Annotated in this window: 58 protein-coding genes and 1 tRNA gene (1 of these 59 running past the window's edge); 24 read left to right on the forward strand and 35 right to left on the reverse strand. The window is 61.9% G+C overall.

Annotated features, from left to right (window positions below; all coding sequences use genetic code 11):
* Positions 1-54: 54 nt before the first annotated feature.
* From H351_RS01595 to H351_RS01645, 12 genes are all read right to left on the reverse strand, one after another.
* Positions 55-750 (reverse strand): Imm52 family immunity protein, encoded by a 696-nt coding sequence (locus H351_RS01595; RefSeq protein WP_244891418.1) that lies wholly within the window; start codon positions 748-750, stop codon positions 55-57.
* A 217-nt stretch (positions 751-967) separates the two neighbouring features.
* A complete protein-coding gene (locus tag H351_RS01600; RefSeq protein ID WP_029254248.1) occupies positions 968-1387 on the reverse strand; it encodes a hypothetical protein in 420 nt (139 codons plus the stop codon).
* A gap of 60 nt (positions 1388-1447) precedes the next feature.
* Complete coding sequence (locus H351_RS01605) at positions 1448-2269, reverse strand: hypothetical protein (protein WP_144440088.1); 822 nt, start codon at positions 2267-2269, stop codon at positions 1448-1450.
* 280 nt (positions 2270-2549) lie between these two features.
* Positions 2550-2828, reverse strand: a complete 279-nt coding sequence (locus tag H351_RS01610) for a hypothetical protein (RefSeq protein ID WP_029254246.1) — start codon at positions 2826-2828, stop codon at positions 2550-2552.
* Positions 2829-3166: 338 nt separating this feature from the next.
* Positions 3167-3718, reverse strand: coding sequence for a hypothetical protein (locus tag H351_RS01615; RefSeq protein WP_144440089.1), 552 nt, complete (start codon positions 3716-3718; stop codon positions 3167-3169).
* Positions 3669-3887: an HNH endonuclease signature motif containing protein gene (locus tag H351_RS32900; protein WP_080910531.1), complete on the reverse strand. Its 219-nt coding sequence runs from the start codon at positions 3885-3887 to the stop codon at positions 3669-3671. Before H351_RS32900 ends, H351_RS01615 begins: the two co-directional genes overlap by 50 nt.
* Before the next feature lie 365 nt (positions 3888-4252).
* Positions 4253-5026, reverse strand: a complete 774-nt coding sequence (locus tag H351_RS01620) for a hypothetical protein (protein ID WP_020905821.1) — start codon at positions 5024-5026, stop codon at positions 4253-4255.
* A gap of 3 nt (positions 5027-5029) precedes the next feature.
* Positions 5030-8044: a Tox-REase-5 domain-containing protein gene (locus H351_RS01625; RefSeq protein WP_029254243.1), complete on the reverse strand. Its 3015-nt coding sequence runs from the start codon at positions 8042-8044 to the stop codon at positions 5030-5032.
* A complete protein-coding gene (locus H351_RS01630) occupies positions 8041-8379 on the reverse strand; it encodes a hypothetical protein (RefSeq protein ID WP_029254242.1) in 339 nt (112 codons plus the stop codon). Before H351_RS01630 ends, H351_RS01625 begins: the two co-directional genes overlap by 4 nt.
* A gap of 66 nt (positions 8380-8445) precedes the next feature.
* Positions 8446-8838 carry a hypothetical protein gene (locus H351_RS01635; protein WP_029254241.1) on the reverse strand — a complete coding sequence of 131 codons (393 nt, stop codon included), beginning with the start codon at positions 8836-8838 and terminating at the stop codon, positions 8446-8448.
* Positions 8839-8930: 92 nt separating this feature from the next.
* Positions 8931-9614 carry an MspA family porin gene (locus tag H351_RS01640; RefSeq protein ID WP_059016389.1) on the reverse strand — a complete coding sequence of 228 codons (684 nt, stop codon included), beginning with the start codon at positions 9612-9614 and terminating at the stop codon, positions 8931-8933.
* A gap of 590 nt (positions 9615-10204) precedes the next feature.
* Positions 10205-11056, reverse strand: a complete 852-nt coding sequence (locus H351_RS01645; RefSeq protein ID WP_241896030.1) for a glycoside hydrolase family 43 protein — start codon at positions 11054-11056, stop codon at positions 10205-10207.
* 250 nt (positions 11057-11306) lie between these two features.
* Between H351_RS01645 and H351_RS01650 the strand changes: the two genes are divergently transcribed.
* Positions 11307-11801 (forward strand): DUF1877 family protein, encoded by a 495-nt coding sequence (locus H351_RS01650; RefSeq protein ID WP_020905815.1) that lies wholly within the window; start codon positions 11307-11309, stop codon positions 11799-11801.
* A gap of 402 nt (positions 11802-12203) precedes the next feature.
* Positions 12204-12584 carry a hypothetical protein gene (locus H351_RS01655; RefSeq protein WP_020968146.1) on the forward strand — a complete coding sequence of 127 codons (381 nt, stop codon included), beginning with the start codon at positions 12204-12206 and terminating at the stop codon, positions 12582-12584.
* A gap of 435 nt (positions 12585-13019) precedes the next feature.
* Here H351_RS01655 and H351_RS01660 read toward each other — a convergent pair whose 3' ends face one another.
* Both H351_RS01660 and H351_RS01665 read right to left on the reverse strand, forming a co-directional pair.
* On the reverse strand, positions 13020-13292 hold the full coding sequence (locus tag H351_RS01660) for a hypothetical protein (RefSeq protein WP_029254238.1): 273 nt from the start codon (positions 13290-13292) through the stop codon (positions 13020-13022).
* Between the two features lie 532 nt (positions 13293-13824).
* On the reverse strand, positions 13825-14226 hold the full coding sequence (locus H351_RS01665; protein WP_029254237.1) for a hypothetical protein: 402 nt from the start codon (positions 14224-14226) through the stop codon (positions 13825-13827).
* A gap of 35 nt (positions 14227-14261) precedes the next feature.
* Between H351_RS01665 and H351_RS32060 the strand changes: the two genes are divergently transcribed.
* Positions 14262-14420 carry a hypothetical protein gene (locus H351_RS32060; RefSeq protein WP_155250639.1) on the forward strand — a complete coding sequence of 53 codons (159 nt, stop codon included), beginning with the start codon at positions 14262-14264 and terminating at the stop codon, positions 14418-14420.
* Between the two features lie 414 nt (positions 14421-14834).
* On the opposite strand, the gene H351_RS32455 is transcribed toward H351_RS32060, so the two are convergent.
* The 7 genes from H351_RS32455 to H351_RS01705 all read right to left on the reverse strand — a co-directional run bounded on the left by H351_RS32455 (position 14835) and on the right by H351_RS01705 (position 21463).
* Positions 14835-17201, reverse strand: a complete 2367-nt coding sequence (locus tag H351_RS32455; protein ID WP_020905811.1) for a hypothetical protein — start codon at positions 17199-17201, stop codon at positions 14835-14837.
* Positions 17198-17539 (reverse strand): hypothetical protein, encoded by a 342-nt coding sequence (locus H351_RS01680; protein WP_050768562.1) that lies wholly within the window; start codon positions 17537-17539, stop codon positions 17198-17200. Before H351_RS01680 ends, H351_RS32455 begins: the two co-directional genes overlap by 4 nt.
* Before the next feature lie 84 nt (positions 17540-17623).
* Positions 17624-18019: a hypothetical protein gene (locus H351_RS01685; RefSeq protein ID WP_020905809.1), complete on the reverse strand. Its 396-nt coding sequence runs from the start codon at positions 18017-18019 to the stop codon at positions 17624-17626.
* Positions 18020-18148: 129 nt separating this feature from the next.
* On the reverse strand, positions 18149-18832 hold the full coding sequence (locus H351_RS01690; protein ID WP_020905808.1) for an MspA family porin: 684 nt from the start codon (positions 18830-18832) through the stop codon (positions 18149-18151).
* Between the two features lie 697 nt (positions 18833-19529).
* Positions 19530-19619, reverse strand: a tRNA-Ser gene (locus H351_RS01695).
* A 51-nt stretch (positions 19620-19670) separates the two neighbouring features.
* Positions 19671-20096, reverse strand: coding sequence for a MarR family winged helix-turn-helix transcriptional regulator (locus tag H351_RS01700; RefSeq protein WP_020968140.1), 426 nt, complete (start codon positions 20094-20096; stop codon positions 19671-19673).
* A gap of 128 nt (positions 20097-20224) precedes the next feature.
* Positions 20225-21463: a lactate 2-monooxygenase gene (locus H351_RS01705; protein WP_047888801.1), complete on the reverse strand. Its 1239-nt coding sequence runs from the start codon at positions 21461-21463 to the stop codon at positions 20225-20227.
* Here H351_RS01705 and H351_RS01710 point away from each other — a divergent pair.
* A complete protein-coding gene (locus H351_RS01710) occupies positions 21462-22451 on the forward strand; it encodes an NAD(P)H-quinone oxidoreductase (protein ID WP_020905806.1) in 990 nt (329 codons plus the stop codon). The genes H351_RS01705 and H351_RS01710 overlap by 2 nt on opposite strands.
* A 15-nt stretch (positions 22452-22466) precedes the next feature.
* Here H351_RS01710 and H351_RS01715 read toward each other — a convergent pair whose 3' ends face one another.
* Positions 22467-23669, reverse strand: a complete 1203-nt coding sequence (locus H351_RS01715) for a cysteine desulfurase-like protein (RefSeq protein ID WP_007731767.1) — start codon at positions 23667-23669, stop codon at positions 22467-22469.
* A gap of 132 nt (positions 23670-23801) precedes the next feature.
* Here H351_RS01715 and H351_RS01720 point away from each other — a divergent pair, with 132 nt between their 5' ends.
* The 6 genes from H351_RS01720 (at position 23802) to H351_RS01745 (ending at position 29160) form a co-directional block, all read left to right on the forward strand.
* Positions 23802-24371: a bacterial proteasome activator family protein gene (locus tag H351_RS01720; RefSeq protein WP_020905805.1), complete on the forward strand. Its 570-nt coding sequence runs from the start codon at positions 23802-23804 to the stop codon at positions 24369-24371.
* A 64-nt stretch (positions 24372-24435) separates the two neighbouring features.
* A complete protein-coding gene (wzm, locus tag H351_RS01725; RefSeq protein ID WP_029254233.1) occupies positions 24436-25308 on the forward strand; it encodes a galactan export ABC transporter permease subunit Wzm/RfbD in 873 nt (290 codons plus the stop codon).
* A 9-nt stretch (positions 25309-25317) separates the two neighbouring features.
* Entirely contained in the window at positions 25318-26124 is an 807-nt protein-coding gene (wzt, locus tag H351_RS01730; protein WP_007731776.1) for a galactan export ABC transporter ATP-binding subunit Wzt/RfbE, read from the forward strand.
* Positions 26121-27017 carry a galactofuranosyltransferase GlfT1 gene (glfT1, locus tag H351_RS01735; protein WP_019746444.1) on the forward strand — a complete coding sequence of 299 codons (897 nt, stop codon included), beginning with the start codon at positions 26121-26123 and terminating at the stop codon, positions 27015-27017. Before wzt ends, glfT1 begins: the two co-directional genes overlap by 4 nt.
* Positions 27018-27215: 198 nt before the next feature.
* The gene (gene rsgA / locus H351_RS01740) at positions 27216-28286 is read left to right on the forward strand and encodes a ribosome small subunit-dependent GTPase A (protein ID WP_029254232.1); all 1071 of its coding nucleotides are present in this window, start codon (positions 27216-27218) and stop codon (positions 28284-28286) included.
* A gap of 46 nt (positions 28287-28332) precedes the next feature.
* Entirely contained in the window at positions 28333-29160 is an 828-nt protein-coding gene (locus H351_RS01745; protein ID WP_029254231.1) for a TylF/MycF/NovP-related O-methyltransferase, read from the forward strand.
* A gap of 3 nt (positions 29161-29163) precedes the next feature.
* On the opposite strand, the gene H351_RS01750 is transcribed toward H351_RS01745, so the two are convergent.
* Positions 29164-31038 carry a glycosyltransferase gene (locus tag H351_RS01750; RefSeq protein WP_037120070.1) on the reverse strand — a complete coding sequence of 625 codons (1875 nt, stop codon included), beginning with the start codon at positions 31036-31038 and terminating at the stop codon, positions 29164-29166.
* Positions 31039-31123: 85 nt separating this feature from the next.
* The gene (locus H351_RS01755) at positions 31124-31930 is read right to left on the reverse strand and encodes a glycosyltransferase (protein WP_019746440.1); all 807 of its coding nucleotides are present in this window, start codon (positions 31928-31930) and stop codon (positions 31124-31126) included.
* 145 nt (positions 31931-32075) lie between these two features.
* Between H351_RS01755 and H351_RS01760 the strand changes: the two genes are divergently transcribed.
* Positions 32076-34286 (forward strand): glycosyltransferase family protein, encoded by a 2211-nt coding sequence (locus H351_RS01760; protein WP_029254229.1) that lies wholly within the window; start codon positions 32076-32078, stop codon positions 34284-34286.
* On the opposite strand, the gene H351_RS01765 is transcribed toward H351_RS01760, so the two are convergent.
* Both H351_RS01765 and H351_RS01770 read right to left on the reverse strand, forming a co-directional pair.
* Entirely contained in the window at positions 34241-35221 is a 981-nt protein-coding gene (locus tag H351_RS01765; RefSeq protein WP_007731789.1) for a Gfo/Idh/MocA family protein, read from the reverse strand. The two genes, H351_RS01760 and H351_RS01765, sit on opposite strands and share 46 nt — an antisense overlap.
* A 3-nt stretch (positions 35222-35224) precedes the next feature.
* The gene (locus tag H351_RS01770) at positions 35225-36325 is read right to left on the reverse strand and encodes a DegT/DnrJ/EryC1/StrS family aminotransferase (protein WP_029254228.1); all 1101 of its coding nucleotides are present in this window, start codon (positions 36323-36325) and stop codon (positions 35225-35227) included.
* Positions 36326-36435: 110 nt separating this feature from the next.
* Between H351_RS01770 and H351_RS01775 the strand changes: the two genes are divergently transcribed.
* Positions 36436-37152, forward strand: coding sequence for a DapH/DapD/GlmU-related protein (locus H351_RS01775; protein ID WP_029254227.1), 717 nt, complete (start codon positions 36436-36438; stop codon positions 37150-37152).
* 124 nt (positions 37153-37276) lie between these two features.
* Complete coding sequence (locus H351_RS01780; RefSeq protein WP_153211149.1) at positions 37277-38230, forward strand: lysylphosphatidylglycerol synthase transmembrane domain-containing protein; 954 nt, start codon at positions 37277-37279, stop codon at positions 38228-38230.
* Positions 38231-38237: 7 nt separating this feature from the next.
* On the opposite strand, the gene rfbB is transcribed toward H351_RS01780, so the two are convergent.
* A complete protein-coding gene (gene rfbB / locus H351_RS01785; RefSeq protein WP_029254226.1) occupies positions 38238-39239 on the reverse strand; it encodes a dTDP-glucose 4,6-dehydratase in 1002 nt (333 codons plus the stop codon).
* Between the two features lie 98 nt (positions 39240-39337).
* Between rfbB and rfbA the strand changes: the two genes are divergently transcribed.
* Genes rfbA through H351_RS01805 form a run of 4 tightly spaced genes read left to right on the forward strand, consistent with a single transcriptional unit; the run spans position 39338 to position 42858 of the window.
* Positions 39338-40213 (forward strand): glucose-1-phosphate thymidylyltransferase RfbA, encoded by an 876-nt coding sequence (gene rfbA / locus H351_RS01790; RefSeq protein WP_029254225.1) that lies wholly within the window; start codon positions 39338-39340, stop codon positions 40211-40213.
* Between the two features lies 1 nt (position 40214).
* On the forward strand, positions 40215-40820 hold the full coding sequence (locus H351_RS01795) for a dTDP-4-dehydrorhamnose 3,5-epimerase family protein (protein WP_020968128.1): 606 nt from the start codon (positions 40215-40217) through the stop codon (positions 40818-40820).
* 51 nt (positions 40821-40871) lie between these two features.
* On the forward strand, positions 40872-41963 hold the full coding sequence (locus H351_RS01800) for a S1C family serine protease (RefSeq protein ID WP_029254224.1): 1092 nt from the start codon (positions 40872-40874) through the stop codon (positions 41961-41963).
* Between the two features lie 34 nt (positions 41964-41997).
* Positions 41998-42858, forward strand: a complete 861-nt coding sequence (locus H351_RS01805) for an ATP-grasp domain-containing protein (RefSeq protein ID WP_029254223.1) — start codon at positions 41998-42000, stop codon at positions 42856-42858.
* On the opposite strand, the gene H351_RS01810 is transcribed toward H351_RS01805, so the two are convergent.
* The 4 genes from H351_RS01810 to H351_RS01825 are packed head-to-tail and all read right to left on the reverse strand — an operon-like array spanning position 42847 to position 47403.
* A complete protein-coding gene (locus H351_RS01810) occupies positions 42847-44394 on the reverse strand; it encodes an AMP-binding protein (RefSeq protein WP_029254222.1) in 1548 nt (515 codons plus the stop codon). The two genes, H351_RS01805 and H351_RS01810, sit on opposite strands and share 12 nt — an antisense overlap.
* On the reverse strand, positions 44391-45629 hold the full coding sequence (locus H351_RS01815; protein ID WP_020905787.1) for a thiolase family protein: 1239 nt from the start codon (positions 45627-45629) through the stop codon (positions 44391-44393). Before H351_RS01815 ends, H351_RS01810 begins: the two co-directional genes overlap by 4 nt.
* On the reverse strand, positions 45626-46558 hold the full coding sequence (locus H351_RS01820) for a fumarylacetoacetate hydrolase family protein (RefSeq protein WP_019746428.1): 933 nt from the start codon (positions 46556-46558) through the stop codon (positions 45626-45628). The genes H351_RS01815 and H351_RS01820 overlap by 4 nt, the downstream gene beginning before the upstream one ends.
* 53 nt (positions 46559-46611) lie before the next feature.
* Positions 46612-47403 (reverse strand): cyclase family protein, encoded by a 792-nt coding sequence (locus H351_RS01825; RefSeq protein ID WP_051636443.1) that lies wholly within the window; start codon positions 47401-47403, stop codon positions 46612-46614.
* Positions 47404-47614: 211 nt separating this feature from the next.
* On the opposite strand from H351_RS01825, the gene H351_RS01830 reads away from it, so the two are divergent.
* Positions 47615-48241, forward strand: a complete 627-nt coding sequence (locus tag H351_RS01830; RefSeq protein ID WP_124566830.1) for a TetR/AcrR family transcriptional regulator — start codon at positions 47615-47617, stop codon at positions 48239-48241.
* A gap of 13 nt (positions 48242-48254) precedes the next feature.
* Here H351_RS01830 and H351_RS01835 read toward each other — a convergent pair whose 3' ends face one another.
* Genes H351_RS01835 through H351_RS01845 form a run of 3 tightly spaced genes read right to left on the reverse strand, consistent with a single transcriptional unit; the run spans position 48255 to position 50712 of the window.
* A complete protein-coding gene (locus H351_RS01835) occupies positions 48255-49238 on the reverse strand; it encodes an alpha/beta hydrolase (protein ID WP_029254219.1) in 984 nt (327 codons plus the stop codon).
* Positions 49239-49257: 19 nt separating this feature from the next.
* On the reverse strand, positions 49258-50184 hold the full coding sequence (locus H351_RS01840) for a PIN domain-containing protein (protein WP_029254218.1): 927 nt from the start codon (positions 50182-50184) through the stop codon (positions 49258-49260).
* 54 nt (positions 50185-50238) lie between these two features.
* Positions 50239-50712 (reverse strand): GtrA family protein, encoded by a 474-nt coding sequence (locus tag H351_RS01845; protein WP_276328031.1) that lies wholly within the window; start codon positions 50710-50712, stop codon positions 50239-50241.
* A 63-nt stretch (positions 50713-50775) separates the two neighbouring features.
* Here H351_RS01845 and H351_RS01850 point away from each other — a divergent pair, with 63 nt between their 5' ends.
* From H351_RS01850 to H351_RS01870, 5 genes are all read left to right on the forward strand, one after another.
* A complete protein-coding gene (locus tag H351_RS01850; RefSeq protein WP_003943934.1) occupies positions 50776-52209 on the forward strand; it encodes a decaprenylphosphoryl-beta-D-ribose oxidase in 1434 nt (477 codons plus the stop codon).
* On the forward strand, positions 52206-52967 hold the full coding sequence (locus H351_RS01855) for a decaprenylphospho-beta-D-erythro-pentofuranosid-2-ulose 2-reductase (RefSeq protein ID WP_019746424.1): 762 nt from the start codon (positions 52206-52208) through the stop codon (positions 52965-52967). Before H351_RS01850 ends, H351_RS01855 begins: the two co-directional genes overlap by 4 nt.
* 90 nt (positions 52968-53057) lie before the next feature.
* On the forward strand, positions 53058-54911 hold the full coding sequence (locus H351_RS01860) for a galactan 5-O-arabinofuranosyltransferase (protein ID WP_029254216.1): 1854 nt from the start codon (positions 53058-53060) through the stop codon (positions 54909-54911).
* A 73-nt stretch (positions 54912-54984) separates the two neighbouring features.
* Positions 54985-55593, forward strand: a complete 609-nt coding sequence (locus tag H351_RS01865) for a TetR family transcriptional regulator (RefSeq protein WP_244891420.1) — start codon at positions 54985-54987, stop codon at positions 55591-55593.
* A 99-nt stretch (positions 55594-55692) separates the two neighbouring features.
* Complete coding sequence (locus H351_RS01870; protein WP_029254214.1) at positions 55693-56325, forward strand: hypothetical protein; 633 nt, start codon at positions 55693-55695, stop codon at positions 56323-56325.
* Positions 56326-56347: 22 nt separating this feature from the next.
* Here the strand turns inward: H351_RS01870 and H351_RS01875 are convergent, their stop codons facing one another.
* Positions 56348-57019 carry an MspA family porin gene (locus H351_RS01875; protein ID WP_020968119.1) on the reverse strand — a complete coding sequence of 224 codons (672 nt, stop codon included), beginning with the start codon at positions 57017-57019 and terminating at the stop codon, positions 56348-56350.
* 335 nt (positions 57020-57354) lie between these two features.
* Here H351_RS01875 and H351_RS01880 point away from each other — a divergent pair, with 335 nt between their 5' ends.
* Positions 57355-57671: the beginning of a glycosyl transferase gene (locus tag H351_RS01880; RefSeq protein WP_019746419.1), read on the forward strand. 1516 nt of this gene lie beyond the right edge of the window; 317 of the gene's 1833 nt are visible here — the first part of the coding sequence; its start codon is at positions 57355-57357; its stop codon lies beyond the right edge, outside the window.

The raw sequence follows: 57671 nt of genomic DNA on the forward strand, positions 1-57671 counted from the left end.
TAACACATTTCTCTACGTCTGATGCAATGGTGAATTCCGGACCCGTTGCGTGGCCTACACCGGGTAATCCAACGCTGCCCGCACCGCCACGATGTCGGCGGCAGCGACCTCCATTGGCTTGTCCCCCAACCGAACCAACGTGCCAATGGGCAGTTCCTCCACCACCGCAGATTGGGGGAGTTTGCTGCGATCGAACGTAACTCCTGAATGGAAGTATGTTTCCCATCCCACCTCCACCTCACCTTTCGACCGATTCTGAAGGTGCCGGTAGTCGCCGATGCTCCACCGAGCCCGATCCGGATCCCAATGCTTGACGATCACTCTCACGATCGCGTCTCCGATATCCGGGTCGAGCAACCGCCGGGTACTGTCGGTGAGCTGCTTCTCCGTCGGCAACGACACCCGGACACTGTTGGGAGCACTGGTTTCCAGCCCGCCGACCCAGGCACCGACCCGGCGCGCGGTCCCGTCCTCGGGCGACAAGTCGATGTCGTAACCCGGTCCCGGGGTGTCCGAATACCCCATCTCCTTCGAGCGGGAATACTCGAAGATTCGCACCAACCCGTCCACACTGAGATCTGCTGGCACCTTGTCGAACTCGGCAGTCGAGACCCACGGCAACGCCAACCCCGGGTCGACCGCTTCCAGATCATCGAGGAAAGCCCGCATCGTCTGCGCCACCTCCTGACTCGACTGCACCCGCGTGCCCCAATATCCGGCTACCGTCGGCCGCCGCCCGAACATGCTCATCGCCCCGTCCTTTCCAATCCGACCTGATCTCCATAGCCCGACACTGCGCGCACTGCCACGATGTCGGCGGCATGGACGTGCATAGGCTTGTCTCCCAACCGGATCAACGTGTCAGTGGGTAGTTCCTCGATCACGGCGGCTTGGGGGGAGCGCGCTGCGCTCAAGGCATGCCATCACATAGTTTCACCACGGCAAAGCATATGTAGGGCAAGTTGGTTCAGCCGAGCCATTCGGAGATGGTGGCGTTGTCGATGCCGCCACCGAAAGAGTGGAACACCAACAACGCTTGCCCCGACATCACCAGGCGACCGTCCTCGGTGAGGCCGATATCGAGCATCCCCGCTTGCCCATGCACCTGACACCACACAAAGTCGGGAACCCGCAACAACCCCGACGCCGGGTCCGTATCGAGGTCCGCCGGATGAAGGGACACTTCACCGAAGACGTTGTCCTCGAGCGCTTCCGCGGTCTCACGGTCCACCAACACCAGCGGGCCCGCACCGATCAGTCCGTCGGTAGGTTGCCGCGTGAACACGAAGTGCGCCCTCTCCACCGTCGGCGGCAAGGTTGCGGTATCGACAACTGTACGATCCCCGACAAACCCTGGCTCTTCCGGGACGACGACCCAGTAGTCCATTAATTTCTCCCCTTGAAGTGTTGTGGTCGAAGCAAATCCGAGATTCTTGCACTCACATGACTAACCGTCGCCCAGGTCTTCGAGAACATCGGCGAACACCGAATCCGGTAACGGGTAGTGCTCACGCACCGTGGCACGTCGATGCTCGTCGAGCCACCGCAGTGTCCTCTCTCGATCACCGGCAGCAGCGACCTCACGAAACTGTTCCCAGAACATCACAAGTGGACCTGCCGGGTCGGCAGCCCGGCTGCGGAGATAGTCGAGTTGGCTGTCGATGACCTCGAGCGGTGACCCGGTGTCGGTGATCACGCGATACGCCGCCAGAAACCTCCAGCTGGTGCTACGCGACTGGTCTCGGACCAGATACTTCTCCTCCAGAAATGCCGAGAAAAGCTCAGCAGGCTTGGTGTCGAATAGTTGCATTGCTGGGCCCTGAGCCCACTGCGTCACTGTTGCCGCAGCGGAGGCGGTGTCGAAGATGTCGATCTGCAGTCGGCGGAACTCCTGGTCCTGAAGCCTACTGTCGGGAATGTCCTGCCTCAGAGTGATGGCACGAGGAATGAGCGGTTCGAAGAGCCGGACATGGCCGATGGTCAGTTGTTCTCTGTTGGGGATCGGATCGATCCCGACGGTGTCGAACCACCACCGAACTGGCGTGGGCAGCAGTTCCGCTCGCAAACCGCTACCGATGATCGTCCAGTTGGGCCCGAGCTTCTTCACCGCCGTGCCCAGCACCTTCTCCCACGCAGCGCCTCTTCCTTTCTTCGGAGTCAAGTCTGCGATCGCATCTTTCGCCATCTCCCGCAACTGATCCCGGTCCGTTCCCAGGGACTCGAGCACCTCAGTGACCGATTTCGGTGGCTTAGGCTTGTCATCGCTCATGTGCATGCTTGCCATAAAGGACCATTCATATTATTTGGTAGACGAAAAGGAGCGACTGTGCGCACCGACAGCGGTTTCTCCGACGCGGCGCGCGATCCATCCGATTCCACTCCCTCACGCCTACTTCCCTCGGCTACGAGTCCTCAGTACGGAAAATCACATCGGCAAACGCAGAATCCCGAAGCCCGTATGCATCCTTTACAGAACGACGTCTTTCTTCGTCCAGCCACTGCAATGTCGCTAGTCGGTCTCTGTTTTCCGCGACCGCGCGAAATTCTCGTCAGAAACTTTGGACGTGGCCACCGACGTCACGGCGAGCCAACTCCCAGAGGACGCTGTCGATGACCTCGATTGGCGAACCGGTGTCAGCTATCACCCGCAGTCCAGCCGAAATCATCCAATCCCGGCAAGGCTCTTCCTTGCGGTCGGCATAAGCCTGCTCGTCTGCAGCTACCGAGTCGGGAAGCGGCGGTGCAGCAAAGAACTTGGTGGACGGACCGAGCGCCCACCAGCGCACGATCTCCGCAGCACCGCGGGTATCGAAGATGTCCATCTGCATGTTCGGTGGTCCAGAATCTGTGGGACCAGATTGATATGAACTCTGCCGAAAGGTGATAGTGCCCGGCGTGAATTCTCTCATCAGGGGCACATGACTGAAGGTCAACTCTTCCCGGTTCGGTTTGGGATCCAACCCAATGGAATTGAACCACCATCGCACTGGTAAATGGATCAACTCCCCCTGGGTGCCAGATCGTGCCACAACCCACTATGGGCCAAGGTTGCTCGCCGCAGCCTTCAACACCCGCTCCCATGCAGAACCGCGCACCTTCCTCGGGGTCGCCATGGCCAAGCCATCGATTCCCTCGAGGATGGAAGCCAACTTCGCTCTCCGGTGCATCAAACGATCGAGCGCTGCCAGTGGCCTTCTCCAGGTAAATCACGATAACGCAGCAAGAAGTCGGAAATATTCCGCCCCACGATAGGCCAGTCCCCACGTCCGTCGAGAGTTGAAGCTAACAGAACATTGAAGTCGTTTTTTCTTGTGTCGAATACAATGAAATCTGGCTCGACCACCATTGTGCCGATTATTATGTCACTCTTCAAGAAGCGCCCATCCTCGTCATCCCAGAATTCCAGCTCGCGTTCCGTAACTTCTCGAGCTTTGGGCGGAGAAAGGAGTGTTATTCCACCCTTTCCTGAGCCCCTATCGTGGTGAAGTCTGCATTCTCTCGCGCTTCTCCATAAATCGAAGAGATCTCTCGGCAGGGTATCTAGATTCCAATACTGAGCCACCTCTTCAGCCTCTGCCGGCGGGTCGTAGGTGTTGCAGATGTCGAATGATCGGCCTGGATGCGTCGGGACTAGGAACCGCTGGATGTCGGAATAGGACTCCAGCGCATCAGTTATAGATATCGGCATAAAATTCCCACCATCGAGTGAAGAGTGCATGTATAGAAGTGGGCAGGGGAACTAGATTCCAGAATTCATTCGTACCTCCGTACTTTCGGGGAAGTATGTGATGCACCTCCCAGCGCCTTCGACCGCGCCGGAATCTCCCACATCGACTGGATCGCCGAAGGGTTCGACGCCATAGACAAAGGCCGCAGCCGGCCGCCAGCCTTCGAAAACGGTATGGTCTCCGCTGACCGCCTCACTACCGACCCACGAATCATCCGCACAATTAGCCCCGGCCTACCTGGCAGTCCGGACATCATCCCTCAATATCAAGCACTATCTGCGAGGGTTCCGGAATCGCGGGATCCGGGCGTGCAGGTTCATTCACGGACGGAACAGAGGGTTGATCATGCTCGGCAGGTGGAACTGTGCCGTCCATGGCGGGTATGCCGCGCGGTGGCACTCCACCCGGAGCGTCGATCAGCTGGTGCGTAGCCGGATCGGGATCGTGGCGCAGTAATTGCGGGCAGGCTGGTCGGTCCGCGCCATCCTACCTGCAGGCAGCCCCGAGTGCGCCCAACGTAGGGCTCACAGCCGTCTGAAACCTTTGGGTAGAGGAATCTCCGGTCGTTCGGTCGGCAGTCCTGCTGCTGCGCGGATGCTTCGGATGTCCTCGACGGTTAACGGCGTGGACAGATTCTTCTGGATGACGATTGTGCCGTCCTGGTAGGGAAATGCCTCCACGCTGGGCGGGAGCTGCGTTTCCTTGATCGGCAACTCAGGACCGAAGTAGGTGCAACTGCCCACGATTGCGTCACCCGGTACGTTGCGCTGAGGCGATGATTCGGTTCGGCGGTAGAGCACGGTGACACGCGAGTCCCAGATGTCGGCTAGTCCCTGTACGAGCTTCGATGCCAGCGAAATCAGTGATTCGTCGGCAAAGGCACATGCGAATGCGCCGGACCCTGAGGTGCCCCCGAAACTAACAACGACTTTGACGTCTCCAGCGGGTGAATACAGGGTCATATGTCGTCCCAATGAGAGGGGATACATACCGCCGGTGGCATCAGGGGATCGTCTGCGCTCGATCAATGCGGCTTCGATCGATTTTTCCGTCGGAGGTACAAGGATCTGACGGATATTCGACGCCAAGGCTTGCTCGACTCCGGCACCGTCGGGGAGGGCATCGCCTACTGTTTGGTACAAGTCGACGTCGAAGACAGGATCGATGTCGCGAAGCAATCGTAGCGAACGTGCAACGAGCGCGGCCGTGACGGCCTCGCTTTCAGGCGCACCCTTTCGTGGAATGACCTTCACTGTCAAGCCCGCCGTAGGATTGCGGCGCAGTGATGATGTAGGCACTCTTCACTCCCCTCCAAATACGATGATGTTGATGTTCTCCAGCCCGATGACCTCGTCGAACGCATCCTCCATTATCTGCGCAGCTTGTTCTTGCAGAAACACCCATTGGAGGTGTGCATCGCTGCCCGCAAGAGCTATGGCTCGGACCTGTCGCTCAGCTTGCTCAAGCATGCCATCGACAATATTGTCGCGCATGAAGTCTGGTACATGCGGTCTGAACAGCATGTCGTAATTACCTTTGACCTCTTGAAGCATATTGAGTTCTTGGATCCAGTTGTCGATACTGATGCGCCCGGTTGGTCTGAAAGGCGCCGGAAGGTAGTAAGTGAACGCTGGGTCAACTCCGGTAACAAACTGCTGAAAAGCTGCGTTGGGTGTCAAATTGCCGTTCTGGTCGAACATCGACGCGATCTCTGATGGATAGGCGTTGTCCCAAATACCGTGACCGCCCTCAGGATCTCCGAGTATCGGAATACGACCTGCAGGAACGTCTGCGGGTTCACCGGTTTCGATTCCGCCAGGATCCGTCTGCGTGTTGGTAATCGGAAGCGATACGCCTGGTTCGCCAGAATCGGGCTGTAGCGGCGGGGTAGCGACAGTCGGCCGGTCTGTCGGACCTGGAATAACACCTGGCTGCTCGATCGTGCTCGGATCGGTGGCGAAGGGGTCGAATTCCGGTGGTCCGGGTTGCTGCGGAGCGCCGGGAGCATCCGGATTCACCGGCACATGACCGACATCGGGCAAAGTCGGCACACTCGGTTCCTCGACGTGACCTGGCGAGGGAGCCTTCGGTTCTGGGTTCGACCCCGGATCAGCAACCTCACCGGGCGAGGGTGATTCCCACTCGCCACGATCGGGATCGCCGGGCGAAGTGGGTTGCGAGGGTTCCGGAATCGTGGGATCCGGGCGTGCAGGTTCATTCACGGAAGGGATCGTGGGTTGGTCATGTTCGGCAGGTGGAACGGTGCCGTCGATGACGGGTATGCCGCGCGGTGGCACTGTGCCCGGCCGGGGAACACTCTGCGCCGGAACAGCCGGTGAAGTAACCGGGGGGCGGGTCGGTGCTGTCCGGTTCGAGACGATCAGGTCTTCGGCCCGGACTGCGCCAGCAATCAGACGCCCCCCACGCAATGGTGGGAGAACGAAGCTCATGATCTCGCCGGTGTAAGGCTGATCGTAAGCGACACCGGGGTCCAGATGCTGCGCGTCGCCTATCCGAACTGGTTCGCCGGTGCTCCAGTCGTACAGGGACAGTTCCGAGTTGGAATGGTCGAAAACCTGGTAGGGACGTCCCTGCTCGTCGTAGGTGACCTGCAGGTCGTGCTCTTCTCCCTGCGCGTCGGTGTACGTCCAACTCCACACGTTCGGCACCTTCGAGGGTGTGCCGGACCAGTTGGTTCCGTTTTCGTCCGTGAAGGAGGTGTCAGTGACGACAGGTTCTGTGGTGTAGTCCTGCCCGCCGATGTTCGAAGTGATCGGCTCCTGCGTTTGATCGGCGAGTATCGCGTCGCCGACAGGGTTTCCGGTTCCTGTTTCGGCGATCGGTGGTTCGGAGACCTCGTGGTTGGGGTCACCGACCATGAGCTGGCCGAGGTCTGAATCCGCTGGGTCCGCAGGTTCTGTGGTGTAGTCCTGCCCGCCGATGTTCGAAGTGATCGGCTCCTGCGTTTGATCGGCGAGTATCGCGTCGCCGACAGGGTTTCCGGTTCCTGTTTCGGCGATCGGTGGTTCGGAGACCTCGTGGTTGGGGTCACCGACCATGAGCTGGCCGAGGTCTGAATCCGCCGACTCCGGAGGGTTGGCGGCGAGGACGTTTTGTGCGTCCCGGCGTGCTTGTTCGCCCTCCGGGGTCATCGGGCCGATGAAGTTCGCCTGCGCTTCGCGCGCAGCACGTTCTTCCGGTGTCAGCTCCGGGTCGGCGAGGATCGGGTACAGCAGGTTCTCTATGCCTGCGGTGTCGACGACCTGGACGAGTTGCCCGTCCCGGATCTCGTAGTGCGTCGGGATGGGTGTGCCGTTGGCGTCGTACGCCCACGGGGCATCGATTGTCGAGACCGGGTTTCCGTCGGCGTCGAAGACGGTGACCGTGCCATCGGGGTTGACGCTCATGTGACCGCCGGGCGGCACCGTCACCGGAATCACGGATTCGTGCGACGACGTTTCGTCGTGGATCAGGAAGAAGAACCGGCTTCCGCCGGTGATCGGATCGAACACCCGCAACGAGGACTGCCCGCCAGGTGCGTACGCAGTCAACGGCGACGCGACAGTCCCGACCGCCTGGGAGAGTACTGATTCGGGCGTGCGGGGGCTGAAAGGTCCCGCCCGCCCGCGCACTCCGATACCCGCAGCGGTGAACGCTGCAGCGCCGATCAGGGTGAGTTCGAGATACCGGTCACGGCCCGAGTCCTCCCCGTCGGTGGAAACATCTGCTGCCGGGTCCGGAACCGTTTGGGCCGGTGCGGTATTCGAATCCGAATCCGTGGGGATCGGTCCGGGACCACGATCGGTGGTGGTTCCCTCACCCGGGGTGGGTGTGGGTGAGGGAACCGCTGATGCCGATGCATTGGGGAATGCACCGACACCAGTTTCCGAGGCCGGGGACTCGGAAGCAATGGGCGGAACCTCGATCGTCGGCACAGGGACGATGGGGGTGCCGTTGTAGGTGGGAAAGTTCGTCGGAGCATTGGCCCCGACATTTGGGCCACCGCCTGGAGCCTGCGCACCGGGGAGCCCGACAGTGGTCGTCGGCGCAGTGGTCGACGTCGTGGACGGCGCACTCAGGCACGGGTTGATGATCTCTGGCGGGATGGGCGCACCAGGTGGCAGCGACGCAATGAGATTCAGGTAGATCTGATGATCACGTGCCCGCACCGCCGCGCAGTCTTCTTCCGGCGTCGCGTTCGCCGGAGCGGCGGAGAGTGCGATTCCCGCACCGATCGCTCCGGCCGCTCCGGTCAACAGCGCCCCGGCGGCAAGCACTCCCGCGAGAGTCCGGCGAAGTCGTCTACCGGACTTCACCGGTGCGCACCACGATTGTCACTCTTCTTCGTTCGGAGTAGCGCGATGAGTTTGTCGGCGCCCCACCAGAACAACCGTCCGGAGATCGACATCCACAAGAAGAATGCCAGGTAAACCAGGATCGTCCCGTAGTCGTTCGCCCAGCCGGCGAGCTTCCCGATCACCGCGAATGCCGCGATCAGCAACCCCAGTCCGACTGCGGTGGCGATCACAGCCTTGGAAAGTGGACTGAGTTCGCTGTCCGGATCCCAGTCATCAACGTCTGCAACGTCTTTACTATCGACGGCAGTGGATTCCGACTGGACACTGCGGCGTTCGGCGTTGTTGACGGTCATGGCTGGAACTCCAAATAGGAAGGGAGAGCGAGCGGGGACAACGGGTCGCCGGCGTTCGGCCTGGTATCAGTTCCAGTACTGCTCCGTCAGCACTATGTGCCCCTCACTGGCGGGGTGATTCGGGTCGGAGACAAAGACATTGGCATGCCCACCACGCGCGGCTGCTTCACCGAGCACAGCTCCTTCGAGGGCGTCGACCTTGCCATCGGTAACAGTTATCGCGGAACCAGGCGCCAACCAGACCCCCCTCAGCGAACCTGGAACGATGTTCGCAATCGCATCAGGAATCGGGCTCGCCGCCAGCGCCGCCGTTTCGGCGTTCGAAAGTGAAAGTCCGATCCGGCCATGTTCCGGTTGCACGATCGGAGTTGCAGCAGATGCCACGCCGGCGCCGAGAACACCGATCAGGGCGATACCTGCGGTGAGGGTTCCGGCAGTGGCCAAGGTACGAATCTTCATGATTTCTCCTCTGTGAGCGTGATGAGTAACCACCCCGGGACGGGACGGATCAGGAATTGCTCGCCAGCAGCGCTGACGACGGCTGCTCGGGGTTAGAGCCAGGTGGGATCGGAGTACACGAACAACGTGTTATCCGACGTCGCCGTCGACACCGAGAGTTGTGCATACGAGCGGATCGTCACCGGCCCCATGCACGCATCAACCTTCACGTGCACGTTCTCTGCCGTGATCGACGCCTTCGACGACTCGAGATCCTTCTTCCCCAACGGAATCGTCGTGATCGTGCCCGGCGCAATCGTCGACTGAATACTCGGATTCACCGACGCATTCACACCCACGTTCGCCGACGGGACACCCGAAATACTCACACCGACAGAAGGGCCGAGCGAAAAGCCAAGCCCCAAGCCAAGTCCGGAGGAGACATCGATCTGGCAGCCGATCTGCAATCCCTGCTCGACATAACCGGTCTTCACTGCCGAATCGCCCGCACCACCGATCGTGCCGGTCACCTTCGCCGACACGAACCCCTCACGGGTGAACGCCGTCGTCGCCAGATTCGGCACCGGGTTCGCCGACAGTTTCGTGGCGGCAAGATCCAACGACCAGCCGTCATCGGTGATCGTGCTCGCGAATTTGTCCGACAACGCCGTTGGCGTTGCCGATGCGCTCCCTGCGAAGACCACACCAGACGACAGCGCGGCAACCGCACACGCCGCGAGCCCTACCGCGGCCCTCGATCGACGATGGGATACGCCGTTTTGCGATTCGATCGACATGAACTGCTCCTCCACGTGACACAGCAACCAGAGCGGTAGCCGACAACTAACTGAATTAGTTACCGGACGGTACCAATCGTCCTGTTTGCCCGCCAGCGCGCCATCTCCCCCATCTTGGATTTAGGGTGAACTTTCGGTAACAGATATATATCGACAGGCTTATCAGCAGCGAAAAGGACCTAGGTCCCACTATGAGCAAGGTCACCGTTTACGGACGAGAAGATTACTCAGAAACAGTGCGGCAAATCGAATTGAATCCGCATTTCGCGGGCCTCAGAGCAGTTGAAGACCGAAAGTGCGGGCATCAAGCCAGTGCGCGTACTTGAATATGAAACTAACAGGCATTACTTGGCAATCAATCGTGAAGTACGGCGCCCGAGCGGGGCCTGGGAGCGCAACTCTGCACAGCTCACGCCGAGATACTCACTTCGTGGTCGGCGCGAACTCGTCGGACCCAACGGCATCGCATCGTTAGCTTGTCAATCACTGATTCGCGCAGGCGACGCACACAAGTCGTACGCAAGTACGAGAAAAGGCTCTGACCAAGACCGGAGTCCTTGATCAGAGCCTTACCAACTCGGGGTCGAAAGTTATGCCGGTTCTCTCATGATGCCGAGATGCCGTGCAGTCCCGGACACCCCAGGAACCTCTTGCACAGGAGACCAGGTGTTCAGCCCGTCCGTGCTGTCGGAGTAGAGATACTTTCCTTCGGTATAGGCGTCGAGATAGATCCGCCAGTCGCCGCTCGGCAACTGAACCACGGCCGGACCTTCGACAAGCGAACCCCAATTCCCGGGCGGGACAAACGAATAAGGTCCCGTCACCGAAGGAGCGACCGCATGCTCGACGACCTTCCTCGTCTCGTTCTTGGTGAACGCATGATAGGTCGATCCGACTTTGACCACGGTGGTGTCGATGTGGTCCGCACCGATCCCGGCGAGCGGAACAGGCGGGCTCCACAACCGGAGCGACGGTTCCAACGCCGTCATCAGATACGGCACAAATCCTCCACCGGTCGACATCGACAGGATGACGTTGACGCGATCGCCGTCCACAAACCATTCAGGCGCCCAGGCCTTGGTGACGAATGGTGACAGCGACGGTCCGTCGCTGAAACCAGCCGAACCCGAGAAGCCCGGCGGACTCGCAGAACCGGTGCCATCTCCCGTGCCAGGCATCAAGGCGCAGCAAAACGGAACCGGATAGTTCCCCAGCGGCGTCCAGTTGATGCGGTCGCTGCTGCGTGCGAACCCGATGTTCGCCCCACCACCCGTCGTGTAGGTGAGGTAGTACAACCCGTCCGTGTTCCGGAAGATGCTCGGATCACGCACGAGCCCAGACGGCGGCCTGTACGCCGACTGCTGGACGAGCTGAAAGCCGGTGCCGTCGACCGACTCGTAGACATCCATGTCGCGGTCGCTGGCATTGCTGAACGCCACCATTGTGTATTTCCAGTCAGGCGGCGGCGCGGCGCTGCTGGCAGGGGCTGCGACCAGCAACCCCGCGACGACGAGGATCACCAGCGATACAACAGAAAGGCCGGTCCGTTTTGTCGGAATCACCGATGAAGTATGTATGACAGCAGGCCCACCATGGGTAACTTCGGTCGGAGGCAGAGCAGGATCGTTACCTAAGGCGATTCGTCTTGTAGTGACGGCGGGACGGCGGCAGGTCGGCCGTTAGCATCACGCCATGGAACTTGGGGTACATTTCGCGCTGTCAGACAGCGTGGCAGCGGAACTTCTGGACGCGCGCGGCGACGACGACAAACTCGGCGCTCTGGTCGAGGACATCGAGGAGACGGGCCGATCCGAGTTCTCGTGCGACACGGACAAGGCGTGGGATCCGATCCTGTGCGCCCTCTCCAGCACGGGGTACGAGCGCGTGTCCGAGAACTGGCCGGCCTACGGCGTGATCCTGGGGGACGAAGACCTCAACACCGACACCGACGACCAACTCGTCACCTACCTGGCACCCGATCGGGTCGCCGAAGTCTCCTCGTACCTGGCGGAAATCACCGAATCCGAGTTCGGCGTGCGCTACGACGCAATGCCACTCGACGACCGCAACCCGGAGTACGGCTCCGACGAGCGCGGGTACGCCTGGGGCTGGCTTCAGGAAGTGGCGGACTTTTTCCAGCGCGCGGCCCGAGAGCGTCGCCACGTGGTATTCACCGTGCGGTTCTGACAGTCGAGAGCCCACTGCCGAAGCAGCGCGCCCTCGAAGAATGAAAGACCGCTTGACAGTGGCGCTCAACTGCGGAGGACCCTCTGCGCGGGTTCTTGCTCTGACAATTCCTGTGCCGCAGCGTTTCTGGGTGACCGAGTGCGTGTCCTTCTCGCAGCCAGACTTACCAGTAACGGAACCGTAACGACAGTCCGCGCGCTTCTCTGGCATTCACGATCTTGACCAGCAGTTTCACTGAAACAGTTTATTCTTCAACGGATTTCCAGTAGTGAGCTGCATCTCAAACCAACCCAATGGATTGCTCATTGTTTGCGACATGTCGTTGACTGTTACCGGAAGAATCAGACAAAGTGGCCCGTGGAGGCGCCAACTCGAGTGGGCCACCGACGAGGGAGAAGCCGAATGACGCACCTACGCAGGATGATTACCGCGGCCGCATTGATACCTGCCGGTATCGCAGCCATCGCACTCAGCGGCGCGGGCGCAGCATCAGCTGTTACTCCGATCGCCGACAACGGGCGCATCGGCGTGCAGCTGAACCAGGGTGAGACGGCATTGTTCGGCCAGCTCAATGCCGGCGCTGCGATCGAAAGCATCACTAACTCCACCCAGATCGGCGTGCGCCTCGCACCAGGATCGCGCTTCGAGAGCGGCCCCAACGTCGTCTGGGGACGTCTCGACCAGTTCGCCAACGAAGCAGCCTCCCGTGGTGGAGAAATTTCTCTCGGCGTACTCAACCCGGCGAGGGGTTCACAGCAGTTCTTCTTCATTCAGAACTGGTAATACCCTCCGCCGTCGAATTGATGCTTCGCTCTTCCTGTGGCGGGGCGGAGCATTTTTCGTTTCCCGTGGCCACGTTCGTCGCCGAGTGTTGAACAGGCGACGCTATCCCGGGCGACTTTTGTGAGGACTGTAAACGCGCACCGATTCGAGCGAGAAATTCCTTGTGCCGCTGCGTAATAACGCATCCACAACCGACCCCTGAGGCGAACGAATGAGCTGGACTCGAAAAGAGATAGCGATCATCGTGACCGCCACCGCGGTGAAACGGGTGCTGCCGTCATGGTGCGAAATGGTGTGACGCTGTTCCCAGCAGGATCCGGTCCCACAGGGTTCAGCGTGTGCATGGTGAATGGCAAGCAAAACAGCAGCGCGGGACCATCGCTGAGGTGGTCAAGACCGTCTTTGATTAATCGTCCCCGGACCGAACAAAAAGGACTACGGAAGCAATTCCAAGAATTCTTGGATAAATTCTCGAACTGCCGTCTCATTTTTGGATGCCTTCGCGGGATCGTCCCACCGCACCGCATTTACTATTTCAATCTGAAACCACGCACCCCTCAATTCCTCGAAATCGGGCGCATTTTCGGATTCACGTGCGTCCACATAACTCTCAAATATATCGACGAGCGTTTGTAAGGACATTTTACCTTCCCTGTAATCACGACTAACTTGCTCGCCTTCAGTGCGATATTTTCCGTTTCCCGTCATATCAACTTCACTTTCCTCTTAGCCGACCAAATGAGGTCGTCACAACTGTACCGACCTCGTTAACGACGACTGATAGGTTATTTGCCGAATCATAGAATACGATCGTTGCGTCGCTGCTAGGGGTAGCCACCCCATTTCGAATTGCCTGTTCGACAAGGGAGGGGAGGTTGCCGCGCCGCTGCATTCGATCAAACGCATGCCCAGTGTATCCGCGACCGTTGACCACTCCCGGAGGATTGGTTCCTGGCTTTACGTCCAATTCGCGGCGGATGCTCGAAAAAATGGGATGAGCTGCAGAGACTAGGGGAAGAGGACTACCGCTCGCGATGGCGTTGACAGCTACTGAATTGGGCTGCGCGAAGAGCAGTTTCGAGCCATCGATCATCCTGGTTGCTGTACAGCTTGCGCAAACCGGGCGCGTGTACGCCGCCATGTGGAAAGTACTGTTTCCCATGGCATCTCACTACAAGCTGTTCGGGTACGCGCGAGGGTGGTATTGAGGACATCACGTCAAAGCGCTCTACGCGCCGGCTCAGGTGTTGACCTGATTTCCGTCAGAATCGGTATCTCGTGCTTGGCGGTCAGTGTCTTTGTAGTGCAGTTTGTCGTACCTGTTTACCGGAGGTGCATCCTTCTGCTCGCGGTAGAGCGCCCGTGTCAGCCAAGCACCGAAAACATCGTTGAATCCGGTGGGATGCCTTCGCGTGAGGAAGGGGGTCCACCACCACGCCACGAACACAGCAGCGAAACCGCACAAAAGGACAGGTCCGAGAATCGACCGCTGAGGAGCGGTGAGCCAACCGAAAACGATGGTCAGGATCGACGAACTCCTGTAGATCGTTCTCGCATGACTGCGGTACATCACGTAGGGCGTGGATGCGATCAACGCCACAGCCCCTGTGGTGATCGCACAAATTGCATAAAAGGTGGTCATGGTGCCGATTCCGCTTGAGGAACGGTGTGTTGTCGGTGCACAGGACTCTTCTGCTGGACGCTGCTGTACAGGTAGTCGGTTTTACCTGGAATCATCAGGATGTGGTTGTGTTCCTCTGGGATGCGGTAGGCGAGGTAGTCGTGATCGGCGATCAGGGCAAATGGATGGCCACCCTCGAAGGCGAAGACGTCTGAACCGTCAGCCTGCGAATCCTAATCTGCTCCCACATCACAATAAGCAACTGCTGGCCAGTGTCACTTGACATGACACTGGTCGCGCAAGTGAGTCAAAGCCTGCCTTGATTAGTCGCCCCTGGACCGAGAAAAGAGACTACGGAAGCAAGTCCAAGAATTCTTGAATAACTTCTCGCACCTCCGACTCATTTTTGCTCGAATTCGAAGGATCATCCTGGTTAATTGCATTCATTATTTCAATTTGACCCCAGGCCCCCCTCAGGGTTTCGGAATCTGATGCACGCTCCGATTCGCGTTCTCTGACGTACCTCTCGAATATTTCAACTAGCGCATGCAAGGATATTTTTCCGTCACAATAATCGCGATTAACCTGCTCAGCTTCCAGGCGGTAAATTGATTGATCCGTCATGTTTTTCACTTTCCCGATAAATTGCCAAATGAGGTGGTCACAACTCTGCCCGTTTCATTGATGATAACTGATAGGTTGTTTATCGAATCATAGATCACGGTCGTGTTTCCTCTGCTCGGGGTCGCCACCCCTTCACGAATGGCCTGTTCAACCAGGGATGGGAGTATGCCGCGCTCTTGCATTCGGTCGAACGCATGCCCCGTATATTCACGACCGTTGACTATTCCAGGACGATTGGTTCCGGGCTTTACATTTATTTCGCGATCTCCGCGCCCACCCACAGGCGTCGAGGCCGGTCTGTCTCCGACGGGAATAGTCGGATCGCTAGGGGCTCTATTCCCGGCCTCACCGGCGGTGGCGGCTGCCCTGCGACCTGCGGCTTCGGCGTCTGCGGCGGTTCCGCCGCGCCGCAGAACAGCCTCCACCGCTTCTTGCACGGCAGCTCCGCCGACTCTGCCTCCTGTGCCTACGATCGGAATGAGGGAGACGATATTTGCTGCTGCGGCAGCGATCTCAGCCGGAGAATGCTCGGGTGAAGGTTGTGCTCGTTGGCCGCGATTGAAGCCGAACGGATCGACGGCGGCATCGTGCACGGGGACTACGAGGAAGTTTCGCCACGCATCTCCGAGCGTTCCGACGCTATCGACTGTTGTGTCGACGGCACTTTCCCCGACACCCCACGCGGTGTCCCATACTTTTTGCGGGAACGATCGGTCGTCGGGCGCGTTCGGATCTGGCGGGATCGGCACATTGCCGGTGAACCCGGCAGGCACGTCCCCGTGCGCTTCGGCAAGCTGGTTCGCAGCTTGTTGACGTGGACTGACAGTGGGTTTGGGGCCCGGACTGGTTGTGGTGCGTGGCGACTGATTTGGTTGCGCGGGTTTCGAAGGTGCAACCGGAGGGACTTCGCCGTGTGCTTGGGCGAGTTGGTTCGTTGCTTGTTCCTGAGAGGTCGGCGCGGGCTTCGGTCCAGGTTTGGTGGTGGTGCGCGGTGACTGATTGGGAGATGCAGGTTTCGTGACCGGAGCGGAGCCTTGGGTGGTGATCCCGGCGCACTTACCAGCGGTGGTGCCGCTGTTCGTGGCTCCGGAAGTGTTGCTCGAGTTCGTGTTTCCACTGTTCTGCGGTTTCTGCGGACTTGTGCGCGAGGTCATCGAATTCGGCTTGGGTGCGGCGGTGTTCGTATTTTTCTGGACTTGTTTCGAAGCGACAGAGGTGGGTGCTTTCGCCTTCTTTTCCGGCGGATCAGCCAAAATCGGGTACGCGGTCGCTTCGTCGGCGTACACCGTCTGAATCAGGCGGCCGTCGCGAACTTCGTAGTCGGTGGGAACAGGATTGCCGTTGGCGTCGTACGCCCACGGAGCTGCGACGACCGAGATCGGGTTTCCGTCCGCGTCGAAGACGGTGACTGAGCCGTCCGGATTAACGCTCATATGCCCGCCGGGCGGGACGTCGACGGGGATTTCCGCTTCGTGTGAGGACGTCGCGTCGTGGATGAGGAAGAACGTACGACGTCCTCCGCCGGGTTCGGTGACTGTGATCTTCGACTGGCCACCCTTGACGTACTGCATCAGCGGTGAGGCGAGGGTACCGACTGTCTGGGAGAGGATCGATTCCGGCGTACGCCCACCCAACGGTATGCGTGGGCCGAACGGTGAACGACGCCCACGTACTCCGATCCCGCCGGCTGTGAATGCGGCGGCACCGACCAACACGAGTTCGAGGTACCGGTCACGGCCGTCGCCTTTGTCGAGCCCCGAGGGGGTGACCGTGGGATTTGATTCCGATTGCCCGGGAGCACTATTCGGCGTTCCAGAGGGAACAGGTCCGGGACCACGATCGGGGACCGCTGTGGGTGCGGTCGATCCAGCGGGTTGGGGTGTGGTCGGGGCAGGTCCGCTGGTGGTCGTCGGAACCGGGACTCCTGCAGGGTTCTCGATACCAGATGGTGTCGGCGTATTCGGCTGTCCAGGCAGCGCGGCGCCGGGGACGGGGACGATGGGGGTGCCGTTGTAAGCGGGGAAGTTCGTCGGCGCGTTCGCGCCGACGTTCGGGCCACCGCCCGGAGCCTGTGCACCCGGTAGTCCGACGGTGGTTGTCGGGGCCGCCGTCGGAGTCGTGGTGGGTGCGCTCAGGCACGGGTTGATGTACTCGGGCGGGACGGGGGCACCGGGTGGCAGTGACGCGATCAGGTTCAGGTAGATCTGATGATCACGTGCCCGCACCGCCGCGCAATCCTCCGCCGGTCCCGCAGTCGCAGGTCCAGCGGTCAGCGCGATTCCCGCACCGATCACCCCCGCCACCCCGGTCAACAGTGCTCCGGCGGCGAGTGCTCCCGCGATGGACCTGCGCAGCTTCAGCACGGACTTCACCGGCGATCGCCCGTGTTCGACTTCTTCCGCGCCTCGGCGATGAGCTTGTCTGCGCCCCACCAGAACACCCGGCCCGCGATCGACATCCACAGAAAGAACGCCAGATATACGAGAATCGTCCCGTAGTCAGCCGCCCAGCCCCCGAGCCGTCCGATCGCCGCGAACGCCGCAATCAACAATGCGAGACCGAAGACGGTGGCGATCACGGCCTTCGAGGTTTCGCTCAGCTCGCTGTCGGGGTCCCAGTCGTCGGTATCCGCACTGCGGGCGCCGCGAGCAGTGGCCGGCGGCTCAGTCATCGGGCGGGACCGAGCGTGTTCAGCGTTGCGGATGGTCATGACAGAAACTCCAAACGGCGGATAGGTGAAGTGAAACAACGAGTTCGGCGGCAGCAGTCAGGGTCTTGGTTTACCGGCCCTAGTTCAGTTCCAGTGCTGGTAGGTCTGCACGATGTAGCCCCCGGTGACGGGATTGTTCGGGTCGGACACGTAGATGTTGACGTAGCCACCCGGATGCGCAGCAGCTTCGGCGATCACGACCCGATCGGGGGCGCTGGCCCTGCCGTCGACGTTCGTGATGACCGAACCCGGTGCCCGACCAACCCACCGCTGCGAGCCGAGAACAATGTTCGCGATTGCATCGGGGATCGGGCCCGCCGCCAGTGCTGCGGTTTCCGCATTCGAGAGCGAAAGCCCAATCCGACCATGATCCGGCTGCACGATCGGGGTGGCAGCCGATGCCACGCCCCCGCCGAGAACACCGATTACGGCGATGCCTGCGGTGAGCACTCCGGCTGTGGCCAAGGTACGAATCTTCATGAACTTCTCCTGTGATGGTGATTGATGGGCAGACCCATGCCTAGGGCCTCGCCTGATGAGTGCGCGCGGACACGGCGACTTGCACGGATCGGATTTCGACGGCAGCCCTGACGGTGCCCCGTCAGGCGTCTAGAGCCAGGTCGGATCGGAGTACACGAACAACGTGTTATCCGACGTCGCCGTCGACACCGAGAGTTGTGCATACGAGCGGATCGTCACCGGCCCCATGCACGCATCAACCTTCACGTGCACGTTCTCTGCCGTGATCGACGCCTTCGACGACTCGAGATCCTTCTTCCCCAACGGAATCGTCGTGATCGTGCCCGGCGCAATCGTCGACTGAATACTCGGATTCACCGACGCATTCACACCCACGTTCGCCGACGGGACACCCGAAATACTCACACCGACAGAAGGGCCGAGCGAAAAACCAAGCCCCAAGCCAAGTCCGGAGGAAACATCGATCTGGCAGCCGATCTGCAATCCCTGCTCGACATAACCGGTCTTCACCGCCGAATCGCCCGCACCACCGATCGTGCCGGTCACCTTCGCCGACACGAACCCCTCACGGGTGAACGCCGTCGTCGCCAGATTCGGCACCGGGTTCGCCGACAGTTTCGTGGCGGCAAGATCCAACGACCAGCCGTCATCGGTGACCGTGCTCGCGAATTTGTCCGACAACGCCGTCGGCGTTGCCGATGCGCTCCCTGCGAAGACCACACCAGACGACAGCGCGGCAACCGCACACGCCGCGAGCCCTACCGCGGCCCTCGATCGACGGCGAGATGTTCGTGCTTTCAATTCGGTTGCCATGAGTAACTCCTACGTCGCGGACCAGCAACCAATTCGGTAGCTGAACACTAACTAAATGCAAGTTACCGGACAGTACCAAGCGTTCCGTTTTATCAACAGGCTCCCGCGAGCAACTATCGGAGACTTGCGGTGAACTTCCGGTAACAGATACATATCGACAGGGCTCAGAGCAGGGAATGGGACTTAGGTCCCAATGTGGCGAACGACACCAAACTTGGACCATCCGCCCAGTGGTGACAGTCGAGCAAACGTGCAAACAAGGCACGATCCGGAGCATTTCAGCAGATTGCATGCAACGCGGTCTCTGGCGATATGGCCACGCAAACTTATTGAACGGTCAACAGTTAATTGGTGGCGCGCAGCTCATTCGGACACCAAGCGCAAGGAGGCCGCGTAAACCACGAGCCCATCTAGCCAAGGAGGGAATCGAATTGACCACCAGCCGCACGATGCGATCACCTGGAACTCTCGTCGCCGAGCGCCGCAATGGCTGATCGTTCACCACAGCACAACGAGAACCGGCAGATTGCCGCAACATCGGACGTAGCACCGAAGTGGCGAAGCCATTGCTTCACCCGGCGACCCCAGGGCGGCAAAGATTGCTACACATCCGACTCCTCGACGCTCCTGCGCTTCGTAGGGCACGAAAAAACCCAGCCCACGCTTTCGCGCGGGCTGGGTTTGAACAACGAACATTTGGCGGAAGCGGAGGGATTTGAACCCCCGGTGGGTTTAACGCCACGCTCGCTTTCAAGGCGAGTGCATTCGGCCGCTCTGCCACGCTTCCGTGGGCGATCCTATCGGGTGTTCCCACGGACCGCGAAAACGGCTCCAGAAGTCAGCGCTCGCCGATGGCTTTGTCGACCTTCTCGAAGACGTCTGCCAGCACGTCCAGTTCCTGGGGAGTCAGCAGATCGACCAGATTGTTCCGCACTCCGGCCACGTGAGTAGGCGCTGCCTCGGCGAGGCGACGCCTACCCTCTTCCGTGATCCGAGCGAGCACGCCGCGACCATCTTCGACGCAAGTGTCTCGCACGACGATGCCCTGAGATTCCATCCGCCTGATCTGGTGCGTCAGGCGGCTCCGCGAAGACAGCACGCCGTCTGCCAGGTCACTCATCCGCAACGACCCGTCAGCTGACTCCGAGAGCATGACCAAAATGCGGTAATCGGCCAACGACAGGTCGTGCGAATCCTGTAGTTCGCGGTTGAGAACCTCCATGAGGCGCTGATTACCGTCCATGTAGCCGCGCCATGCACGCATCTCGCATGGCGTCAGCCACGGTGTCTCACCGTGCGCCGCCTGCGATGTCTCCTCGGTTGTCGCTTCAGCTGTCACAGGTTCCAAGTTTAGACCTGTGTCCGCCCGTCACAGTAAGACTCACCCTAAAGTCACGAATTGGACATCAGGATCGAACGGTCGATTTCGGCGACCGATGCCAGCCCCGCCAGTCCCATAGTGAGATCCAGGTCGGCAAGGAGACTCCGGAGCGCATGACGCACTCCGTCCGCTCCGGCCAATCCCAACCCGTACACCCACGGCCGCCCGTACAGCACTGCGTCGGCACCCAAGGCCAACGCCTTGATTACGTCTGCGCCACAACGAATTCCGGAGTCCATCAGGATGTCCACCTCATGCCCCACCGCATCAGCGACGGGACCGAGAGCATCGAGTGCCGAAATCGACCCGTCAACCTGACGCCCACCATGGTTGCTCACGACGATGCCGTTGGCGCCGGCCGCGACGGCCTCACGTGCGTCGTCGGGATGGACAATTCCCTTCACTGCGATCGGAAGTGTCGTCCACTGGCGAAGTTTCGCGATATCGGCAATCCGCACCGCATGATTGCCGAACAACGACACCCACGTGAGAACCGCGATCTGCAGCGCTTCTGCGCTCTCCTCGGGCGGCGTCGCCAGTTTGGCGCGGAACACCGGATCCGACAGGTAGTTGGCAATACCCTTCGCCTGCAGGAACGGAAGGTGACCGAGTTCGAGATCCCTTGGACGCCAACCCATACCGGGAGTGTCGGCAGTCAGGACGATAGCCTTCGCGCCCGCCGTCTCCGCTCGGCGGACAAACGACTCCGCAAGTTCGTCGTCGGCCGGCCAGTACAGCTGGTACCACCAGTTATCGCCCGAGGCCGCCGCTACGTCTTCGATGGTCGAAGACGCCGCCGTCGAGAGAATCGATCCGATCCCCAACTCGGCAGTGACCGAACCGACCGCAACCTCGGCGTCGTCGTGGACCAAGCCGAGCACTCCCACCGGAGCCGTCAGAATCGGTGCGGCCAACCGCGTCCCCAACACCTCGACGCTCAGATCGCGCGCGTCGGGCGCCGCAGTCCCCCGCAACATCCGCGGCACGATCGCATGCTTGTCGAACGCCCGCAGATTCGACACCGCGGTCCGTTCGGTCGACGCGCTACCGGCGATGTACCCGAAAGCCTCTGGTGAGAGTTGCTCGCGCGCGGCATCTTCCAAGCCCGCCGCAGTCATCGGCAAAGCCGGCTTCGCGCCGCTCAGTCCCGTCAGATAGATCTCGTTCTGCATGTTCCCGAAGTAAGTCACGTCCGCGACGGTAGCGGCAAAACACCCGTCAGCGGGGAGATTCGCTAGCGTCGTATCCATGTACGCCATAACGATCGATCAGCCCGGCGGTCCCGAGGTCATGAAATGGGCGCAGCAGCCCGATCCTGAACTACCTCGCGGGCACGTACTCGTCGAGGTCGCCGCGACCGCCGTCAACCGCGCCGACCTGCTCCAACGTCAAGGCTTCTACCCGCCGCCGCCCGGCGCGAGTGACATCCTCGGCCTCGAATGCTCGGGCGTGATCGTCGAACTCGGCGAAGACGTCACCGGTTGGTCCGTCGGCGACGAAGTCTGCGCATTGCTGGCCGGCGGTGGCTATGCCGAGAAGGTTGCGGTCCCGGCAACACAACTTCTCCCCGTTCCCGCGGGCGTCGATCTCCGTGTCGCAGCGTCACTGCCGGAAGTTGCGTGCACAGTGTGGTCCAACGTCGTGATGCGCGGCGGCCTACGACGCGGACAGGTACTACTCGTCCATGGCGGTGGCGGCGGAATCGGCACCCACGCCATCCAGGTCGGCAAAGCCCTCGGCGCCCGCGTCGCAGTTACCGCGGGTTCGGAGGACAAATTGAACCGCTGCCGCGAATTGGGCGCGGATATTCTCATCAACTACCGCGACAGCGACTTCGTAGCATCACTCGCCGAAGCCACCGACAACCACGGCGCCGACGTGGTTCTGGACAACATGGGAGCGTCGTACCTCGGGCGCAACGTCGACGCACTCGCCATGGACGGCCACGTCGTGATCATCGGAATGCAGGGTGGCCGCAAGGGCGAAGTCGACATCGCCAAGCTGATGGGAAAGCGCGGAAACATCACGTCGACGGGCCTGCGCGGGCGTCCGCTCACCGGCCCCGGCGGTAAAGCGGACATCGTCGCCGACGTCCGTGCGAAGTTGTGGCCGTTGATCGCCGACGGATCGGTTCAACCGATCGTGTCGACCGAACTTCCGATCACCGAGGCGCCATTAGCCCATCAGTTGCTGGATTCGCCGGAAACCGTAGGCAAGGTCATCCTCACCGTGAAGTGAGCCGAGCGGGATCGATCAGCCCAGGGCGCCGAGTTCGGCGACCAGCTGATTGATCTCGTACCGCGTCGTGTACGGCGCAAGGCCGACGGTGACCGCGCCGCCTTCGTCGTTGACACCGAGGGCGTCGAGCAGCCTGGAACCACCATGCGTACCGCTGACCGTTGCGATGCGCTTGTCGGCCAGGTGCGCGGCGACCTTGTCTGCCGCCATCCCCTCGAGTGTGAAGCTGAGCGTAGGCACCCGCGTGGGTGCGCCGCCGATCACCATCACGTTGGGCAGGGCTGCGAGAGAACGCATGAGGTGATCGAACAGACCGTCCTGGTAGTCCTGCAGCGAGCTGATCGAGGTTTCGAGGCGCTCACGCCTGGTTCCCGTTGCCGATTCGTCCAAGCCCGCCAGGAAATCGATCGACGACGTTAGACCGGACAGCAGCGCGAACTGATGACCGCCCACCTCGAGTCGCTCGGCACCACGCGCGTACGGGTTGAGCGACACGGCCGGAATTCGGTCGAGCAGTCCGGGATCGCGGAAGACGAGTGCGCCCACCTGTGGACCGCCCCACGACGGCGCGCTGACGGCAACGATGTCCGCCCCGAGATCAGCCATGTCCACATGCGCATATGGCGCTGCGCCGACGGCGTCGACCACCATCAGTCCGCCGAATTCGTGCAGACGATCAGCTGCGGCGCGGACGTTCGGAGCCGAACCGACGACCGGTGATGCGGCCGTCAAGGCCACCAAGCGAGTCGTCGAGGTGATGAGATCGTTGAACTGCCAACTCGGGAGCTCACACGTTTCGATTTCGACCTCGGCCCATCGAACCTGGGCGCCGTAGCGACTGGCCACACGAAGCCAGGGCGCGACGTTCGCCTCTTCGTCGAGGCGCGAGAGCACGAGACCGGTTCCGAGGCCCAACCGCGAACTCAGCGACTCGGCGAGCCAAGCCAACAACACCGCTCGGTCTGATCCGAGAACGACTCCCGCAGGATCTCCGCCGACCAGATCGGCGACCGCGGTGCGCGCACTCTCGAGAATGGCAGCACTACGACGGTTCGAGACGTGGCGACCGGAGGAAGAAGACGCAGAGGCACGGAACGCGGTGGAGACCGTCCGCGAGACGGCGTCCGGGATCTGCATTCCGGCCTGCGGATCGAGGTGGATCCAGCCGTCACCGAGTGAGGGAATCAACCCCCGTACGCGGGCAACGTCGTAAGCCATGCTCGACACTCTAGGTGCAGACGCCCGCTTAGTCGAAGGCAGTCACCCAATTACCCGTCAGTACAGTTATTCGATAGCTAACTTTTTGGGGGTTACGCGGCGTTTGTCGCCCACACACGACAAGATGGAAGCATGACGAACCCCGACAAAGAGCAGGTACTCGTTATCGGACCCGACGGTCGACCCGTCGCGATGCCGGCGGCCGAGGCAGAAGCCGCCACCTCCGGCACCACCGAAGCCGCGGAAACAGAAGCCGAGTCCGTCGCCGAGATGGTCGAGCAGCCGGCGAAGGTCATGCGAATCGGCACGATGATCAAACAACTCTTGGAAGAAGTTCGCGCCGCGCCGCTCGACGACGCCAGCCGTAAGCGCCTCAAGGACATCCACACCTCGTCCATCCGAGAACTGGAACAAGGCCTGGCACCCGAACTCCGTGAAGAACTCGAGCGACTGAGCCTCCCGTTCACCGACGACTCCATTCCCTCCGACGCCGAACTGCGAATCGCGCAGGCCCAACTCGTCGGCTGGCTCGAAGGACTGTTCCACGGAATTCAAACCGCACTGTTCGCCCAGCAGATGGCAGCGCGCGCTCAGCTCGAACAAATGCGTCAAGGCGCACTGCCTCCCGGCATGAGCATCGGGGCTCCGCATTCGCCTGCACATCCGGACCAACAGAGCCCGGGAACCGGCCAGTATCTGTAACCCGGACCACCACTAGGTCCGAGGGAAATCCGGCGCCGACGCCAGGCCGGTAGGCTCGACCTCCGTGTCAGCATCCGCAATCGAATCCGAGACGCCGGACGCACCTGCGCCCGTGTCCGACTCCCAGACGTTCCGTCGTGCGTTCAAAGACCTTCGCGACGGTCTGAATCAGCGTGAGTTGTGGCTCAGCCTCGGCTGGCAGGACATCAAACAGCGCTACCGCCGGTCGGTGATCGGTCCGTTCTGGATCACGATCGCCACCGGCGTCCAGGCCGGCGCGATGGGTCTTCTGTACTCTGCGCTGCTGAACATTCCGCTCAAGGAGTTCCTGCCGTACGTCACGGTCGGCCTGATCGTGTGGAACCTGATCAGTGCAGGCATCCTCGAAGGCTCCGAGGTCTTCATCGCCAACGAGGGCCTGATCAAGCAGTTGCCGTCGGCGTTGAGCGTGCACGTATATCGCCTGGTTTGGCGTCAGGTGCTGTTCTTCGCGCACAACTTTGCGATCTACATAGTTCTGCTGTTCGCGTTCAGCATCTGGCAGAACATGAGCTGGACTGCGCTGGCGGCGATACCGGCATTCCTGCTGATCGTGGCGAACACGCTGTGGGTCTCGATCGTCTTCGGTATCTTCTCCACCCGATACCGCGACATCGCCCCCATCCTGGGCAGCATGACGCTCCTGCTGTTCGTGCTGACGCCGATCATGTGGACAACTCAGGCCCTCAAGGACCAGGGCGGGCAAGCCAGCGAGCGAGTCCGGCTTGCCGAGCTCAACCCCCTGTACCACTACCTCGAGATCATCCGAGCACCACTCATCGGGGCCGACCAGCAGGCATACCACTGGTACATCGTCATCGCCTTCACCGTCGTCGGCTGGGCCGTCGCGATTCTGGCACTCCGCAAGTACCGGGCACGCGTGCCCTACTGGGTCTAGAGGAAACACATGAGTCAGCCAGTCAGCATCCACACGCAGAACGCGTGCGTCGACTTCCCGATCTTCGACGCGAAATCCCGCTCGCTCAAGAAGGCCTTCCTCGGCAAGGCCGGAGGATCCATCGGCCGCAACGACTCCGATGTCGTCGTCGTCGAAGCGCTCCGCGACATCACGATGACGCTCAAGGAAGGCGACCGCATCGGGCTCGTCGGCCACAACGGCGCCGGCAAATCCACCCTGCTGCGCCTGCTCTCCGGAATCTACGAACCCACCCGGGGATCCGCCAGCATTCGCGGACGCGTCGCACCCGTCTTCGACCTCGGTGTCGGCATGGACCCGGAAATCTCCGGGTACGAGAACATCATCATCCGCGGCCTGTTCCTCGGTCAGACCCGCAAGCAGATGCTCGCGAAGATGGACGAGATCGCCGAATTCACCGAACTCGGTGAATACCTCTCCATGCCGCTGCGTACCTACTCCACCGGTATGCGCGTTCGCGTTGCCATGGGCGTCGTGACCAGTATCGATCCTGAGATCTTGCTTCTCGACGAGGGCATCGGTGCCGTCGACGCCGAATTCATGAAGAAGGCCCGCATCCGGCTGCAGAAGCTGGTGGAACGCTCCGGCATCCTGGTATTCGCCAGCCACTCCAACGAATTCCTCGCTCAGCTGTGCAACAGTGCGATGTGGATCGACCACGGCCAGATCCGCATGCAAGGCGACATCGAAGACGTCGTGCGCGCCTACGAAGGTGACGACGCCGCCGAACATGTGCGCCACGTGATCAAGGAAATGGAACGGGAGAACACCCCGTGAGCGCACCCGAGAAAATCATCGGGGTCGTCGTCACTCACAAGCGTCGTGAACTGCTGGCCGAATCCTTGAAGGTTCTCAGCACCCAGTCGCGTCCGCTCGATCATCTGGTTGTCGTCGACAATGCCGACGAAGCCGATGTGAAAGAGCTCGTCGACAACGCTCCACTGCCGACCAGTTACATCGGTTCTCAGCACAACCTCGGCGGTGCCGGAGGATTTGCTCTGGGCATTCTCTACGCACTTTCGCTCGGTGCCGACCGCGTCTGGCTCGCCGACGACGACGGCCGCCCGGAGGGACCCGAAGTCCTGGAAACACTGCTCGACTGTGCAATTCGAAACGACCTGGCCGAGGTCTCCCCCGTCGTCTGCGACATCGACAACCCCGACCGCCTCGCGTTCCCACTGCGCCGCGGCACGTCGTGGCGCCGGTTGCGTTCCGAGCTCGGCGACGAGGATCTCCTGCCAGGCATCGCGTCTCTCTTCAACGGCGCACTGTTCACAGCCGACGCGATCGATGCCGTCGGAGTTCCGGATCTACGCCTGTTCGTCCGCGGCGACGAGGTCGAGGTACACCGTCGCCTCGTCCGCTCCGGCCTGAAGTTCGGCACCTGCCTGCAAACTGCTTACGTCCACCCCAACGGTGCGGACGAGTTCAAGCCGATTCTCGGCGGACGCATGCACACGCAGTATCCGGACAACGATACGAAGCGCTACTTCACGTACCGCAACCGTGGATACATCCTCGCCCAACCGGGAATGCGGAAACTGCTTCCGCAGGAATGGGTTCGGTTCGGCTGGTACTTCCTGATCACCCGCCGCGATCCGGCCGGACTGCGCGAGTGGATGCGACTGCGCAAGCTCGGCCGGGAAGAGAAGTTCGAGCGCCCGAGTTAAGTCAGTCGTCATGAGTTGAAGCAGTTGCCCCAATATCTTTTAAATCAGTTGCACAGTCGCGTCTGCGGCTGAGACGATTCTGATCCGACGCATGGTGCGTCCTGAGATTTTCGAGGAGTGAGTATTGATGACTGTCGTGTTCCGCAGTTTCAGCGCCGTCAAAATTCACACTTCTTCGCACTCGAGGACACACTCACCATGTCGGAAAACAGCACGCCCCTGACCGAATACGGTTGGAACGCAACACTCTCGAACACATTCACTGCCCTGGCGCCACCGGACTCCGTACCCGGGCGCGTTCTTCGCGTCGACCGCGGACGGTGTGACGTGGCCATCGCCGAAGGTACAGTTCGCGCACTCAGCGGCAGCGATCCACTCTGTACGGGTGACTGGGTCGCCGTGGCCGAGTTACGGGACTCACGCGAACCCGAGATGCACACGGTCACTTCGATACTCCCCCGATCAAGCAGCATCGTTCGATCCTCGGCATCCGGAAAATCGGAAGGCCAGATTCTGGCGGCCAATGTCGACACCGTCGCCATCGCCACGGCTTCGGACGGCGACGTCGATCTCGGGCGCATCGAGCGACTACTCGCACTCGCCTGGGAAAGTGGCGCAACCCCTGTCGTCGCACTCACCAAATCGGATGCAGCTCAATATATCTCCAACACTCTAGCTGAGGTCTCTGCCATTGCGCCCGGCGCAACAGTGCTGGCTGTGAGTGCCGAGACCAACGAAGGAATGGATGTACTCGATGCAGTTCTGGACGGCACCGTGGCGATACTCGGTCCATCCGGCGCCGGTAAGTCGACGCTCGCGAACGCCCTCCTCTCGGACACCACAGACGCCGATCGACTCGAGACCGGTCGCGTTCGGACCGGTGACGGAAAGGGACGCCACACCACCGTCACGAGAGAACTGATCCCCTTCTCCGGCGGCCGGACGTTGATCGACACACCCGGCCTGCGAGGGGTTGGCATGTGGAACGCGGCGGAGGGGATCGACAAGACGTTCCCCGAGATCGAGGAACTGCTTGCGGAGTGCCGGTTCTCCGATTGCGCACACAACTCCGAGCCGGGATGCGCAGTCCTGAGCGCACTCGGGCGCGGCGATATCGACGAACGGAGACTTGCGAGCTACCGGAAACTACAGCGAGAGAATGCATGGAACGCCGCGCGAAGCGATGCTCGTCTGCAGGCAGAGAGGACGCGGGAGATCAAGGTGATCTCCCGACAGCTCAAGAGTCACTACCGCGGTCGGGACCGGTAGCGTAGAAAGCCTGGCAGCATGGGAGTGATCCCGACGAGAGGTTGCCATGTTCGAGCAGTTCCGTTCCAGCGCCAGAACCAAGCTTCAGCGTGCGGTATCCGAGGTGGTCGAGGCCGCCGACCGGCGCAACGCAGATCGCACGCAACAGATCCTCGACGCGCTGGCACTCTCACGTGACGAACTGGCCGAGGCCCGCGGTGACATCGCGGGCCTCCGGTCCAGGATCGACGAGCTGGAATTTCGTCAGCGTCGGGATCTGGCCTACGCCGTGGACCTGGAAGCGACGGCGTCGACGGCCGAGTTCATCCTCGAGAACCTTCGAGTCGCGGAGACATTCGGCCACCCGCACGACACGCTGCGCCATGCACTGGGCTTGATCGAAATCCCCGGCATGGCACTCGAATTCGGTGTTGCCAGCGGAACCACACTCAGGATCATCGCGGAGGCATTCACCGAACGTGAAGGGACCGTCGCGGGTTTCGACGTGTTCTCTGGCCTTCCGGAAACCTGGCGGACCGGGTTCCCGGTTGGTGAGTTCGCTCAGGAATCAGTCCCCGAAGTACCTGGAGCGCAACTTGTTCCGGGCCTCTTCGAGGACACCCTGCCCTCGTTCCTGAACGACGAACCCGGCCCCGTTGCGTTCCTGCACCTCGACGCCGATCTCTACTCGTCCACCAAGACGGTGCTCGATCTCCTCGGCGACCGCCTGGTACCCGGGTCGATCGTCGTCTTCGACGAATTCTTCAACTATCCCGGGTGGCAGCAGCACGAGTACCGGGCGTGGACGGAGTTCGTCACACGCACCGGCATCTCGTTCGAATACCTCGGGTACACCGTCGACAACGAGCAGGTGATCGTCGAGATCACCAGCTGAGGATCACTTCTCGTAAAGACGTGCCCAGTTCTCGCGGCTGGTGAGCTGCGGGAACTCGCGAGCGAATGCTTCAGCCACACTTGGCGCTTCGGCGAGGAACCGCTTCATGACGCCGGCGAGGCGGCCGCTCATCTCGGCGGCCTTCTCGCTGTCGAAGCGGCGTTCACGCACGCCTCCCTGCGAAGCATCGGTGACGAAGACGTGATCGAAACGTCCGACGTGCCACCACTGCGCGTCTTCGTACGAGATCGCCACCGGACCCCGCTCGAGGTGATTGCGTGCCTGCATCACAGCGCGTTTCGCCAAAACGAGGTCTGTCCACAAACCGGGTTTCGGGCTCGGCGCAACGCGACGGATCGGCAGCCTCCCCGGCAGCTCGGAGGCCGGGCGAGTTACCGTCTCGGGGAAGCGCTTACGTTCCTGGTTGATCGCGGCAAGCGCCTTCTGCCCACCGTCCGCCAAACCTGCCGGCCCCTCGAGAAATCCCTCGATCGCCCGGAGTTGCGTATGTGCAAGGCCGTACTGCAAACCCACGATCGAATGCGAAATGTCGCGGGAGAGCTGCTTCGCGAGGGTTTTGGGTGCAAACCCTGGGTCAAGCGCAGCGGTGATCAGTCCGTTGCGCGTACTGAAGTAGTGCGCAAAACCGTCGACGTCCTTCCAATAGAAGTCCGCATGCCAGACAGCAGCCGACGGCAACGTGATGGTGGGAATCCCGGCCCGCCCAGCCCGCAAGCTGTACTCGACGTCGTCCCACTGGAAGAAGACCGGCAGTGGCAAGCCGATCCGCTCGATGGCTTCAGCAGGGATCAGGCAAGACCACCAGCCGTTGTATTCGGCGTCCACGCGACGTTCCGGCAGCTTCTCGAGCACACTCCGGTTGCGAACACCGTGCTCATCGGTCGGTACACCACGCTGAAGCGTGCCCAGATCCACGCGTTCACCCGAAGCCAGCAGGTAGTCGGGGTTGAACAGGAAGAGCATCTGGGCACCGATCAACGCCGGCTCCGTCGTCATGTTCGCGAAGGCACTCAGTCGAAGAACCGATTCGGGTTCGCACAGAATGTCGTCGTCCATCAAGATCACGTCGGCGTGCGGCCCGGCCGCCGAAGCCTCGTACAGGCCCCGGGTGAATCCGCCGGCACCACCCAGATTCGCCTGCCGCAGATATTGCAACCGCGAAGCGAACTTCTTCGACACTTCCTGGAACAGCTCACGGCTCTCTACCGGATCCGTTCCCTGATCGACGACGTACAGAGCGTCGAGCAACGCGAGTACACGCTCGTCGGACGCGAGGGCCTCGACCGTGCGCGCACAGTCGTCCGCACGATTGAACGTGCAGATCGCCACGGCTACCGGGCGAATCGACTCCGGCGAGACGACGGTCCATTCCACATCGTCGACCACTGCGCCGCCACCCTGCGCTTCGAACTGCAGCCACAGTGCCCCGCCGTCGACGAAGGTATCGAGCGGGGCGGTCATGGACACTCGCTCGTCGCCGGTCACGACGACGTTCGTCACGATACGACGGTGGCCACCGATGTCCGAGGCCTGGATCTGGATGCGGCAAGCGGTATCGGCCACGACATGTGCAGTGACGGTGACCTCGGTGACATTGGTCCAGCGCTGCCAGTAGCTGGCCGGAAAACGACCGAAGAAGGTATTGGTGTGCGCGACCGCGCCCGGCTGAAGCCGCAACTCGAACCGCGATCGCGTCGACATACCGACCTTGGTCACCGCATACAGTTCGTCACTGGCGACGGGCGAAGTTCCGGTGAACAACGTCCGCTGCGCCAGCAGTCGATCCGACGTCGCGCTGCGTTCGATCAACTCGACTCCGGAATCGGACTGGTCATCGGTCGTGTTCACGGTATCCACGCCCCGCAGGGTATCGCGAATCCGCACCTCGGCGCCCCGGGCACCGAGACACACCAGGTCTACCCGCGATTACCCGCGATTACTCCTAGCGATCACTCACTGCAGCGGCCGCCCGCAGCTCGGTCTTTCGCCGACGAAGCGACAACAAACCCTTCGCCATCTGGATCACGTCCTTGGGCGAGATACGGCTCGCATGCGCCAGATGATCGTCGCTGAGTCGGATCGGGACCTCGACCGGGCGTACTCCGGCCAATTCGAGGGCGTAGTCCAGTTCGGTGGTGAAAAGGAAGCCACGCTCGGTCAACGAGGGTGCGATTCGACGCAGCAAGACACCGTCGACGATGAAAGTTCCCTGCGGGTCGCCCGTGCGGGTACCCAGCACCACCCGTCGCAGCGTCGCGAATCCACCCGTCATCACCGAACGCAGCAAGCCACGTTCCACCTCTGATTCCGAATGAGCCTTCGAACCGATGACCACCGGCGGGACGGACCCTAGATCCGCCATCACGCGGTCGGCGCCTTCGATGTCACCGAAACCGAACGGAAGGTCGTCCGCGGTGAGCAACACGCGTCGTCCACGAGAAGCAAGCGTCCCGGCGCGAAGCGCTGCGCCCATCCCTTTGTCGCTGCTCATCGGCAGGAAGGTCACTCCAGGCCAAGACCAGGAAGCTGCCAGAGCAGCACACACGTCGGCAGTGTTGTCCGTCGAACCGTTCTCCACGACGATGATCTCGACCTGACCGGCGCTCTCGGCCGGGCGGCTGGTGAAGTAGTCGGCGAATTGACGCACCGTCGACTCCAGCACCTCGCCTGAGTTGTATGCGGGGATGATCACCGAGAGTTCCGGCGTAGCTGGTTCCCCACGAACGGGTTCCGTTCGCGATGTCGCCACGTCCCGATCTCCTTACTTCCCCGACTGCAGTTCGAACTCGTCGGAATACTACGCTCCGAGAAACAAGGCGCAGCCCAGGCTCCGAGAAAAAGAGCACGACCCAGGCTCCGAACAACAGCCATCGACTCGAAGACGAAAGCACATCGTGAAATCTGACTTACCGCTCGCACAACGCGTGGTGCCGCCAATTCTTCTCGCCGCTCTGGTGTCGATCGTCGCCGCCATCCCACTGATCTCCAATCGGTGGTTCTACTACTGGGACGACAGCGCAGCAGCTTTCACGCCTGGTTGGCACACGATCGGCGAGCGAATCCTGTCCGGGTCATGGCCGACGCTCATTCCCGAATTGTGGGCCGGCGGCAATGTCACAGCCGAAGCCCTTTACGGGACATACAATCCCGTGATCCTTCTGGATTCGGTTGCCATTGCACTCATTCCGAACCTGGGAATCGGAATCACCCTGGTCAAGATGCAATTCATGGCGATTCTCGCGGTAGGCGTTTATCTGGTGGCCCGCCAGTACGGCGCCAATCGGTCGATGGCTTTCATCGCCGGATTTGCCATGCCGTTCGCCGGATACACGCTCTATTTCGACGCCTCCAGTTGGGCGTCCGGGCTGATCGCCTTCGCCTGGATCCCCCACGTCTGGTGGTCTACCCGCGCCAGCGCCCTCGGCCGAGTGAACCCCCTGGTACCGATCGTTTTCGGCTATCTTGCGATGACCACCGGAAACCCGTACGGCGCTGTCGGTGTCGCGGTCGTCTACCTCGCTGTCATAGCGGAATGCATCGCAATCAAACGCGCAGGCAGCATCAAATCACTGATGATCAGCGCGGCAGCGATCATCATGATGTCGCTGATCGTGTATCTACCATTGCTCTTCACCACCGGCGTGTCGGTGCGTACTCAGTCCGGAATCGCGAACGACGGTTCGCTTCGACCCGATCTCGGTGACCTGCTCAACCTCTCCGGCCCGTCGAACCAGCCGTACGTCACCGCTTTCGCTTCGCCTGCCATGACGATTCCACTGGTGTACCTGGCCTGGTTCCTCATACCGCTCGCACCGTGGATTCAATGGAAGTCACTGAAGAAGTTGGGCCGCCACAGCGTCTCGCTGTTCGTATTCGGCGGAATCTACGTCGTACTACTTCTCGGACCGTCGAATCTCTGGCTGTTCCGTTGGCCAGCGCGACTGCTCGAGTACGGTCAACTGCCCGCAATCGTGGTCACGGCGGTCGCGCTCTCTGCCGGACTGCATCGTGACCGTATCCAGGCGAGAGCAATCATCACCGCGGGATTGTTGGCACTTCAGTTCTACCTTGCCTGGTCGAATGTCCCGGAAGACATCGGTATTCACTCGGCATCGCTGCTCATCACCGTGGTTCTCACCGTCTTCGCGTTGGTCGTGGCCTACCGAAAGCCCCGCTACCTCGCCGGTGCACTCGCTGTCGGCATCGTCGTCGTGCTCAGTGCTCAGACCAATTTCTGGTTCACCGGAAACTACAACGTGACACCGTGGAAGTTCCCCAGGCAGGTGGCATTCCTGGAGTCCAAGTTCGAGGACCGTTACCAGGGAACCACTTTCGCGATCGCCGACCCCGTCAACATCCCGCCGGACAACGAAACCGGGCAGTGGGGTGACCTCCTGTTCGGCAGCGCCTGGCAGCCTGCCGGAGTCAATGCCGTCAACAGCTACGCCGGAATCAGCTACAACGATTTCGTTCAAGCACTGTGCTTGAACTACTACGGCGGCGTCCAGTGTCCGGACGGCGTCGACCGACTGCTCGCTGAATCGCCGGGAACGGGTGTGTCCTGGCTCGACGCGATGCGAGTCGACACGGTCGTCGTTCAGAATTCCGGACCGTACGGCGGAAAACGCGCCCTCGACGCCCTACCCGAGGGCGAGTGGACCGTATCGCCGGATCGGGTGGTCACGGTCGGCCATCGCACCACCGAGCATCAGTGGCCCGACGGTCGCGTATCGGCAACGACGCCTGGTCTCGACGTGCGTGGCGATGCCGCCGCTACGGACACCAGGGAAACCGTCGAATACACCGGATCAGGCGCGGTCACATTCGCCCTGCTGGCCTGGCCGGGTTGGAGCGCGACCGTAGATGGTCAGACGGTCGAGACGAAGGCCAGCCCCGGCGGGTTGTTGCAGGTCGATCTACCGCCGAGCGCCGAATCCGGATCTACCCTCACCATCGAATTCAGTCCACCCGGAAGTACTTTCGGTTGGACTGTCGCCGGCGTCGGACTGCTCCTGGCACTGTCTCAAGGAGCGTGGGCCTTCCGACGCCGACGCAGCGGTCAGGACGACAACGCTGCAGCCAACGCAGATTCCGTCACCTCGTGAACCGCGCGGTGAGCGGGCAGAATCGACGCTCGCTCACCGTCTGCGTCACCGGTGCCCTGCACCAATCCGAGGAAATGCGTCAGCTGCGCGGCAAGCGGTTCCTCGCTGTAGCGGATCGTCGGAATTTCGATGACCGTCTGCTGCTGGTAGCCGTCCCGATCGGTAGGCATGTTGTCGTCGATGTGCCGGTAGATCGTGATGTCGCGACGCAAGAGATCGATCTCGATGAGTCGATCGGCCTCGAGCAACGACAGCTGGCGAATCTTGCGCTGACTGATCCGGCTCGCGGAAATCGTTGCAACAGCACCTGATCCGAAGCGCAATACGGCGTCGGCGCAATCTTCCGACCGGTTCTGCACGGACGTCGGGTGGAAGTAGCCGAACTCCCCTTTTGCCAAACTGGGTTCCGAGCCGGCAAATCCGATGGCAAGGTCGATATCGTGAATCAGCAGGTCCGTCGCGACACCCGTCGGAATGCGGGAAACGAACGGCGAGTGGCGGATACCGTTCACCTGCCACACATCGCCGGAGAACTCGCGGGCGGTGCGAACAGCAGGATTGAAGCGTTCGAGCAGTCCACACATCAGGGGAACACCGGACGCGCGCGAACGATCGACCAGGTCGACGCTCTGCTCGTACGTCGCAGCCAACGGCTTCTCCACCAGGACAGGCTTACCCAGATCGAGAACCCGCCCGGCCAACTCGTAGTGCGCCGGCGTAGCCGCGGCGATCACCACGGCGTCGATACCGTCGAGCGAGTCGAAATCGGCGGCCCAACGCGTATCGAACCGCGCAGCAACAGCTTTGCCCTGCTCCTCGCGCGGCTCGATCAGCAGATCCAACTCGCACAGCGGCGACTGCGCGATGACCCGCGCATGCAGCGAGCCCATCTGACCGGATCCGACAAGAGCGATACGTGGCTTGCTAGCAGTCATTTTTCAGGCCTCCATGGCGCCGCGTACCGCGGCAACGATCTGATCGACGTCGCCGGCGGACAACGCAGCGTGGACGGGGATGCTCAGGCACCGCGACGCGACCGAAGTGGCCACCGGCGTCTCGTCGATGACGACGCGCGGATGCTCGCGGTAGCACTCGTAGTTGTAGACGGCCTTCGGGTAGTAGATGCCGCTACCGATGTCCTTCGCGGCCAGACGCTCACTCAACTGGTCGCGAGTGATCGGTGCGTCTTCGGCCAGCAGCAAGGTGAACTGATGCCAGACATGTCCACGACCGGACAGTTCGCTCGGCAGGATCAGTCCTTCGACGTCCTTCAGGCCGACACGCAAGGCCTCCGCATTCCGGCGGCGCGCCTCGACCTGCTGCATGTACGTCGCCATCTGGGGCAGAGCCAAGCTCGCCTGGAGGTCAGTCATCCGGTAGTTCTGGCCGACCATCTCGTACTGGTAGCGCGCCCGCATGCCCTGGTTGCGCAGGACCCGAAGTCGATCGGCGATCGCGTCGTCGTCGGTCGTGATCATTCCGCCCTCGGCGGTCGTGAGGTTCTTCGTTGCATAGAACGAGAAGCAACCCACACCGAAACTGCCGGCGCCTCGCCCGTCGTACGTCGCTCCGTGGGCCTGAGCGGCGTCCTCGACGACAGTCAGACCGTTTTTCGATGCCAGCGGCATCAAAGCGCCCATATCCGCCGACTGTCCGTACAGATGAACCGGCATCAGAACCTTCGTGCGGTCCCCGATTCGATCGGCAGCAACTGCCGGGTCGATATTGAAATCGGCCTCGGAGATATCGGCGAACCTCGCCGTCGCGCCTGCCTCGAGGATCGCGTTGAGCGTGGCCACGAACGTGAACGGCGTGGTCAGAACCTCGTCACCTGGCTGAAGATCCTGGACCTGCAGAGCCGCGATCAACGCCGTCGTGCCGTTGTTCACCGCCACCGCGTGTCGCGTCCCGACCAGCGCCGCGAACTCGTCCTCGAGCCGCTTCACCTTGGGTCCCTGCGCGACGATCCCCGATCGCAGAGTGTCCAGCACCTCGCGCTCGACTTCTTCCCCGAACGAGATACTGGATATCGCGATCACTGAGTTACCTCCGATAGATTCATCCGACCGTCGTCGGAACGAAATACCCCGACAACCCAGGAAGCGTATCGAAACACGATTCGATACTTCGAGAGGATTCCGGAACCCGCATGTCTGAACGAGCCGACTGCCACATCCATCCGACCGCCGTCATCGGCGCCGACGTACTGATCGGGGCAGGGGTCACGGTCGGACCGAACGCCGTGCTGACCGGCCCACTCGAGATCGGCGACGATTGCTGGATCGGCGCGGGAGCGGTCTTGGGAGCTCCCCCCGAGATCCTCGGCGCGCTACACCCGACATCCTGGTCGGTCAGCGCCGGTCTGGGAATTCGAATCGGTGCTCGAACGACGATTCGCGAATTGAGCACCGTCCATCAGGGCAGCGAACGCCGCACCGAGATCGGCGAAGACTGCTTCGTGATGAACAGAGTGGGAATCGAGCACGACGTGCAGATCGGTGACCGATGCGTCGTGTCATCCGGCACGACGCTTGCCGGGCACGTCAGCGTCGGAAACAGCGTCAACCTAGGCATGCACACTGTCGCGCACCAACGCCGCATCATCGGCTCCGGATCCATGATCGGGATGGGAACCGTCGTGGTCAAGGACGTTCCACCCTTCTCGAAGGCATTCGGCAACCCGGTGTCGTTGAACGGTGTCAACCGGATCGGAATGAGCCGATCGGGTATCTCGGACGCGGATATTTCCGCAATCGAAGACCTCTACGCCGCCGGCAGCTTCGGCACGTCACCGGCCATTCCGGACTCACTCTCGGAAGCCTTCACCTGGTGGCGGGAACGCGCCGACAAACCGCTCGTGGTTTAGCGAGACAAATCCTGGTTGGTATCGTCTGCGAAATGACGAACGGGCGGGATGCAGGCGCGTGAGTACCTCTCCCGAATCTGAACAACCGGTCGAAGACGTCGAACCGGCCGCACAGCCGAACGCTCTGCGCGGCCTTCTCGTCAACGGGTTCAAGGTGCTCGTCACCCTCGCGATCGTCGTCGCGATCATCTTCGCGGTGAAGTCCCAATGGTCCGAGGTCAAGAACACGATCACCGAGCTGAACTGGTGGACGCTTGCCGCCTCGTCGGTGTTCATCTTCCTCGGTATGGGTGCCGCAGTGCGGGCCTGGCAGCACGCACTCGGCGCCCTCGAACAACCGATCCCGGCCTTCGACGCCGCTCGCGCTTATCTGGTCGGCCAACTCGGCAAGTACCTTCCCGGCAGTGTCTGGGCCTTCGTTCTGCAAACGGAACTCGTCAGGCGCGCCGGTGTGTCCCGTGCCGCAGGCTTTGTCGCAGTGCTGGTCACGGTGGGGTTGAGCACAACTTCGGCGCTGGTCGTCGGCCTCTTCGGTCTACCTGCCCTGTTCGAGGTCAGCACGGCGGCAGCGGTCGGCGTGATCATCCTCGTACCGATCGCATTGGTCTGCGCCTACCCGCCGGTGCTCACACGCCTGGTGAATCTCGCGCTGAAACTGCTCCGCCGCACGCCGCTGCACAAGCCGCTCACGATGCACAAGATTGCGCTCGCTTTGGGCTGGTGCGCAGCAAGCTGGGTGCTCTACGGCATCCAGTTGTGGCTGCTCGCGTCCAGTTCGGCGGGCTTCGAAATCCGTGGGCTCGTCCAGTGCATCGGCGCTCTCGCCCTCGGTATGTGCGCGGGGGTCCTCGTCTTTGTCGTCCCGTCCGGAATCGGTGTCCGCGAAGCCGTCATCGTCGCAGCGCTTTCACCGTTCATGGATGCCGGCGTCGCGCTCGGCCTCGCACTGGCGTCGAGGCTGCTGTTCACCCTCTGTGAGGTCTTTGCCGGCGTCGTGGCTGCGTTGTCGGGATCACGGGGCCTGCGCAATGCACTCGTGCACGAGCGCTCGCGGGTGCCGGACCCCACCAAAGCCTGACGTTCGGTCAGACCACTTTCTCGGACGCGGAATACTGCGTCTCGACGCCGGCCTTCTGCGGACGCCACCACTGCTCGTTGTCGCGATACCACTCGACGGTGGCTTCCAGTCCGCTTCGGAAATCGCGGTACTGCGGCTTCCACCCAAGTTCCTGCTGCAGTCGCGTCGAGTCGATCGCATACCGCAGATCGTGACCAGGGCGGTCGGTGACGAAGTCGAAATCGTCCGGCTTGCGTCCGAAAATTTCGAGCAGAGCCGCAATCACCGTCCGGTTGTCGGTTTCACCGTCGGCGCCGATCAGATAAGTCTCGCCGGACTTTCCGCGGTCCAGGATGTCCCAGACGGCGCGGTTGTGGTCTTCGACGTGAATCCAGTCGCGGACGTTGCGACCTTCCCCGTACAACCGCGGACGCACCCCGTCGAGCAGATTGGTGATCTGGCGTGGGATGAACTTCTCCACATGCTGGAACGGGCCGTAATTGTTGGAGCAGTTGGAGATGGTGGCCGCGATCCCGAACGAGCGCACCCAGGCACACACGAACAGATCACTCGACGCCTTGGACGCCGAGTACGGACTCGACGGGTTGTACGGTGTCGTCTCCGTGAACTTCGCCGGATCATCCAGTTCGAGGTCGCCGTACACCTCGTCGGTGGAAATGTGGTGATAACGGACCCCGTGTGAACGCACTGCCTGCAGGAGCGAGAAAGTGCCCATGACGTTGGTGCGCAGAAACGGTTCGGGGTCGGCGAGGGAATTGTCGTTGTGGCTTTCGGCGGCGAAGTGCACGACTGCGTCGGAGCGCGAGACAAGATCGTCGACCAGCGGCTCGTCGGCCACGTTGCCGTGAACAAACGTGATCCGGTCCTCGACGGACGCCAGGGACTCGCGATTTCCGGCGTAGGTCAGAGCGTCGAGAACCGTGACTTCCACGTCGGGACGCGTCGACACCGTCTGATGAACGAAATTGGCACCGATGAAGCCGGCACCCCCGGTGACCAGTAGTCGCACTTCATCTCCTCAGGTTCATCGAACGAACTCCCACTTTAGCGGCAGAATTCGCCATGTCCCGTTTGCATCGGCGGGCAGGAGTGCAGGACACTGCACGCATGCGCGGAATCATTCTGGCCGGTGGCACCGGGTCGCGGTTGCACCCGATCACCCTCGGAGTGAGCAAGCAACTCTTGCCTGTCTACGACAAGCCGATGATCTATTACCCGCTCTCCACTCTCATGCTCGCGGACATTCGCGACATCTTGATCATCACGACTCCACACGACGCCGAGCAATTCCGACGAGTTCTCGGCGACGGCTCACAATTCGGTGTGAATCTCACGTACGCGATCCAGCACGAACCCAACGGCCTCGCAACGGCATTCACCCTCGGCGCGGATCACATCGGATCGGAATCCGTGGCGCTTGTCCTCGGCGACAACATCTTCTACGGCCCCGGTCTCGGAACTCAACTCAGGCGTTTCTCCGATATCGACGGTGGCGCCGTGTTCGCTTACTGGGTATCGAATCCGACCGCGTACGGCGTCGTCGAATTCGACGACTCGGGTCGAGCAGTGTCCATCGAGGAAAAACCGACGTCACCGAAATCCAATTACGCAGTCCCCGGCCTCTACTTCTACGACAGCGACGTCGTCGACATCGCACGCACGCTGAAGCCCTCTGCGCGTGGCGAATACGAAATCAGCGACATCAATCAGCGCTATCTCGAAGCAGGCAAACTCTCTGTCGACGTGCTCCCCCGCGGAACGGCGTGGCTCGACACCGGAACACCCGATTCCCTGCTCGAGGCTGCAAACTACGTGCGGACCATCGAACACCGCCAGGGTCTCAAGATCGGTTCACCCGAAGAGGTCGCGTGGCGTCAGGGATTCATCGACTCCGACCAATTGCGCACTCAGGCAGAAGCATTGGGCAAATCCGGGTATGGCCACTACCTACTCGAACTGATCGAGCACGGCAAGGAATGGTGACGTGGAAATTCGTCCACTGAAGATCGCTGGAGCGTGGGAGATTACGCCGAAGCAGTTCGGCGACCACCGCGGCGTCTTTCTCGAATGGTTCAAAAGCTCTACCTTCACCGCCGCAACCGGCCGCACACTCGACCTGGCCCAGGCCAACTGCTCCGTTTCCGAAGCCGGCAGCCTCCGCGGGATCCACTTCACGGACAATCCGCCCGGACAAGCGAAATACATCACCTGCGTGAAAGGTGCCTTCCTCGACGTTGTCGTAGACCTACGGGTCGGATCACCGACCTTCGGCGAGTGGGATGCGGTGGTGATCGACGACGTCGATCGACGAGCGGTGTTCCTGGCGGAAGGCCTCGGCCACGCGATCCTTTCACTCGAGGACGGATCGACAGTGATGTACCTGTGCAGCATCGAATACTCTCCCAACCTGGACCGCGACCTCGATCCCTTCGATCCTGAACTCGCGATCGAATGGCCGAAGACGGACCGTAATGGCGACCCCCTGACCTACGAGCTCTCCGCAAAGGACGCCGCCGCACCGTCCCTGGCGACGCTCCGCGCGGACGGTCTGTTGCCCGGTTTTGTGGCCGAAGATTCGCCGAATCGGTAATCTTCACCTTTCACACTCGATGGGATGACGACCGGCGGGACGGACGGCTGGATGACCAAACGTGCGGGCAGACGCGGTCTGTGGACGGCCGCCGTTCTCGCAGCCGGACTCGGCGCCCTCGCACTGGCCGCACCGCCTCTGACCCCAGGCACGATCGAGTCCGCCCCCGTCACGGTCATCACGACCACCCCACCGGCGCCGGTTGTTCCGCTCACCCCGGAGGAGCTCTCGGCCCAGGTGGTCCCCACCATCGTCACCATCACCGCGCCGGCCGGATTCACCACCACCGCCGGAACCGGGATCGTGCTCTCCCCTGACGGAGTTGTGCTCACGAATCACCACGTCATCAGCGGAGCCTCGGACGTCACTGCCGTCAGCATGTCCAACGGACTGATCTACGACGCCGAGATCCTCGGGTACGACAGCGTCAGCGACCTTGCCGTCCTTCGACTCGCGGGCGCCACGGATCTGCCGGTGGCTGTGGTCGGCAAATCAGCAGAAGCCACTCGTGGGGATTCCGTCACCGCAATCGGAAATGCGGAAGGCGGCGGAGTACCCGTCCCAGCTCCCGGCGTCATCACCAACCTCGGTGTCACCGTCAACACCCGCAACGTGTCCGACGGATCGCGAAACCAGTTGAAGGGCCTCATCGAGGTGGACGCGGACATCCGGCCTGGCGATTCCGGTGGCCCCCTGGTCAATGCCGTTGGCGAGCTGATCGGCGTCAGCAGCGCGGGCAACGCCGTCACCGACCGCACCGAAACCTCGCCGGCGCCTCAGTCCTACGCGATACCGATCGACACCGCGCTGCCGATCGTCGAGCAGGTACTCAGTGGCCGCTCCTCCGAAACCGTGCGTGTGGGACCGACGCCCGTGCTCGGTGTCGCAGTCAAGGATCACGCGGAGATGCCGGCCGGCGCGGAAGTTGTTGCCGTGAGCTTCGATTCGCCGGCCGAGCGGGTGGGGCTGATCAAAGGTGCGGTCATCACCGAGTTCGGTGGCAGCCGGATCGCGTCGTCCGCTGATCTCAACGCGGCGATGAGCTCGCGCCGCCCCGGCGACACCGTCGCAGTGACGTGGGTGGACGCAACGGGGCAACCCGGGACCGGTTCCCTGGTCCTCGACGAGGGGCCACCTCGCTAGTCGTACAAGGCGCCAGCCGTGAAAGCATCGTGGCATGACCACGGTTCTCCTGCTCACCTGTGACGGCGCCGCCCGCGAGGCGGATGTCGAAAGCAAACTCGTCATGGAAGCTCTCACCTCCTACGGCATCGCGTCGACGATGGCGCCGTGGTCGAGCCCGTCCCTCCTCGATATCGACGCCGACCTGGTTCTGATCCGGTCGACCTGGGACTACACCCAGCGCCTCGACGAATTTCTTGCCGTTCTCGATCAGCTGACCGCCCCGATCGCCAACCCGCTCCCGATCGTCGAGTGGAACGCCCACAAGGGATACCTCACCGAACTTGCCGCGGCCGGCGTACCTATCGTCCCAACCGCTGTGATCGCTGCCGGAAAGAGCGAAACACTCACCCTCCCTTCGTTCGAGGGTGCCGACGTCATCGTCAAGCCTGCAGTGTCCGCCGGCGCTGTCGGAGTGGGAAAGTTTGCCGCCGGGTCCGAGCAGGCCCACGCTCACCTCAGTTCAATCCTCGAGAGTGGCAACGACGCTCTGGTCCAGCCCTTCATCTCGGATGTCGTAGACGGCGAGCGCTCGATCATCCACCTCGGCGGACGCTACTCCCACGCCGTCCGGAAGATCCCGGCCACCAACGACTTCCGCGTGCAGGAGTTCCACGGCGGAACCAACCACGTCCACGAACCGTCCACCGCCGAACTCGCGGTGGCCGACGCGGCGCTGGCCGCAGCCCCTTGCGGTCCCGGCGAATTGCTTTATGCGCGTGTGGACGTCGTGGGGCCGGTGGATCAACCACTGCTCATGGAAGTGGAATTGATCGAGCCCGAACTCTTTCTGCCATTCGCCCCGGGATCTGCCGACGCCCTCGCACGGGCAGTTGTCGCGTCTCTAGGTCTGTGAAGCGCCTCGGAGTGCCTTCTTGTCGACCTTCCCCAAAGCAGTGAGCGGCAACGCTTCCACAATTGAAATCTCCTTGGGCGCCCAGATCGGGCCCTTGTGTGATCTCACGTGTGCGACGAGCTGCTCGGGCGTGACCGACCATCCCGTCTTCAGTACGACTGCCGCGGTAACCGCTTCTCCCCATTGAGGATCGGGGACACCGAATACTGCACAGGCGGCCACTGCGGGATGATGTCCGAGTGAGTCCTCGACTTCGCGCGGGTAGACGTTGAATCCACCACTGATGATCGTGTCCTTGATGCGGTCGACGATCGAGATGAGCCCAGTTTCGTCGATCCGAGCAACGTCGCCGGTGTGCAACCACCCATTCGCGAGCGCTGCAGCGGTTTGTTCAGGTTTGTTCCAATAGCCGTCCATCACGAGCGGACCTCGCACACAAAGCTCGCCGGGTACGCCCGTCGCGGTCTCGTTTCCCTGCTCGTCGAACAACACCACTTCGACACCTGGCATCGCGCGCCCACAACTCCCCAGAACTGCGGGATCGTCCGTGTGCTCACGTGTATCGAGCACCGTCAACGCATTCGGGGCTTCGGCCTGACCGTAGTGCTGGCTCAGGATCGGCCCGAACACCGCCCCTGCCTGCGCGAGCCTGGTGGGGTCGATGGGTGCAGCACCGTAAAGCATCCAGTTCAGCCCGGACAGATTCGCATCCGACAGGCGTGGATGGTCGAGCAAGGCGTAGAGCATCGTAGGAACGACGAATGTAGCTGTGACTCCGTCATTTTCGATTGCGTCGACAACCCTGTCCGGGTCGAACGACCTGTGCAACTCGAAGCTTGCACCTCGCTGCAGACCGGGTGCGACGAGCAGACCGGCAGCATGAGACATCGGCGTGGTGAGCAGCATGGTGGTATCAGCCGGCCACTCCCACGTGGTGCAGGCCCAGGCATTGGCGACCAAAGATCGGTCCCTGAGCATGACGCCCTTCGGCTCACCGGTAGTTCCACCGGTGTAGAAGAGATACAAAGCTCGACCCTGACCGCCGAAGTCTGAACCTGTTCCCGCCGTAGCCAATTCACACGCTGATTCGAGGGCTGACAGTGACATCACTCGAGTCTGCGCCGCTTCGGCGCGCGTCTGGAACTGTCCGTCGGCAACCAACAGGAGATCGGTACCACTGTCTTTCAGCACCATCCTGTCGTTCTCTTCGGTCGCGAGCGGATGGAGTGCCGTGTAGCGCACGCCCGCCAGACACGCTGCCGCCATGACCGTGAATGCTTCAGGACACGGACCCGCAAGCAGGGCTACCCCGCCTCCGTCCGGCAGAGCGAGGCTACTGAGGACACCTGCAATCCGCTCGATCTGTTCCGCGGTCTGCCGATATGTCAGCTCGGCCCGATCACCGTTCCGATCCGTGAATCGAAACGCGATGTGGTCTGGTCGGCGTCGCAGCGCCGACAGAATCAGATCCGCATATCCCGCTTGCTCGTGCAAGCCTGGCGCCATCGGTTCATCGTTCATCATGTCCGCGTTCATCGTGGCCCTCCCAAGATCGTGACCGCGGCGACGGCTTCCTCGATGCCGTAGAGACCTCCGCCGTTCTCTGCGACCGCGATTCGAGCCCCGGGAACCTGTCGCCGCGCTGCTTGTCCACGCAACTGCGTGACAAGTTCGAAGACCTGCGCTAGTCCCGTTGCCGAGACCGGATGACCACGGGATTCGAGCCCACCTGACGGATTGACCGGACGCACGCCTCCCAATGAACTCGCACCGGACGCAGACCACGCGCCGCCCTCACCGATCGGGCAGAACCCCAAATTCTCGACCTGCTGTACTTCACCGAAGGCCGTGGCGTCGTGGACCTCTGCCACATCCACATCGCCTGGCCCGACTCCGGCTTCCTCGTATGCGCTCATTGCCGCTCGGCGACCGATGTGACTCTCGACGTCATCTGCGGCCCGATCCGTGCCTGACACCAAGCTGCAACCGAGTACCCGCGCCGCCCGCCGAGAGGAATCATGCCTTCGCGCAAAGTCTGCAGTGGTCACAACAATTGCCGCCGCACCGTCACTGACGGGCGAACACATCGGAACGGTCAGAGGCCACGCGACTCGCCTCGCGGCAAGCACCTCGTCGACAGTGAAGGGTTTGCGAAAGTGCGACCACGGATTGTGCACGGAGTGCGCATGATTTTTGGCTGCTACGGACGCGAGTTCGAACTCGGTCGTTCCGAATCTCTCCATGTGCGCCCGAGCAAGAGAAGCGTAGATCTCCATGAACACCGACCGCTCACCCTGCGATCCGAGTTCACCCGGCACCGGAGCGGAGAGTGAGGCAAGGCCGGCGAGCGTCTCGTCGCGATGCGCAACGTCGAGTGCACCGTCGAACACCTCCAGACTTCGAGCGGGATCCGAGCACACCAGCTTGTCCACCCCGACCGCCAATGCGACCTCGGACAGACCGGCGCGAACGTGGGCGATCGCCAGCCAGAGTGCCGTTGCCCCGCCGGCGCAGGCATTTTCGACATTGACGACCGGGACTCCACCGAAACCGTAAGGCCTCAAGGCAATCTGGCCTGGGATCATGTGCTGCCGGTCGATCGCCTTCTGACTGACGGTCGCGTAGAAGACTGCACCGACGTCACCGCGGGTCAGGCCCGCGTCTTCGACGGCGTCGATCGCTGCACGCCCCGCCAATTCCGAGGCCGAGGTATCCGCGTGCCGCCCGAAGGGAGTCGCGCCGACACCGAGAACCATGACTTCGCCGCTCACGCCACCACTCGATTCCTCAATACACCGAGGCCGGCGACCTCGAGTTCGACTACGTCTCCCGGTTCGAGGAACCGCCCGTGTTCCAAGCCGCATCCACTCGGCACGGTGCCGGAACAGAAGACTTCACCCGGGTACAGCCGCGTGGAAGTCGAGGCGAACGAAATCACGTCCTCGAAACGATGGTCCATGTCGGCGCTGGTTCCTCGGCTCACCTCGTCTCCGTTGATTCTCGCGGTCATCTCGAGCTGGTACGGGTCTCCGACTTCGTCGGCCGTCACGATCCAGGGGCCGAGGACATTCGCGTTCGAAAAGTCCTTGCTCTTACTGAGACCGAGTCCGGTGGAGATCTCCTCGAGCTGAGTATCGCGGGCGCTGAAATCGTTGAAGATGGTGTAACCGAAGATATGCGCAGGGGCATCCGCTCGTGAGATGTCGCTTCCACCGCGCCCCAACACACAGGCGAATTCGAGTTCGTAATCGCGCAGGCTCGAGTACTCGGGCCACACGACCTCAGATTCGTGTCCGGTCACCGCCAATCGGTTCGCTATGTAATACAGCGGGCGCTCCAACTGAATCTTCGGCAGTTCGACGTCCTCGAGTGCGACCCCTTGAATTCGGGCGCGAGCGTTGCGGAAGTGATCCATGAAGCAGCCGAAGTCTCGGATCTGGACCGGCTGAGGAAGCGGCGACATCCAGCGCACATCACCCGCGTCGACGATCGCACTTGCCGGCTGCTCGTCTGCCAGCCGATCCAGGATCTCCCGTGCCGCCGGACCACCTTCGATGATGGTTTGCATGGTTTCCAGTTCTGGAGCCGGTTTTCCCGTCACATCATGATGAGCTCGCTCGAGTAACAACAGTTGCTCGCCGCTGCCCGTCACCAGAGCCGTCTGCTGGGTCTTTTCGTATTCGACGGTCGCAAGTTTCACTGTGAGTCAATACCTTTCACTGAATTGTTCGTTAGGTGAGGCAGGAATTTTGCTCAGACGAACGCGACCACACGAGCCGGGGCAGCGCTGGCTCGCGCAAGCTTGATCGGGAAAAACGCCACATGAAATCCCGAGGGCGGAAGCGCGGCGAGGTTCGCCAGTTGCTGAACGATGAATACTTCACGTTCGCGTCCGGCCCGGTGCCCGTCCCAGAGAACCGAGTTGTCGCCGGTGTCACGAAATTTCTGTGCCATGACTGCAAAGCTCAAGTCCCAGCCGGCAGCGTCGGTGCCCAGCACCTTCGCGCCTTGCTCGGCGAGAAACAGCGTGCCTTCGCGACTCATCCCTGGATACTGAAAGAACCCTGTATCAGCCAAGGTGAAGCTCTCTTGTCCGGTACGGAGCAACACGGCACCATCCTGGGGAACGGACGCACCGTTTTCCGCCAGGGCAGCTTTCAGCGCGTCCACCGAGATCGGCTGATTCGCCTCGCACCGGCCGCGCAGGTCGAGCACCACTGTCTCGCAGAATAATTCATCCAACGCGATGTCTGTGATCGTGCGAGAAGGCTTACCCTCCGAGGTTGATCCGTAGTGCAACGGCGCGTCGACGTGTGTGCCCAGATGGCTGTTGAACTCACTCAACATCTCCGATCCCCACCCCTCACCGTCCGGAAGATCATGAACTCCGCACTGCAGTGCTGCCGCGAACTCGTCGCGTCCGGCACCTGCGGGGTGCGAGTAGGTCACCGAGGGGGCAACGACGGAAGCCAGTGCCTTCAAACCCTCGGGGAGCAATTCCCGATCGGCCGGATCGAGAGTTCTAGTCAGATCGATGAGTTCCATGTCCGCCCATTTCCGTTAAGTTATTGGACGCTCAGCATAGAACTGGACGATCAACATAGGCAAGAGGGTGTCGCGAGAGGAATACGGCCGTCCGATGACCGGCCTCGTAGCATGAGTGCCGGTGCGCAGGTCTCGGCCCCGACGGGCACGTCGACGTCACCGCGTGCCGGAATTGGCTGCACTCGAGAACGAAAGAAGGCAGGAACACCGAATGGCGTCGACACGCAAGCAGGAGATTTCCGAGGAAACCAGACGGCGACTGGTGAAGGCCGCGGCCGAACTGGCTGCGGAAGGCGGGTCGGCCGCTATGTCCGTACAAGCCGTGGCGGAAAGATCCGGCATCAGCCGAGGGTCTGTGGCCTGGCACTTCGGATCGAAAGACGGGCTTCTACGAGCCGTCGTCGAAGACGCATTCCGGTGGGGCATGGAGAAGTTGCGCGCAGAGTTGGCATCATCCTCGGCGACCGGAATCGAAGCATTGATCGAAGCCAACTTCGTGTTGATGTCGTACCCCGAGGCACGAATTTTCTCGACCATCCTGATCGAAGCCGTGATTCCCGGGTCCACCATCCGCGAGACCTACGCAGAGCAGTACGTCGCAATGCGAACGCTGTACGCGGACTACCTGCGTTCGATCGACACACCGGTCGCCAATCCGGAGTTGGTTGCCGTCACCCTTCTGGCCGGCACTCTCGGGATCAACCTCCAACATCGCCTCGATCCCGACAACGTCGATCGACGTTCGGCGGTAACCGAACTCGAATCGATCTATGCCCGCGCGATGGCATCTACCGCAACGTCAGGGCACGAGAATCCGGCAGCACACGAGAATCCATAGGCGAACCGGAAGTTCAACTTCCCGAACAACTTTCGCCCGCAGCCTGGGGTGGGACCGCATCGAGCCTGGTGCGAATGAACCTGGCGACGTCGCGTAACGCAGCCCGGCTCTCCGGCAAGCCAGGCCACACGGCGGGAAACGCGTGAACCTGGCCGTTCCAGATCTGCAGCGAGCACGGCACCCCCGCGGCGGCGAGCCGTTGCGCCATCACCTCCGAATCGACTCTGAGCCCCTCGGATTCGGCGGCAATCAGCAACGACGGCGGCAAAGCGGCAAGATCGCCGTCGACGGGCGAGTTCGTCTGTCCGCCAAGCTTTCCGATCGCCATCAATGCCGACACCGGGGCGATCACGTCGCGTCGAGCGTTGGCATGGACCGATTTGGTGGTGCAATCGAGATCGAGGAGCGGCGAGAGGCCGACAAGACCGGCCGGAACCTCGAGCCCCGCGGAAACTGCTGCAAGCGCCGTCGCGAAGACCAGGAAACCTCCGGCCGAATCACCAACGAAGACAACCTTTTCCGGCAAGGCTCCCTGTTCGAGGAGCCACCGGTACGCATCCAGGCAGTCGTCGACGGACCCGCTGATGCTCGTGCTCGGCAACTGCCGATATGCGATGTGCAGGACCGGAAGGCCGGTTCGCTTGGCGATGCCGGCAACGACCGGCCGATGCGTGTTGAGCCCGCAGCACATGAACCCGCCGCCGTGCAGGTAGAGAACTACACCCTCGCGCAGATCAGCCGTCGAGCCTGCCGTGCGCACGAGTTCGCCGTCGAAACCTGGAAAACGAATCGCTTCCCGATCGATCCCGGAGGGAATGCGTACACCCGCGGCCGAGTCCAGAACTGCGGCGCGGCGCATTGCGCCAGGCGTCAGCGGCGCGATCCCAACTACGGGCCGAAGCATCCATCGACACGCGTTGTAGAGGACCTGCGATTCGATACTCGGCCTGCCGTATCGAGTTCCGGTCCTACGACTGACTGTCGGCAACAGAGACATCTGTCCAGATTAGAAGCGATCAGGCACCGAAGAGGTCGACTTCGTCGAGATCGTCGACGATCGTGACCTTTCGTTTCCGCCCGCCGATGACCTTGCCCAGGCCGCGCAGTCCACCGGACTGAGCTTTCGGGGCGGGTTCGATGCGCTGCGGCGCAACTCTCGTCCGCGCTGCGCGCTGTACGGGCTTGGGTGCGGGAGCTGATGCCGGTGCCTCCGGAACGACGGGCGCCGCCGGAACCTCGGGTTCGGGAATCTCTGCTGGAACGACCGCTTCCGGCTCCACGAAGCCCTGAGCAACCGGGGCCTCGGGCGCGACCTCAGCGACCTCAGCCACCTGCTCCACCTGCACCGGTCCGTCGATCACCGGGATGTCCGACGCCCAGCGGACCCGATACTCGAGGCCGCGCGACGCCAGTTCACGTGCGAGATCCGCGTGCCAGACCCCGTCTTCGCCGTCGCCGTATGCCCGCGCGTCGGAACTGACCCAGATGACGTCGACCTCCGGGTTGCGGTCGGCGAGATCGAGCACGGTCAGCCAGTTCAGCGTCGCCGGGTAGCCGTCTCGCTTCTTCTTGTCGGTATAGGGCCGACGCAGCGAGATCGCCCTCTCGGCCACCTCGAGATGCGACACGTCGACTGGATCGACCACTTCGACGCCGATCGCCACGAGGTCTTCGATCACGTCGTCGACGTAGCCGTCGGCCTTGTCGTGAGCAGCGTCGACGAACCTCGTGAGGTCGCGCCGCAACCCCAGTCGGTCGTACATGCGCGCCTGGACGCTCAGGGCCGCGATCATCTCCGCCGATTCCTCGCGGTAGCGGCTCGCAACCTCGAGTACGACCAATCGCGGCACGACGACGCGGTGTCCGAGTGCGCGAGCGTCGGCGATGGCGGCGTCGAACCGTGCGCCCCTGGTCAGGGCCGAAGAATCGAGAACGATGATCATGGGGTCGATTCTCTCTCGAGAAACCGGACGAATGCGCTAATCCACCCCGAACCGTTACTTGATCTTGAAGATCACTGCCCGCTGAACGATGAAGTTGATGACCGTCGCGGTGCCCTGTGCGATGACGAAGGCCAGCGGTGTCCGCCACCAATGTTCGTCGAAGACATGGACCATCACTTCGTTGAGTCCGACCTGGACCGCAAAAGTGATCGCATACAACGCGACGACAGCGATGAAGCGGGCGCGAGAAGGCTCGGCCTTGAACGTCCACCGACGATTGATGAGGTACGCCGTCGTGGTGCCTGCGACGAAGCTCAGCGATTTTGCGGCGACGCGCGGCAACCCCAACGCGAGGAGCAGCACATACAGCCCGTAGTCCACGACCGCCGACAGCCCACCCGTCGCGACGAACCGGACGATCTGCGTTTTCAGGTCCATCGCGTCGTCGGCGATGTCCGTCGTGACAGGAATCTCGACGGGCAGCGGGACATGGGGTTCGTGCTGGTGACTTGCAGGTGTTTCGGGCACGACGACGAGAGTAACCACTCGAGTCGGAGCCGTCGGCACTACTCCCAGGTAACCTCTACCTTGATGTCCACGACAGCAGAAGAGACGCCGCAGCCGGCTCTCCACACCCAAGCCCGCACCCTCACCGGTTGGGGACGCACCGCCGCCACCACCGCACAGGTGCTGTCCACCCCCGACGTGGAAGTGATCGCCAACGCGGTCGCCCAGGTTGCGGAACAGAACGATTCCAAGCCATCGCATCTGCGACGCGGCGTCATCGCGCGTGGCCTCGGCCGCTCGTACGGCGACCCGGCGCAGAACGCCGGCGGGCTGGTCATCGACATGAATGCACTCAGCCGCATTCATCGCATCGATCGCGACACCGCTCTGGTGGACGTCGACGCCGGTGTGAATCTGGATCAGCTGATGAAGGCTGCTCTGCCGTTCGGCCTGTGGGTTCCGGTCCTGCCGGGTACTCGCCAGGTGACGATCGGCGGCGCCATCGGCTCGGACATCCACGGCAAGAACCACCACAGCGCAGGTAGCTTCGGCAACCACGTCGTGTCGTTGGATCTACTGACGGCCGACGGCAAGGTTCGCACGCTCACCCCCAAGGGCGGGCGCAACGACCCGAAGGCCGCACTGTTCTGGGCCACGATCGGCGGCATGGGCCTGACGGGCATCATCTTGCGGGCAACCATCAAGATGACACCGACCGAGACGGCGTACTTCATCGCCGACGGCGACGTCACCAACAGCCTCGACGAGACCATCGCGCTGCACAGCGACGGCAGCGAGGCCAACTACGAGTACTCGAGCGCCTGGTTCGACGCGATTTCCGCGCCCCCGAAGCTCGGCCGTGCGGCAGTCTCGCGCGGATCTCTGGCGAAGCTCGACCAGCTTCCGGCCAAGCTGCAGAAGAACCCGCTCGCCTTCGATGCGCCGCAGTTGCTGACGTTCCCCGACGTCTTCCCCAACGGGCTGGCCAACAAGTTCAACTTCACCGCGATCGGTGAGGTCTGGTTCCGCAAGTCCGGCAAGTACCGCGGCAAGGTCCAGAATCTGACGCAGTTCTACCACCCGCTCGACATGTTCGGTGAGTGGAACCGGGCGTACGGATCCAACGGATTCCTGCAGTACCAGTTCGTGGTTCCGCCGGAGGCCGTCGACGAATTCAAGAAGATCATCGTCGACATCCAGCGCAGCGGGCACTACTCGTTCCTCAACGTGTTCAAGCTCTTCGGCGAGGGCAATCAGGCGCCGCTGAGCTTCCCGATCCCGGGCTGGAACATCTGCGTCGACTTCCGCATCAAGCCGGGCCTGAACGAGTTCGTCACCGAACTCGACAAGCGTGTCCTCGAATTCGGTGGGCGCCTGTACACGGCCAAGGATTCGCGGACGTCCGCGGAAACTTTCCACGCCATGTACCCGCGCATCGACGAGTGGATCGCGACGCGCCGCAAGTACGACCCCACAGGCGTTTTCGCCTCCGATATGTCCAGAAGGCTGGAACTGTGATCAACGCTGTAGGTAACCCGCAAACCGTTTTGCTTCTCGGTGGAACCTCCGAGATCGGCCTCGCCATCTGTGAGGAATACCTGAAGAAGGCGCCGCTCCGCGTCATTCTTGCGGCACTTCCCGGCGATCCGGGACGCGAAGCTGCGGTCAAGCAGCTCGAAGCGAAGGGTGCCACCTCGGTGGAGCTCATCGACTTCGACGCCGTTGATTTCGAATCGCACCCGAAGGTGATCGACCAGGCGTTCTCGAACGGGGACGTCGACGTCGCGATCGTCGCCTTCGCATTGGACGGTGACTCCGAAGAGCTGTGGCAGAACCAGCGCAAGGCGGTTCTGGTCGCAAACGTGAACTACACAGCGTCCGTCTCGGTCGGTGTTCTTCTCGGCGAGAAGATGAAGGCTCAGGGCTTCGGCAAGATCATCGCGATGTCGTCGGTTGCCGGCGAGCGCGTCAAGCGTGCCAACTTCGTCTACGGCTCCACCAAGGCAGGCCTCGACGGTTTCTACCTCGGACTCGGCGAGGCTCTCGCGGAATTCGGACCGCAGGTCACCGTCGTTCGCCCCGGCATGGTGCGCACGCAGTTCAGTGCCCACGTCAAGGAAGCTCCGCTGACGGTCAACAAGGACATCGTCGCGAAGCTCGCTGTTGCCGCCTCGGACAAGGGCAAGGAAATCGTCTGGACTCCCGGCCCGTGGCGCTTCGTCATGATGGGTCTTCGCCACGTGCCGCGCCCGATCTTCCGGAAGTTGCCGGTTTAAGCTCCTCCCGTGCCAGAAACAACAACTGCTCCGAGTACAGAACTTTCGACCCCGTCGCCGTGGCGTAATGCCGCGGCGACGGTGGTGGAAATGGCCCTCGGAGCGCTGGTCGCCGCTGTTGTAGCCGCTGTCGGGCTCTTTGCTTTCGGCCGAGTGCAGTGGCCGGCGTTCACGTCTTCCAACGTCACGCAGGCCGTCACGACGGTGCTGCAGGTGCTCTGCATCGCAGTGGTCGGTGTTGCGGTTCTGATGTTCCGCGCCCGCAAGGCCGAGCGGGTCGCAAAACTCCTCTCGTGGGCCGGGCTCTCCGGTTTCGTCACCACGACGCTCGGACTTCCCCTGGCCGCGACGAGTCTGTATCTGCACGGCGTCTCGGTCGATCAGCAGTTCCGGACCGAGTACCTGACCCGGCTGACGGATTCGGCTGCGCTGCAGGACATGACGTACGTGGATCTGCCGCCGTTCTACCCGGCCGGCTGGTTCTGGATCGGTGGACGCGTCGCGAACCTGCTGGGCATGGACGGTTGGGAAGCGTTCAAGCCCTACGCGATCGGCTCGCTGGCTGTCGTCGCCGTCGTCGCACTCGTGTTGTGGACCAAGCTGATTCGACGCGATTGGGCCGTAGTCGCAGCGTTGGCCGTCACTGCCGTCGTGTTGGCGTACAACGCCCCCGAGGCGTACGGCGCCGTCATCAACCTCCTGATCCCGCCGGTGCTGATCCTCGCGTGGGGCGCATTGGACCGGCCGGGGGCGTCTCGATTCGCCGGTGCCGGCGCAATTCTCGGGACGGGTCTGTTCCTCGGTTTTGCCGCAACCGTCTACACGCTGTATCTCGGATTCGCCGCGTTCGCAGTGACTCTGATGGCAGTCGTTGCCGCAGTACTTGCCGCCCGCGCTCAGAACACGTGGAAAGCCGCACTGGGTCCCCTTGTCAGGCTCGCCGCAATCGCGGTGATCTCGGGTTTGGTCGCTCTGACGGTCTGGGCGCCCTACCTGTTGAAGGCACTCTCGGGTGCCACTGCAGAATCCGGCACGGCAATGCACTACCTCCCCGATTCCGGTGCGGTACTGCCCTTCCCGATGCTGAGTTTCTCGCTCGTCGGCGGACTGTGCCTACTCGGCACGGTCTGGCTGATTTCTCGTTTCCTCTTCTCCCGCCGCGCCCGGGCACTCGGTATCGGTGTCATTGCCGTGTACCTGTGGGCACTGCTGTCCATGACGTTCACCGTCGCCGGCAGTACGCTCCTCGGCTTTCGACTGGAGTCGGTCCTGATCGGACTCCTTGCGGCCGCCGGCGTGTTCGGATTCTTCGAGTTCGCCGGTTGGATCGTCCTGGCCACCAGCGAAAATCCCCGCGTCAAAGCGGTACTGGTTGCACTCGGTGTCATCGGAGCCATCGCCTTCGCGCAGAACATCCCGCAGGTGCTGGCGCCGGATATCGCTGTGGCATACAGCGATACCGACGGCAACGGCGAGCGCGGGGACAAGCGACCTCCCGGGGCCGAAGCCAATTACGCGGACATCGACCGGATCATCCGCGAACAGTTGGGACGTGAACCCCATGACACGGTGGTACTCACCGCCGACATCGGCTTCCTGAGCTTCTACCCGTACTTCGGTTTCCAAGGTCTGACGTCGCACTACGCAAACCCCCTCGCCGATTTCCGTGCCCGCGCCGCACTGATCGAGCAGTGGTCGGAACTGAAGACCCCTGACGAACTGATAGCTGCGCTGGACGCGTCGCCGTGGCGCAGTCCCGACGCCTTCGTCTTCCGCCAGGGCGCCGACGGGTACACACTGCGGTTGGCCGAGGATGTCTACCCCAACGACCCGAACGTCCGCCGCTACACGGTCACGTTCCCCAAGGAATTGTTCGACGATCCTCGTTTCACAGTCACCGAGCAGGGTCCGTTTGTGGTCGTTACCCGCTCTGACGCGATCTAACCAGGAGATACGTCACAAAAGGCTTACCGTCGGGGTCGTTGACGCGACCCCGACGCACCCCTAACTTCATACCGTGACCCGAACCGATGCCCGAGCGGCAATGATCGATGCAGCCGAGCGTCTGGTTGCCGAACGAGGTCTGGCCGCTCTGACGCTTCGTGATGTTCAGACCGAAGCCGGACAGGCCAACAAATCGGCTGCGCAGTATCACTTCGGTTCACGTGAAGGTTTGCTGGCGGCCGTCGTCGAGTCCAGAATGCGACCTGCCGGTGAGCGTCGACGCGAGTTGCTCGACACGATCGATCTCGACGCGAATCCACCGACGATGCGTGCCCTCGTCGAGGCTCTCGTCCTGCCGTTGGCGGAACAGACCATCTACCGCGAGGGCACGTTGTACGCACGGTTCCTGGTGCAGTCGATCTTCGACCCGGCCATGTCGTCGACCATCCGTGATCACATGCAGGCCGAGAGTTTCCGCGAAGTTCAGCGGCGGATAGTCGCTGCGTCCTCGTTGCCGGCAGAGATCGCCGAACTTCGGGCGGGAACTCTGACCGTGCTCGCCGTCGTCACTTTTGCCACGTGGGAGGGGCGCGTCGACAACCGAGAACGTGCTCACGTGATTGTTGCCGACCTCATCGAAAGTTGCCTCGGAGCACTCTCGGCCCCGGCTGCGCAAATCTGACACGCTGTCCGGCGAGTTTGTTTCCGAAACTGCCGGGGTACTCAGCCCCTCCAAGCGCAGTCGAGCAAACGGCCGCATCAACCACCGGCGGGGTAGGTGATGACAGTGAGCGAACTCGTTACGCAAAGCCGCGAGCTTGTACCGCATCGTGCAGTTCTCGATTCCGCAGAACATGTTCTGGTCATTGCGCGCGGCAAACCGTTCGGGCGCGAGCAGGCCTTCCACGAAGTGTTGAGCGTCGCGATTCGCAATCGCATCGAAGTACTCACTCTGGCAAGGGCTCTCATCGACGTTTCCGAGTCCCGCGACTACCGCGCGATCCCGACCGACACCGCACATACCGTTGCGGTGCTCGAATGGGGTGAGCTACTCGAGATCCCGACCGAACACCACGAGAAGTCAAGAGCCGAATCGGCTGGGGACGTCGATGAATCGAGCGGACCCGACGACCCGGTCGAACCCGAGTACCTGGTCGAGACCGACGTGGGCGGACGCGTCGTCTTCGTCGCCCTCGCGTTCACGATCGGCGGGATAGTCGGATTCTTCGCGCACGACTGGGCACTTCTGCTTCTGATCACCGCCGTGTACCTCGTGTGGATCGCGGCACGGCTGGTCGCGAAACTCGTCAGTGTTTCCCGCAGTGCCCATTGGGCGGACGCCGAGCCTATTCGTGGCACCGATTCGACAACTCACAACGCGGAACGCTCCCACCACCACGCTGTTGCAGCGTGAGGGCGGGAGCGCCGGTACTGCTTCACAGTCGTTGCGGCACACCGTAAGTGACGACGGTATCGCCATTCGACGTGACAGCCTTCGCGTACGGCCTGATGGTTACCGGCCCGATGGCTCCCTGTACGTATCCGTGAACTCCGGAGAGCCGGACGGCTGCTTCAGGTCCGTCGAATTCCTGGTCTTCGAGTAGCGCGACGTCGGTGATACCGCCCGGCGCCAGATCGACGTCCAGTTCCTGTGAAGGAATGATGTCGCCGCCGATGGCGAACCCGTTCGAAATGTCCAGGCCCAGTTCGAAGTCCGGAACCAGACCGATACCGAGGTTCGTTCCGCTCTCGACTGCCCAGTCGAGGCCGGGACTGTTGAGAACAACCGTCGCACCGGTCAACGCGATCGGGTAGCCGATTTGATAACCGATCGTCAGCTTCGTGCCGGTGAAACTTGCTGCGTCCGGCCCGTCGATCTTCACGCCGGCAACCCCGTCGTGGAAGAACTCGACGCTCAGCGGTGAGCTGTCGAGAGGCGGAAAGACGTGGATAGCGGTATCAGCCTGATAGACCTCTATCCGATTTCCTTTGACGTCGGTGATCGAACTGGTGTTGTCGACGCCTGCCGACGCCGTCCCACCCCCCAGGACAACGGCCAGTAAGGCCACTGCTCCCACTGCGCTACTGCGAACTGCTGTCTTCGACATGCACAAGCACCATCCCATCCGGTATAGGCCCCGGACGTAGGTTCCAACTCTTCGTCGAGGATGGGATTCGTCGGGGCTGCCTGAACAAACGCGAGCAAGATCCTTGTTGCGATACCCCGGTCACGAACCCGTCAAACGATGCACGAAAACATTACTTTCCGGACAAGTCGGGTGGCCCGGTTTGTCCCGTCGACTGCGCCCGCTCGCGGACGCGAACCGTTTTGTTCGTTACTCTGACAGAGGAAGTTATCGAATCGAGACCTAAATAGGCCACCCCGAACTTCTGAGAACTGCCACTTCAGGGATGGGCGCCAGCACCGAAAGGCACCGACTGCATGACCGAGACCTTGCCCGACGTCCAACTGCTCGAAGAAGCACGTCCAGGGCGAGTCCGTTCAGCAGTGCGGCGCTCGGTCGTCCAGCGCGGGCGTCTTGTCGACCTCGCGATCATGGCGACGTTCACCGTTGCGGCGATCTACGTGATGTCGAACCTGTGGAGCGATCTGCAGTCCGGCTATCTGTTCAACGCGGGCCGCGACCAGGCCATGTGGGAATGGTTCTTCGCCGATACCGCTCACGCCCTCGCCCAGTTCCGCAGCCCGCTGTTCAGTGACCTGCAGAATTACCCGCTCGGCGTGAACCTGATGGCCAA

The sequence above is a fragment of the Rhodococcus erythropolis R138 genome, assembly GCF_000696675.2.
GTDB lineage: Bacteria > Actinomycetota > Actinomycetes > Mycobacteriales > Mycobacteriaceae > Rhodococcus_F > Rhodococcus_F erythropolis.

Coding starts and splice junctions, on each gene's coding strand:
- H351_RS01595 (WP_244891418.1), bottom strand. CDS start 750: ATGAGCATGTTCGGGCGGCGGCCGACGGTAGCCGGATATTGGGGCACG.
- H351_RS01600 (WP_029254248.1), bottom strand. CDS start 1,387: ATGGACTACTGGGTCGTCGTCCCGGAAGAGCCAGGGTTTGTCGGGGAT.
- H351_RS01605 (WP_144440088.1), bottom strand. CDS start 2,269: ATGAGCGATGACAAGCCTAAGCCACCGAAATCGGTCACTGAGGTGCTC.
- H351_RS01610 (WP_029254246.1), bottom strand. CDS start 2,828: ATGCAGATGGACATCTTCGATACCCGCGGTGCTGCGGAGATCGTGCGC.
- H351_RS01615 (WP_144440089.1), bottom strand. CDS start 3,718: ATGCACTCTTCACTCGATGGTGGGAATTTTATGCCGATATCTATAACT.
- H351_RS01630 (WP_029254242.1), bottom strand. CDS start 8,379: ATGACCGTCAACAACGCCGAACGCCGCAGTGTCCAGTCGGAATCCACT.
- H351_RS01635 (WP_029254241.1), bottom strand. CDS start 8,838: ATGAAGATTCGTACCTTGGCCACTGCCGGAACCCTCACCGCAGGTATC.
- H351_RS01640 (WP_059016389.1), bottom strand. CDS start 9,614: ATGTCGATCGAATCGCAAAACGGCGTATCCCATCGTCGATCGAGGGCC.
- H351_RS01645 (WP_241896030.1), bottom strand. CDS start 11,056: ATGGTGGCGTTCAGCAATGCCAGCGACCGCGACATGGATGTCTACGAG.
- H351_RS01650 (WP_020905815.1), top strand. CDS start 11,307: ATGGAACTTGGGGTACATTTCGCGCTGTCAGACAGCGTGGCAGCGGAA.
- H351_RS01655 (WP_020968146.1), top strand. CDS start 12,204: ATGACGCACCTACGCAGGATGATTACCGCGGCCGCATTGATACCTGCC.
- H351_RS01660 (WP_029254238.1), bottom strand. CDS start 13,292: ATGACGGGAAACGGAAAATATCGCACTGAAGGCGAGCAAGTTAGTCGT.
- H351_RS01665 (WP_029254237.1), bottom strand. CDS start 14,226: ATGACCACCTTTTATGCAATTTGTGCGATCACCACAGGGGCTGTGGCG.
- H351_RS01680 (WP_050768562.1), bottom strand. CDS start 17,539: ATGACCATCCGCAACGCTGAACACGCTCGGTCCCGCCCGATGACTGAG.
- H351_RS01685 (WP_020905809.1), bottom strand. CDS start 18,019: ATGAAGATTCGTACCTTGGCCACAGCCGGAGTGCTCACCGCAGGCATC.
- H351_RS01690 (WP_020905808.1), bottom strand. CDS start 18,832: ATGGCAACCGAATTGAAAGCACGAACATCTCGCCGTCGATCGAGGGCC.
- H351_RS01700 (WP_020968140.1), bottom strand. CDS start 20,096: ATGCGTGCATGGCGCGGCTACATGGACGGTAATCAGCGCCTCATGGAG.
- H351_RS01710 (WP_020905806.1), top strand. CDS start 21,462: ATGTACGCCATAACGATCGATCAGCCCGGCGGTCCCGAGGTCATGAAA.
- H351_RS01705 (WP_047888801.1), bottom strand. CDS start 21,463: ATGGATACGACGCTAGCGAATCTCCCCGCTGACGGGTGTTTTGCCGCT.
- H351_RS01715 (WP_007731767.1), bottom strand. CDS start 23,669: ATGGCTTACGACGTTGCCCGCGTACGGGGGTTGATTCCCTCACTCGGT.
- H351_RS01720 (WP_020905805.1), top strand. CDS start 23,802: ATGACGAACCCCGACAAAGAGCAGGTACTCGTTATCGGACCCGACGGT.
- wzt (WP_007731776.1), top strand. CDS start 25,318: ATGAGTCAGCCAGTCAGCATCCACACGCAGAACGCGTGCGTCGACTTC.
- rsgA (WP_029254232.1), top strand. CDS start 27,216: ATGTCGGAAAACAGCACGCCCCTGACCGAATACGGTTGGAACGCAACA.
- H351_RS01745 (WP_029254231.1), top strand. CDS start 28,333: ATGTTCGAGCAGTTCCGTTCCAGCGCCAGAACCAAGCTTCAGCGTGCG.
- H351_RS01765 (WP_007731789.1), bottom strand. CDS start 35,221: ATGACTGCTAGCAAGCCACGTATCGCTCTTGTCGGATCCGGTCAGATG.
- H351_RS01775 (WP_029254227.1), top strand. CDS start 36,436: ATGTCTGAACGAGCCGACTGCCACATCCATCCGACCGCCGTCATCGGC.
- rfbA (WP_029254225.1), top strand. CDS start 39,338: ATGCGCGGAATCATTCTGGCCGGTGGCACCGGGTCGCGGTTGCACCCG.
- H351_RS01800 (WP_029254224.1), top strand. CDS start 40,872: ATGACCAAACGTGCGGGCAGACGCGGTCTGTGGACGGCCGCCGTTCTC.
- H351_RS01805 (WP_029254223.1), top strand. CDS start 41,998: ATGACCACGGTTCTCCTGCTCACCTGTGACGGCGCCGCCCGCGAGGCG.
- H351_RS01810 (WP_029254222.1), bottom strand. CDS start 44,394: ATGAACGCGGACATGATGAACGATGAACCGATGGCGCCAGGCTTGCAC.
- H351_RS01825 (WP_051636443.1), bottom strand. CDS start 47,403: ATGGAACTCATCGATCTGACTAGAACTCTCGATCCGGCCGATCGGGAA.
- H351_RS01830 (WP_124566830.1), top strand. CDS start 47,615: ATGGCGTCGACACGCAAGCAGGAGATTTCCGAGGAAACCAGACGGCGA.
- H351_RS01835 (WP_029254219.1), bottom strand. CDS start 49,238: ATGTCTCTGTTGCCGACAGTCAGTCGTAGGACCGGAACTCGATACGGC.
- H351_RS01840 (WP_029254218.1), bottom strand. CDS start 50,184: ATGATCATCGTTCTCGATTCTTCGGCCCTGACCAGGGGCGCACGGTTC.
- H351_RS01850 (WP_003943934.1), top strand. CDS start 50,776: ATGTCCACGACAGCAGAAGAGACGCCGCAGCCGGCTCTCCACACCCAA.
- H351_RS01860 (WP_029254216.1), top strand. CDS start 53,058: ATGGCCCTCGGAGCGCTGGTCGCCGCTGTTGTAGCCGCTGTCGGGCTC.
- H351_RS01870 (WP_029254214.1), top strand. CDS start 55,693: ATGACAGTGAGCGAACTCGTTACGCAAAGCCGCGAGCTTGTACCGCAT.
- H351_RS01875 (WP_020968119.1), bottom strand. CDS start 57,019: ATGTCGAAGACAGCAGTTCGCAGTAGCGCAGTGGGAGCAGTGGCCTTA.